This window comes from Sorangium sp. So ce185 (genome assembly GCF_051526825.1).
Lineage (GTDB): Bacteria > Myxococcota_A > Polyangia > Polyangiales > Polyangiaceae > Sorangium > Sorangium cellulosum_D.
This window is the reverse complement of record NZ_CP150316.1, coordinates 2875673-2933343: the sequence shown is the minus strand read 5'-3', so window position 1 is coordinate 2933343 and position 57671 is coordinate 2875673. Positions and strand designations below refer to the sequence as shown.

Here is a 57671-nt window from a genome sequence, read left to right as displayed (position 1 = left end):
CGCCCCGATGCGCGCGAGGTGCGCCCGCGTGACCTCCTCCGAGCTGACCTCGCGCGCGGCCAGGAGCGAGGACAGCGCGGTCGCGGTGAGGCAGGTCGGATCGGTCGAGGCGCTCACGATGATTCGACGAGTATCACAGGTCCACGCGCTCGAAGGGTTGCTAGGCTCCGGGGCCCCGCGCCGTTCGCGGGGGAACCGCCGGAGCCATGCAGCCGCTGCCGATCGATCCGATCCTCCCCGATCTCTGCGCCGCCCTGCGCGCGCACCCGAGCGTGGTGCTCGAGGCGCCGCCCGGCGCCGGCAAGACGACGCGCGTGCCGCGCGCGCTGCTCGACGCCGGCTTCGCCGAGCGCGGCGAGATCCTGGTGCTCGAGCCGCGGCGGCTGGCCGCGCGCCTCTCCGCGCGCCGCGTCGCCGAAGAGCTCGGCGAGCGCGTGGGCGAGACCGTCGGCTACACCATGCGCTTCGAAGAGGCCGCCGGCCCGGCCACGCGGATCCGCTTCGTGACCGAGGGCGTGCTGACGCGGCGGCTCCTGGTCGATCGCGAGCTCCGGGGCGTCAGCGCCGTGGTGCTCGACGAGTTCCACGAGCGGCACCTCGCGGGCGACGTCGCGCTGGCGCTGCTCCGCCGGCTGCAGCGCGGCGCGCGGCCCGATCTCCGCCTCGTCGTGATGTCCGCGACCCTCGACGCCGGGCCGATCGCGGCGTTCCTCGGCGCGCGCGAGGCGCAGCCCACCTCCGCGGCCGAGGCCGCGCCGGCCGCCGAGGCCCCGCTCTGCGCGACGCTGCGCGCCGAGGGGCGGATGTTCGACGTCGCGATCGAGCACCTGGAGCCTGCCCGCGTGAGCGCGTCGACCCGCGCCGCGGGCGACCGCCGCGCTCCGGCGCACTGGGGCGACAGGACGCTCGAGAGCCTGGTCGCCTCGTCCGTGCGGCAGCTCCTCGACGAGGGGCTCGACGGCGACGTGCTGGTGTTCCTGCCGGGCTCCGCGGAGATCCGGCGCTCGATGGAGGCGTGCGCGCCCCTCGCGAAGAGCGCCGACCTCTTGCTCCTGCCGCTGCACGGGTCGCTGTCGCCGGCGGAGCAGGACCGCGCGGTGCGCCCCGCGGACCGGCGCAAGGTCATCCTCTCGACCAACGTGGCCGAGACCTCCGTGACGATCGACGGCGTCGTCGCGGTCGTCGACAGCGGCCTCGCGCGCGTGGCCGCGCACGCGCCCTGGTCGGGGCTGCCCACGCTCCGCGTCGCGCCGATCGCCCGCGCCTCCGCGGCGCAGCGCGCGGGGCGCGCCGGACGGACGCGGCCGGGCCGCTGCCTCCGCCTCTACACGCGCGGAGAGTTCGCCGCGCGGCCGGAGCACGACGCGCCCGAGATCCGGAGGCTCGATCTCGCGGAGACCGTGCTCGAGCTCTGCGCCGCGGGCGTCACGGATCTCGAGGGGTTCGGCTGGCTGGAGGCGCCGCCCGCCGCCGGGCTCGCCGCGGCCGAGGCGCTGCTCGTGCGGCTCGGCGCGCTCGACGAGGCGCGGCGCGTGACGCCGATCGGCCGGCGGATGCTGCGCTTCCCGGCGCACCCGCGACAAGCGCGGATGATCGTCGAGGCCGAGCGGCGCGGCGTCGCCGAGGACGGGTGCACCCTGGCGGCGCTCGCCGCCGAGCGCGACCTCGGCGCGCCGCAAGGCCCGCGGGGGGCGTACGCGCGGCACAGCTCCGATCTGCTCGCCGCGCTCCAGACCTTCGACGAGGCGGACCGCGCGCGGTTCGCGGCGGACCGCCTGCGCTGGCTCGGCGTCGACCCGGCGCGCGCGCTCGCGGTGGAGCGGACGCGCAAGCAGCTCGCGCGGCTCGCGGACCACCGGAGCGCGGCGCCGCCGGAGACCGCGGAGGCGCGCGAGATCGCGCAGCGCATCGCGATCCTCTCCGGCTACCCGGACCGGGTGGGGCGCCTCCGCCGCCCGGCCAACGCGTCGGGGCGGAGCGGGCGCGAGGTCGTGCTGGCCGCCGGCGGGACGGCCGCGCTCTCCGAGGCGAGCGTGATCGACGAGGTCGACCTCGTCGTCGCGGTCGACATCGAGGAGCGCAGCGAGGGGCGCTCGGCGCGCACCGTCGTCCGGTCGGCGAGCGCGATCGAGGCCGACTGGCTGCTCGACCTCTTCACCGACGCGATCCGGGACACGACCGAGGCGACCTGGAACGCCACCGCGGAGCGCGTCGAGGTCGTGCGTCGGCTCTCGTACGACGGCCTCGTGCTCGACGAGTCGCGGCCGGCCGCGAGCGCGGGCGGGCCGCTCGCCGAGGCGGCGGCGCGGGAGCTCGCCGCGCAGGCGAAGGCGAAGGGGTGGCGCGCGTTCGTGAAGGGCGACGCGCTCGATGGCTGGCTCCTCCGGGTCGCGTTCGTGCGCGCGCACTGCCCGGACGCCGGGCTGCCCGACGTGGGCGAGGACGCGGTGCTCGCCGCGCTCGAGGCGCTCTGCGAGGGCCGCAGGAGCTTCGCCGAGCTCCGCGACGCGGACCTCGCGGCCGCCGTGCACGCCTCGCTGCGCCCCGCGCAGGCGCGAGCGCTCGCCGAGCTCGCCCCCGAGTCGATCGTCCTGCCCGGCGGCCGCCGGGCGCGCCTCGAGTACGCGGCCGACGCGCCGCCGTCGCTCGCGTCCCGGCTGCAGGATTTCTTCGGCATGGCCGAGGGGCCGCGCGTCGCCGGCGGACGGGTGCCCGTCGTGCTGCACCTGTGCGCGCCGAACCAGCGCCCCGTGCAGGTCACGACGGACCTCTCGGGGTTCTGGGCGCGCCACTACCCCGCGATCGCCAAGGAGCTCCGGCGCCGCTACCCGAAGCACGCGTGGCCGGACGACCCCGCGCGCGCGGCGCCGCCGTCCCGCAAGGGATGAGTCAGCGCACGAGCGCCGCGGCCCTCGCCGTCTCGGCGGCCGTGCGGAGGAGCATCCGCACGATCCCCTCGCCGAGGGGCAGCGTGAACCCGACGTCGCTCTCGCGCTGCGCCACCTGCATCGGGGGGATCGAGCCGTAGCCGAAGCCCCACGACGAGAGCAGGCTCGCGATCCTGGCGATCTGCTCGAGGTTGCGGAGCGCGACGGCGCCGTTCGCCGCGCTCTGCGGGTCCGTGTACGTGAGCGCGCCGGCGAAGTTGACGCCGGGCGGCTGGAAGTTGCCGATGACGCGCACGTACTGGAGGCCCGCGAGGAACGGGAGCTGCCCCGCCGCCGACGCGACCGCGGGCTGGCTCGAGAGATCGCCGGCCAAGGCGAACGACGCGTTCTTCGTGCCGAGCAGCTCGACCATCCACGAGGGCACGGACCGCTTCAGCGCGCTGAAGCGGAGCCGATCGAGGGCCCGCCGCATGCCGGTCTCGTTGCCGGTGAGGATCGTGTGCGGCGTGAGCACGACGAAGCCCACGTTGCCGGCCGTGAAGAGATCGTTGTCCGCGTAGCGCGTCTTCACGAGCGGCGCGCCGATGACGGTGACCGACCTCGCGTCGGCGGAGCGGCGGATCGCGTCGACGTCGAAGTTGCCCTGCATCACGGCGCAGAAGTCCGCGCCCTGCATCGCGTAGAGCCCGCCGTAGATCTTCACGATGTCGCGCGACGGGACGAAGTTCGACTCTGGGCCCAGCGGGAGCAGGTTCGTGATGAGCTGGTTGACCTCGCCGCCCAGGCCGGAGGTGAACATCGCCGCCGCGTCGAGGTAGCCGAGCATCACCACGCCGCTCGGCAGGACCGCCAGGGGGTCGCGGTCGATCGCGGTCGCGTCGATCTTCTCGCCGCCGACCAGCGCGAGGCTGTCGTCCGCGCCCCCGCAGCCGGCGAGCGCCGGGGCGGCGGGCGCCGCGATCGCGAGCGCGAGCGCCGCGCGGCGCAGGGCGGCGGCGCCCCGGGATTGCAGCAGCGTCTGCTCCATCGTGTTCGTCATCAAGATCGCTCGTGCGGCGGGTCGGGGCGCTCCAGGGGGAAGGAGCCGATGATCTTCAGCATCTTGGTCTCGCGCTTCACGCCCTCGAGCGCCGCGACGAGCGCGCGATCGGTCGTGTGTCCGCTGACCTCGACGTAGAAGACGTAGTCCCAGCCCTCGCCGGGGACGGGGCGGGAGTGGACCCGCCGGAGGTTGCAGCTGCGCTCCTTGAAGTGCTGGAGGATGTCGTGGAGCGCGCCGGGCCGATCGTGGACGCTGAAGAGGATCGCCGTTGCGTCGTGGCCCGAGCGCGGCGAGGGGAGCCGCGACAGCACCGCGTAGCGGATCCGGAGCTCGCCCTCGTCGCCGACGTTCTCGCGGGCGACCCGGAGCTCCGGCGCCCCGCTGAAGCCGCGGGGCACGATGGCGGCGCTGCCCTCGTTCTCGGCCGCGAGCTCCCACGCGGCCTGCGGGCAGCGCACGTCGAGCACCAGCGCGCGCGGGTGCTGGAGCTCGAGGTAGTGCACGCAGGCCACGTGGTCCTGCGGCGAGGCGTATACCCGCTCGACGTCGGCGAGGTTGCCGGTCCGGTTCACGAGGTCGAGCGCCTGCACCAGCTGGCGCTCGCCGACCACCTTGAGGTCGGCGCCGCCGATCGCCTGGATCGTCGGGAAGATCGGCCCTTCCTTGAGCGACTCGTAGGGGACCACGGCGAAGTCCGCGCGCGAGCGCGCGACCTCCTCGATGGCGGCGGCGGGGCCGTCCGCGCGGACGAACTCGCCGCCGACCCCGAAGTGATCGTGCGCCGCGGTCCAGCCGAAGTCGCCCTCGGCGCCCAGGTACGCGACCCGGGGCGCGAGCTCGAACGCGCGCGAGGCCGCGTCGATGGCGACGAAGATCGGCCGCACCGCGCGCTGCGGGAACGGCGGCGTCACGGCGCGCTCGAGCGCCTGGATATGGGCGGCGTCTGCCGTGGGGGCGAACCGGGCCGTGCCCGTCCTCAGCTTGGCCAGCTCGTGCGCGATGCGCGCCCGGCGCTCGATGCTTCGTAGGATTTCTTGATCCAGCTCCGTGAGCTGCCGGCGGAGCTCCTCAAGTCGCTTTCTCTCATCCATCCCGGCCACCCTAGCACCGCCCCCGGCGCAGGTGGACTCGCAGCGCTCCGGGCGCAGGGCTGCGACGCCGCACCTCGCACGGCTGGCCACACGTCGCCTTGGATCGCCGGGGTCGCGTCAGGCCGCTGCGGAGGCGGACGACGCGCTGGAGTCGCTCTTGCTGCTGGTCGTCGACGAGGAGCTGCTCGACCCGGAGTCGGAGCTCGTCCCCGAGGACCCTGAGGAGCTACCCGAGCCGCTCTCCGACTTCGCGGGCGGCTTGTTCGAGCCCGAGGCGTACAGGTCGGAGTACCAGCCACCGCCCTTGAGAATGAAGCCCGTGCCGCGCGAGATCTGCCGCCGGGCCGTCGCGTTGTGGCACGACGGGCACTCCGAGAGCGGCGCCTCCTTGATCGACTGCTCGGCCTCCCATTCATGCGCGCAGGATGTGCAAGCGTACTCGTACGTGGGCATGGCGTTTCTACTCCTCGGAACAACGCGAGGGATATGGCTACGTTAGCCACCTGTCAAGGCGGCTGCCAAAGGCAACTGTTGCGATTCTGACGTCGGTCCGTCGCATTTCGGAGCGTCGATCCCGCTCCACGCTCCCGCGCGGTCAGACCGTAATGGCGCTCACATCCGTCGCGTCATCTACGTCGGTCCGCGTCATCGACATCCTCGACCGCCCTGGGCAAGACTCGGTCCTCAACGAGCGCGTGAGGAGGCGGGATCCGGCCTTGCCGCGCGGTGCCAGCCCACGTAGACCCCGGGGTAGAAGCCAGATGTGACGGTACGTGGCGTGCTGTGACGATACGTTTAAGCTCGCCCGTCCGGTCCCGGGGACGCCATGCGCATTCGGAAGCTCGAGATCAGCGGGTTCAAATCGTTCGTCGATCGGACGGTGGTCCATTTCGACACGGACGTGGTGGGCATCGTCGGTCCGAACGGCTGTGGCAAGTCGAACATCGTCGACGCGATCCGGTGGGCCATCGGCGAGCAGAGCGCGAAGCACCTGCGCGGCAAGTCGATGTCCGACGTCATCTTCAACGGCTCCGAGACCCGCGCCCAGCACGGGATGGCCGAGGTGACGCTCACCTTCGACAACAGCGAGCCGACGGCCGCGTCGCAGCTGCCGCTCGAGTACCGGGACTACGCCGAGATCGCGGTGACGCGCCGGCTCTTCCGCGACGGGACGAGCGAGTACCTCATCAACAAGACCCAGGTCCGGCTCAAGGACGTGACCGATCTCTTCCTCGGCACCGGCGTCGGCACGAAGGCCTACTCCATCGTCGAGCAGGGCAAGATCGGGCTCATCGTCTCCGCGCGCCCGGAGGACCGGCGGATGCTCATCGAGGAGGCCGCCGGCATCACGAAGTACAAGGCCAGGAAGAAGCAGGCCGAGCAGAAGATGGACCAGACGCGGCAGAACCTGCTCCGCGTGGGGGACATCGTCTCCGAGATCCAGCGGAACCTCGCGTCCCTGAAGCGCCAGGCCGCGAAGGCCGAGCGGTACGTGAACTACCGCAAGGAGCTGGAGGACCTCGTGCTCCACGAGGCGTCGCACAAGCTCCTCGAGATCACGGTGCTCACGCAGCGCGAGTCGATCGGCAGGGCCGAGCACGCCGAGCGCGAGCAGGCGTCCCGGACCGCGCTCGCCGCGCGCGAGGCCGAGATCGAGGTCACCCGGCTCGAGGCCCTCGCCTGCGAGGAGCGGGCCGAGCGCGCGCAGAACGAGGCGTTCGCGGCCGACAACCAGGTGCGCACCCACGAGGCGGAGATCGCGCGGGCGCGCGACCGCCTGCGGCACCTGGAAGAGCGGCTCGTCACCGCGGCCAAGGAGCAAGGAGATCTCGAGAAGACGGTCGCGGAGCTCAAGGCCGAGAAGGAGCAGCTCGAGGCGCAGCTCGCGGGCGTCGAGGAAGAGGAGGCGCGCGAGAGCGAGCTCGCGCTCGAGCAGCACGAGCGGCTCGAGGAGCTGCGGCACGGCGAGCGCACCGCCGAGCACGAGGTCGCCGCGCTCCGCCGGCGCGCCGCCGAGGCCACCGCGGCGGTCGCGGCCGCCGAGGCGTCGCTCGCCGGGTTCGACCGGCGCATGGCGGAGATGAGCCAGCGGCGGGCGAAGCTCGAGGACGAGCTCGGGCGGCTGATGTACGAGTCGGAGGAGCTCGAGCGGCGGCGCTCGTCGCTGACGCGGAACGTGGCGGAGCTCGCCGAGGGGAAGCGGCTCTCCGCGGAGGAACGAACGCGGCTCGACGCCGAGATGAAGGCGCTGCGGGAGCAGGCGGTCTCGAGCGACCGCGCCGTGGAGCACGCGAAGAACGAGCTCGGGCAGCGGCGCAACCGGCTCCGCGCGCTCGAGGAGCTGCACGCCCGGCTGGAGGGCGTCGGCGCGGGGGTGAAGAACCTCCTGAAGACGAAGGACCCGGCGCTGCTCGGGCTCGTGGCCGACCGGATCGAGGCGCCGGCCGAGCTGACCGCGGCGTTCGCGGGGCTGCTCGGCGACAGGCTGCAGTGCGCGGTCGTGAGCGACGTCGAGCGCGGGATCGCGCTGCTCGCGGACCTGTCGAAGAACAACCGCGGGCGGGCCAGCGTGATCGCGGCGCGTCCTCCGTTCGTGGCCGGCGCCGCGCGGCGGCCGCCGCGCGGCGAGGGGGTGCTGGGGCCGCTCGCGGATCGGCTCGTCTTCGCGCCCGAGGACGAGGCGCTGGCGCGCGCGCTCGTGGGGGACGCGGTGGTCGTCGCGAGCGCCGAGGTCGCGGCGCGGCTCGCGGCCGAGGGCGCGGGGTGCACGCTCGTGACGCTCGACGGCACCGTGATCCGCGAGGACGGGGTGGTGAGCGGCGGCTCGGGCGACGCGGTGGCGGCCGGGATGATCGAGCAGAAGCGGGAGATGCGCGCGCTGCACGAGTTCGTCGCGACAAAGTCGGAGGAGGTGACGGCGCTGCTCGACGCGCAGCAGAAGCTCCGCCTGCGGATCTCCGAGGTGGGGACGGCGCTCGAGCGCGCGCGGAGCGAGGCGCACGAGGGGGAGCTCGCGCTGGTGACGGCCGAGAAGGACCTCCGCCGCGCGGAGGAGCAGCTCGCCGCGGCGCAGAAGCGCGAGGGCGTGGTGCGCTCCGAGCTCGAGGACCTCGCCGACAACCTCGACGCCGGCGGGAGCGAGCAGCAGGCGGCGCGCGACAAGCTCGCGGCCGGGCGCGCGGCGCGCGAGGCGGCCGCGGCCGGCCTCGAGCACGCCGAGCAGGTGGCGGCCGAGTGGCGCGAGCGGGTGCTCGGGCAGCAGTCGGTCGTGACCGAGCGCAAGGTGAAGCTCGCGCGCGTGCGCGAGCGCGCGACGGCGGCGCGGGGCACGATCGAGCGGCTCACGCGGTCGTGCAGCGAGCTAGAGGGCCGGATCGCCCGGCTCGACCAGGAGCGGACGGAGAGCGCGATCGGCGCGGGCAAGGCCGCGGCGACGATCGTGATCGCGCGCGAGGCGCTGGTCCACGCCGTCGCCAAGGCGCACGCCGCGCAGGCCACGCTGACCGAGGCGCGGCGGGCGCTGGACGAGGCGCGGCAGGCGCACGCGGGGCGCGAGGCCGACCTGCGCGGGCTGCGCCAGGAGCTCGCCGACGTGTCGGAGCAGCTCCGCAAGCACGAGCTCGCGCTGGAGCGGCTGCGCGTCGAGCACAACCACCTCATCGAGGGGGTGCGCGAGCGCTTCCGCGGGCTGGAGCTCGCCCGCGTCGTCGGCGACTACCACAAGCGGCCGCCGGTAGACGCCTCGCACCGCGCGCGCATCCAGGAGCTGACGGAGCTGCTCGACCGCATGGGCCCCGTCAACCTCGACGCCGTGCGCGAGCACGCCGAGGCCGAGGAGCGGTACACGTACTACTCGAGCCAGAAGGCCGACCTCGAGAAGGCGCTCGACGACCTGGAGAAGGCGATCGCCCAGATGAACCGCGAGTCGAAGCGGCTCTTCAAGACGACGTACGACGGCATCAACGCGCGCTTCAAGGCGCTGTTCCCCAAGATGTTCCGCGGCGGCCAGGCGGAGCTCAGGCTGACGAACCCCGACGACATGCTGGAGACGGGCATCGAGATCCTGGCGCAGCCGCCGGGCAAGAAGCTCGGCAACATCGAGCTCATGAGCGGCGGCGAGAAGGCGCTCACCGCGGTGTCGCTCATCTTCGCGATCTTCCAGTTCAAGCCGTCGCCGTTCTGCATCCTCGACGAGGTCGACGCGCCGCTCGATGAGGCGAACGTGGCCCGCTACAACGAGGCGATCCGGAGCATGACGAGCCACTCGCAGTTCATCCTCATCACGCACATCAAGCGCACGATGCAGTCGGTCGACGTGCTGTACGGCGTCACGATGCAGGAGCCCGGCGTCTCGAAGCTCGTCAGCGTGCGGATCAACGAGACGGCGAAGCGGCCGGAGCGCGAGGCGGCGCCGGCGGCGGCGGTGGCGTGAGCGAGGGGCCTCACGCGGGCGGGCGGCTCCTCTCGCGCGGCGCCTCGGGGCTCCGGCACCTGCGGTGGGCCCGCGAGGTGCTGGCCACGCTGGAGGCCCACGTCGAGCACAACCCGGCGCTCGCCGATGCCGATCGCGAGGCGCTGCGCGGCGAGGCGCGCGCGCTCGGGGCCGCGGTGCAGGCCCTCAGCGGGGCCGTGAAGCCGTACCGCGACTTCCTCGAGCGGACGCGGGTGCGCTACCGCGGTCGCGTGCGCGTCGCGGAGCACCTGCTCCGGGGATCCGACGCGGGCGGCGCGGACGAGGCGGCGCGCGCCCGCCTCGAGGAGGCGCTGGCGGAGCTCGCCGCGATGGAGGAGGCGCAGCGGCGGCCGCTCAAGGAAGCGCTCTCGGCGGAGATCGATCGGCTGCGCGAGGCGATGGCGCGGATGGACGCGCGCCTCGCGGACCGGCTCTCCGCGGAGCTCGTCGAGAGCCTGTACCCGCCGCTCACGGACGGCGCGTCGAGGGTGACCGACGACGGGGATCCAGACGACGACGCGGCGGCGAGCGCTCGCTAGCGCCGCGCGACGGGTGAGGGCGCCGCCCGACCGGCGAGGGGCGCCGCGCGACGGGCGAGGGTGCCGCCCGACGGGTGAGGGCGCCGCGCGACGGGCGAGGGGCGCCGCGCGACGGGCGAGGGCGCCGCGCGACCGGCGAGGGGCGCCGCGCGAGGGCGAGCCGACCGCAGGGGCGGCAGCGGGCCAGCGGATCGCCGGGCGGACGGCGCGAAAGCGGCCGGCGGAACGGCAGATACCGGGGGGACGGAACGTCCTGCGTGCACGCCGGGATGGAGATGCGGTAAAGGGCCTGCGAAGGACACGGAGAGGACGTCGATGGGCAGCGCTGAGTCGGGCGCCTTCCTGCTCCTCCGCGGGCGCGCCGCGGCGAGCGAGCGATTCGAGGCGCTGATCCGACGCCATGTGCCGGACGTCTGCGTCGTCTCCGATCCCGAGCGCGCGCTCTCGCGGTGCCTGCGCGAGCCGCCGCTGGTGCTCGCCGTCGATGCCAGCGACCCGGCCGGCGCCGCGGCGTTCTGCGGCCGCGCGCGGGCGCAGCCCGGCGGCGACGCGGTGTTCCTCCTCGCGATCGCCGAGCGCGACACGGACCTCGACGGGCTCCTCGCGGCGGGCGCGAGCGATTTCCTGCTCGTGGGCGACGACGACACGGGCGCCCGGGCGCGGCTCGCCGTCGCCCGCGAGCGCGCCGCGCGCGACGCCGCCTCGCGCCAGGCGCTCGCGCAGACGCAGGCCCGCCTCGTCCTCGCCGGTCGCATGGCGAGCGTCGGCACGCTCGCCGCCGGGGTCGCCCACGAGATCAACAACCCCCTCGCCTTCGTCATCACGAACGTCGACGCGGCCCTCCGGCGCATCGGCGCGATGGAGCGGCGGAACGGCGCGCCGCGCAGCGGCCCGTGGGCTCGCTCCCACGGCGACGGCCGCGGGCCGTCGAGCGAGCTCTCCGAGGTGCTGAGCCTCCTCGAGGACGCCCGCGAGGGCGCAGAGCGGGTGCGGCTCATCGTGCGCGATCTCCACAGCTTCTCGCGCGCCGAAGAGGATCGCCGCGGGCCGGTCGACCCCAGGCGGGTGCTCGACTCCTGCGTCCACATGGCGATGAACGAGATCCGGCACCGCGCCCGCGTCGTCCGGAGCTTCCAGGAGGTGCCCCCCGTCGAGGCGAACGAGCCGCGGCTCGCGCAGGTCTTCCTGAACCTCATCGTGAACGCCGCGCAGGCCATCCCGGAGGGGCTCGCCGCGCAGAACGTGATCGAGCTCTCGACGCGCTGCGACGCCGTGGGGTGGGTCGTCGTCGAGGTGCGCGACACCGGCGCCGGGATCGCGCCCGAGTCGCTCGAGCGGATCTTCGAGCCGTTCTATACGAGCAAGGAAGAGGGCGAAGGGCTCGGCCTCGGGCTCGCGATCTGCCACGCCATCGTCGCGGCGCTGGGGGGTCGGATCGAGGTGGAGAGCCGCCCCGGCCAGGGGAGCACGTTCCGCGTCGTCCTCCCCGCCGCCACGTCCGCCGAGGCGCGGGCCGCGGCGGACGCCGTCTCCGGCGCGTCGAGCGGGCGGCGCGATGGCGGCGGGCTCGCCGGGGCCGCGCCGCAGGCGGCGCCGCGACAGCGGGTCCTCATCATCGACGACGAGCCGTTGCTCACGCGCGCCATCGCGGGGACGCTCGAGCCGCGGCACGAGACGACCGCGACCGCGAGCGCGCGCGACGCGCTCACCCGGATCCGCGCCGGGGAGCGCTACGACGCCATCCTGTGCGATCTCATGATGCCCGACATGACGGGGATGGACTTCTACGCGTCGCTCGCCGAGCACGCGCCCGAGCAGCAGCGCCGGGTCGTGTTCCTGACCGGCGGCGCCTTCACGGAGCGCAGCAAGTCGTTCCTGCAGCAGGTCAACGCCCGGCTGCTGCTGAAGCCGTTCGACGCGGCGACGCTGCTCTCGCTGGTCGACGAGGTCGTCGCCGCGCCCTGAGGCGCGCGCTGCTCCTCGAGGTCGTCGCCGCGCCGCCGGGCGCCCTCAGTGATAGTCGCGCGATTTCAGCGTGATCTCCTCGTCGTTCGGCAGCTCCAGCCGCTCCAGCTCGCGCGCGAGCACGTGGATCACCTCGCCCTGACGCTCGACCCGCCCGGCGACGAGCAACAGCGCGGCGTGCCGCGCCACCTGGTAGTGCTCCTCGAAGACCTGCTTCTGGACGATGACGTTGACCACGCCGGTCTCGTCTTCAAGCGTCACGAACGTCACGCCGCTCGCCGTCGCGGGCCGCTGGCGGCCGACCACCATCCCGGCGACCCGCACGCTCTCCCCGTTGCGCGCCGCCTTGATCTCCTCGGCGGTCCGCACGCGCCCGGCCCCGCGCCGCCGCTTGAGCGCCGGTCGCAGGTGTCGCATCGGGTGATCGTGCAGCGACAGGCCCACGCGCCCGTAATCCAGCGCGAGCTGCTCCAGCGGCCTGAGCGGGGGCAGCCCGACGTCGCTGTCGTCCTCGATCGGCACGCCGTCGAACAACCCCTCCACGCGGGGCGCGCGCGCCCGCCAGAGCGCCTCTCTCCGGGCGGGGACCATCGCGGCGAGCGCACCCGCTTCGGCGAGCGCTTCCACCTCGTTCTTCTTCAGCTCCGTGCGCCTCACGAGATCCGGGAGACCCGTGAACGGCGCCTCCTCGCGCGCCGCCACGATCGCCGCCACCGCCGCCTCCCCGAGCCCCTTCACGAGGCGCATGCCGAGCCGCAGCGCCGGGCCCGCCGAGGGCGTCTCGCCGGGCTCGAGGGTCGCGTCCCACGCGCTCTGCACCACGCACACCGGGCGCACCTCGACGCCGTGCCGCTGCGCGTCCTGCACAAGCGCCGACGGGCTGTAGAACCCCATGGGCTGCGCGTTGAGCAGCGCGCAGGTGAACGCCGCCGGATGGTGGACCTTGAGCCAGGCCGACGCGTACACGAGCAGCGCGAAGCTCGCCGCGTGCGACTCCGGGAAGCCGTACTCGCCGAAGCCCTGGATCTGCTGGTAGAGCATCTCCCCGAACTTCGCCGAGATCCCCCGCTCGGCGAAGCCCTGGATGAGCCGCCCGCGGTGCCGCTCCAGGCGCCCGTGCTTCTTCCACGCCGCCATGTCGCGGCGCAGCTGATCGGCCTCGCCCGGCGTGTAGCCCGCGCCGACCATCGCGATCTGCATCACCTGCTCCTGGAAGAGCGGCACGCCGAGCGTGCGCTCCAGGATGGGGTCCAGGCACGGGTGCGGGGACACCGGCGGCTCCTGCCCCGTCCGCCGGCGCAGGTAGGGGTGCACCATCCCGCCCTGGATGGGCCCGGGACGCACGATCGCCACCTCGATCACCAGGTCGTAGAACTTGCTCGGCTTCAGCCGCGGGAGCATCGCCATCTGGGCGCGGCTCTCGATCTGGAACACCCCCACCGTGTCGGCCCGGCCGATCGCCTCGTAGACGGCCGGGTCCTCCGGCGGGATCTGCGCGAGCGCCGCGATCGGATCGAACGCGGCGCCTCGACGCGCGTCGACCGAGGGGCCCGCGGACGCGGAGCCCCGAGCCGCGTCGACCGAGGGACCCGCGGACGCGGCGTCACGAGCCGCGTCGACCGAGGGGCCCGCGGACGCGGCGTCACGAGCCGCGTCGACCGAGCGATCCGCGTCCGCGGCGTCACGAGCCGCGTCGGCCGGCCGGCCCCCGAGCTCGGCGTACCGATCTGTGTGGATCAACCCGAGCGCCTTGCGGATCGCCGTCAGCATGCCGAGGGCCAGGACGTCGATCTTGAAGAAGCCGAGATCGTCGAGGTCGTCCTTGTCCCACGGGATCACCGTGCGGCCCTCCATCCGCGCTGGCTCGACCGGGGCCACCTTGTGCAGCGGCTCCGACGAGAGCACGAAGCCGCCGACGTGGATCGAGAGGTGGCGCGGGAAGCCCTCCAGCGCGCTCGCCATCAGGACGGCCTGCCGGACACGCACGTCGTCCGGATCGAGGCCCGCCTCGCTCACCCGCTGCTCCGTGATGTCCGCCTCGTGGTGGAGCACGAGGCCGCTCAGCCTGTCGACCTGATCCGCCGAGAAGCCGAACGCCTTGCCCACCTCGCGGAGCGCGCTCTTCCCTCGGTAGGCGATCACCTCCGAGACCATCGCCGCCCGGTCGCGTCCGTACATCTCGTAGATCGCCTGGATCACCTCCTCCCGGCGCTCGTGCTCGAAATCGACGTCGATGTCCGGCGGCTCGTTGCGCTCCTCCGACAGGAAGCGCTCGAAGAGCAGGTTGGATCGGGCCGGGTCCACCGCCGTCACGCCGAGCACGAAGCACACCGCGCTGTTCGCCGCGCTGCCGCGGCCCTGGCAGAGGATCTGCCGCGCGCGGGCGATCTTCACGACCTGCTGCACGCTGAGGAAGTAGGGCGCCACGCCGAGCTTCGCGATCAGCGCGAGCTCCTTCTCGATCTGCGCGCGCACCTGCGGCGGCGTCCCCTCCGGGTAACGGTCGCGGCAGCCCTCCTCGGTCAGGCGCCGCAGCGCCTGATCCGACGTCTCCCCCGGCATGCAGAGGGCGTCGCTCGGGAAGCTGTAGCGGAGCTCGGCCAGCGAGAAGCGGCAGCGGGAGGCGACCTCCACCGTGCGCGCGACCCAGGCCGGATGATCGCGGAACAGCGCCGCCATCTGCGCGCCGGACCGCACGTACGCCTCCGCGTTGGGCGCGATGCGCGTCCCGGCCTGATCGAGCGTGGTCTTGGTCCGGATGCACGTGAGCACGTCGGCGAGCGGCTTGCGCGACGGGTGGTGGTAGAGCGGGCGCGCGGTCGCGACGACGCAGGGGCCGTAGCGCCGCTCCGCCGCGAGGGCCGCCGCGACCCGCTCGCCGTCGCGGCGGTCGAGGTGCTTCCAGGTCGCGACGAGCGCGCGCTCGCCGAACGCGTCGCGCAGCGCGCCGATGAGCGCGCCGGAGGCGGCCGCGGGCACGAGCGGATCGAGCGGCACGATCGCGGACAGGCCCCGCGGCGCCGCCGCGATCGCCTCCGCCGAGATGCTCGCCGTCCCCTTCTCGCAATCGGCGTGCGCGAGCGTGAGCAGCCGGCAGAGGTTCGCGTACCCCTCGCTGTCCTCGACCAGGAGGACCACCGAGGGCTGGACCTCCGGCGCGCGCTCGGCGCGCGGCCCGGCGCGCTCGTCCGTCGAGCGCGCCGCGCGCGTCGCGCCGATCGTCAGCTCGGCCCCGACGATCACCCGCTGCTCGACCTTCTTCGCCGCCGTGTGAGCGCGGACGCTCCCGTAGATCCCGTCGCGATCGCAGAGCGCGAGCCCCTCGAGGCCGAGCTCCTTGGCGCGGTGCACGAGCTCCTCGGGGTGCGAGGCGCCCTCGAGGAACGAGAAGCAGGAGCGGCCGCAGAGCTCCGCGAACGGCACCGAGGCGCCGGCGCTCACTCGCACCACCCCTGCAGGAAGGCCTCGCCCGTCGCGCGGTCGACGTAGATCCACGCCTCGCCGCAGGAGCTCGCGCTCGCGCCGTCGCGGGGAGGGCGCAGCTCGCCGAGGCGCGCCGGGGCGGCCCTGCCGGACGGAGCGCCCGAGACCAGCCAGGCGCGCGCGTAATCGCGCGAGGCGGGCGTGGGCGTCCACCACTCCACCGCGTCGAGCCGCATCACGAAGGAGAGCCGCTCGATCGCGTAGAGGTGCCGGTCGACCGCCACGATCGCCCCGCGCCCCACGCGGCCGAGCGGGATCGGCTGCGGGAGGAGCCGCGCGGGCTCCGGCGCCGGCGCGTCGGCCCCCTCCGCGCGCTCCCCCGCGGCCCCCTGCTCCGCCGCGGCGCGCGCGCGGGCCGCGGCGGACGTGCGCCCCGCGGCCGCCTCGTCCGAGACCGGCACGAGCCGCGACCGCGCCTCGGGGCGGTGCGCGTCGGCGACCTCCAGGACGCCCACCCGCTCCGCGCCGATCTCCGCCGAGAGCTCGGCCAGGAGCGCCGGCAGGCTGTCGGGATCGACCGAGCGGTCGCGCGACAGATCGAGCTGCACCCGGCGGGCGCGCGCGATGCGGGAGGCGATGAGGTGGACCCCCACCGCGGGCGCCGCGAGCTCGATCCGCTCGAGCTTCGCCTTGAGCGGGCGGAGCAGATCGCCCGCGTCCGAGAGGGGCACCGGCATGTCGACGTGGAAGCGCAGCGAGGGGCCGCGCTCCTCGTCCTCCAGGAGCGCGTCGGCGACCTCGTCGTCGCGATCGCCGAGGCGGAGCCGCGCGATCGAGCGATCGTAGGCGATCGCGACGTTGAGCCGCCCGCACGCCTCGCCGCGCGCGGCGAGCCGGGACGAGATGCGCGACGTCATGCCGCGCAGCACGAACAGGAGCGACTCGGCGCTCTCGACCGGCTCGTCGAAGAGCACCTCCTCCTCGATCAGCCGGGGCACCTCGTACGGCAGGAGCGGCACGGGATCGCGCCCGGCGAGGAGCTCCATCACCTCGACCGTCCGCGGGCCCAGCCGCGCCGCCACCTGCGCCCGCGGCAGGCGAGCGAGGTCCTCGACGCGGAGCACGCCGAGCCGGACGAGGAAGCTCGCCACCTCGCGCTCGACCGGGAGCGCCTGCACCGGCAGGGGCCCGATCGCCTGCGCCCCCTTGCCCGGCGGCGCGATCGGGGCGTCTGCCCCTGGCGCGCCGTCCGCGTGCGCGCCGAAGCGCGCCAGCGCCTGCGCGAGCCGCGGCCCGTCGGCGATCGCGAGCCGCGCCCGGTGGCCGAGCGCCGCCACGCGCTCGCCGAGATCGCCGAGCAGCGCCTCCTCGCCGCCGACGAGGTGCGACGCCCCGGTGATGTCGAGCCACACCGTGTCGTACGGGCCGTCGCCCCAGGGGCTCCGCGCCGTGGTCGCGGCGCGCTCGCCGGGGCGGCTAGCCCGCGACGCCCCCGCGCGCGCGCCGGCGCGCGCCTGCGCGCCCTGCTCGCCGAGCTGGATCGCCGCCGTCGCCCCGAGCCCGAGCGCCACCTCGGCGACCCGCCCGAGCGCCGCGTCGATCTCGGCGAACGTCACCCGGTGGATCGCGAGGTGCGCGACCAGCGCCGCCGCCTCGACGACCTTCTGCCCCGGCCTGACCCCGTACCGCCGCGCCTCGTCGTCGACGACGTCGATCACGGCCACCGGCGCCGCCGGCTCGCGCTCGGACCGCGCGGCGAGCGCGGCCCGGCGCTCCTCCTCGCCGCCGATGATCACCGCGAGCGGCGCCTTCCCGCTCGGTGAGACCGGCCCACGCTGCTTCACCAGCTCGCACGCGAGCTGCGGGAGCACGATCGCCACAATGCGCCTCGCCGCCATCGCCTGTCCTCCTCACGCCCGCGACAGCGCGGGCCGCGGCTCGCTTCCCGCCGCCCGCTCCGCCTTCTCCCGCGCCCGCTCGCCGAGCACCACCGGCGTCGGCGACGTCACGCGCCCGCGCCGATCCTTGGCGACGCGCACCATCAGCCGCCCCTCGGCGACCTGCTCGAGCTCCAGCCGCATCGCGACCGGCAGCGGCATCGGCCGCGCCGCCTGGCGATCGGTGAGGAGCAGGATCGTCCCGTCGCTCCCCTCGGTGGCCAGGGCGAGCTTGCGCACCACGTTGACCCACCGCGCGAGGTCCTCCTCGCGGCGCCCCGCCGCGGGCGCGCCCCGCTCCCCCTTCCCCGCCCCCTGACCGAAGGCCCCCGGGACCCCGGCCACGTCGATCACGAGCACCGCGAACGCCCGGCTCATCGCCATCCGGACCGCGACCTTGGCGAGCATCTCCACGGGGGGCCGCGCCACGAGCAGCCGGCTCAGGTCGACCCCCGCGCGCGCGACCGCCGGCGCGAACAGCGAGCCGCTCGGGTCGATCCACGCGCACCACGCCCCCGCCGTCGCGCTCGTCCCGCGCAGCCGCGCCTCCGCCTGCGCCGACGCGCATGCGGAGAGGGCGATGGTGGTGGACCGCCCGAGCCCCCGCGGCGCGGCGAGCTCCACCACCCCCCCGCGCGGCAGACCCCCTTCCGGGAGCGCGTCATTAATTTCCTGTATACTGAGCGGTAGCGTCTTGGCGCGCGCTTCGAACTCGGGGAGGGTGTGGCGCAGCAGGTCCCGGGCGAGAGGAGCGGCAAGAGCGACGGGCGACATACTGAACATGGTAACAGTACCCTCGCGAAGCTGCCAACTTTGCAGGACGAACAACGTCCTACCTGCGCTCGGTGCGTTCCCCTTTCGCCGTTCCGGGACAGCGGAATGGCTTGTGTCGGTGATCTTCGGGCGGCGGGGATGACAGGACAGCGGGGATGAGGGGAATGCCCGCCCTGAGTTCTTCAATAAGTCCTCCCCGCCCCCTGTCGACCTAGGGCGGGGTCAGGACCGTCGCGGCGCTCTGTCGCCAGCGCGGGCGGGGCTCCTGCCGCGGGGCTCCTGCCGCTCCGGCGTCAGTGCGGCGGGGCTGCGGCTCCGGGGACAGCGGCCGCCCGTGGAACGTCCCCAACGTAACGCGAGCTCGGCCGGATGAGCCGCCCGACGCGCCGCTGCTCCTCGATGTGCGCGTACCAGCCGGCGACCCTGCCCACCGCGAAGGTCGGCGCGAAGAGCGCGCGCGGCAGCCCGAGCGCGTCGAGCAGCACCGCCGTGTAGAACTCGACGTTCGCGCGCAGCGGTCGCTCCGGGTGCCGCGCGCGGAGCGCCGCCTCCGCCGCCCGCTCGACCGCGCGCGCCAGCGCGAGCCGGGCGCCCTGCGCCCCGCCCGCCGTCCGCCCGAGCCGCTCGATCGCCCGCTCGAGCACCGCCGCCCGCGGATCCCTCACCCGGTAGATCCGGTGCCCCATGCCCATGATCCGCCGCCCCGCCGCGAGCTCCGCCTGGATCCAGCGCTCGGCGCTGCCTGGCGACGGCGCGCCGCCCTCGCCCGCCGCTGCCCCGATGGCGTCGAGCATGTCGAGCACCGGCCCCGGCGCGCCGCCGTGGAGCGGCCCCTTCAGCGCGCCGATCGCCGCGACCACCGCCGAGACCGCGTCCGACCCCGTCGAGGTGACCACGCGCGCGGTGAAGGTGGACGCGTTCATGCCGTGGTCCGAGACCGTCACGAGGTACGTGTCGAGCTCGCGCGCTTCGGCCTCGCTCGCCGCCGCGCCGCGCGCCATGCGCAGGTAGTCGGCCGAGAGCCGGAGCGCCGGATCGGGCGCGACCGGCTCCTCGCCCGCGCGCCGCCGCGACCAGGCCGCCGCGAACGTCGCGACCGCCCCGGCGATCGCCGCGGGCGACGCGTCGCCGCGGAGGTGGGCGACCGCGGCGCGGAGCGCATCCATGCCGTCGCCCGCGTGGAGCGCGTCCCCGAGCCGGCCGAGCAGCGCGAAGGCCCGCGTCCGCCCCTCGGCGATCGCGCCCCGGAGCGCCTCCCGCTCCGTCGCCGAGGGCAGCGCGCCGCCCCAGAGCAGCCCGCACGCGTCCTCGAACGTCACCCCGCCGCCGCCGGCGAGCGCCTCGACGTCGTGGCCGGCGAGCGTGAGCCTCCCCCGCTCGCCGTCCACCTCCGAGAGCCGAGTCTCCGCCACCACCACACCCTCCAGGCCGCTCGCGAGCGGCGCCGCCACGTCCTTCATCCGATCACCTCCGCCAAGGACATGTTGGGCATCGCATGAGGTTGATCAACCTTGATTGTACAATCAACCATGCACGCTATCGAAGCGCGTCGAGGACGCCGCCGGAGCGCGATCGCCCAGCCCGCGCCCCCGCGCGCCGCGCCCGCGCGCGCGCCGGGGGGAGGGCGTGGGCAAAACGGCGGCGCGCGGGCGGCGCCTGAGCGAAGAATCCCGGCGAGGACCGGGGAATCCGATGCTAGGAGGGACACATGCGTCCGGCGATCCGCGGGCCGCGCCTCCTGGATCGGCGGACAGGGTTCGGACCTGACGTTGATGGCCCTTCATGGTTGATCTACCTGACTCGGAGCAGCGGCCCTCGGCGTACGTGACCGGCGCCGAAGCGGCGGAGCTGCTCGGCGTGAAGCGGGAGACGCTCTACGCGTACGCGAGCCGCGGCGTGCTCCGGGGCGTGCCCGGCGGGCGAGGGCGCGCGCGGCTCTACCTCCGGGCGGACATCGAGCGGCTCAAGGCGCGGCACGACGCGCGCGCCGGCCACGGGCCGGTCGCGGCCGAGGCGCTCCGGTGGGGCGAGCCGGTGCTCGAGTCGGCGCTCACCGCGATCGGCCCGCGCGGGCCCGTCTACCGGGGCAAGGAGGCGGTCGCGCTGGCGCTCGAGGACGCGCCGTTCGAGGCGGTCGCGGAGCTCCTGTGGACCGGCGAGCTGCCGGCGGGAGGCGCGCCGGCGGCGCGACCCGGCCGGCTGAGCGTCCGCCCGGCGAAGCTCGCGGCGCTCCTGCCGGAGGGCACGCCGCCGCTCGCCGCGCTCGCGCTCGTGGTGCCCGCGCTCGGCGCGCACGACCCGGCCCGTCACGTGGGCGCGCCCTCGGGCGACGGGCGCATCCCCACGAGCGACGCGGAGCGGGCGCGGGCGCGGGCGCTCGTGCGCTCGCTCGCGGCGCTCGTCGGCCTCGGGCGGGACCCGGCCAGGGCGACCGCGGCCCTCGAGGCCGAGGGGGCGGCGCGGCGCCTGCTCGTCGCCCTCGGCGCGAGCCCCTCGAAGAAGGCCGAGCGCGCCGTGAACCGGGCGCTCTCGATCTCGGCCGATCACGAGCTGAACGCCTCGACGTTCGCGGTCCGGGTGGCGGCGTCCACCGGGGCCGATCTCTACGCCTGCGTCAGCGCCGGGCTCGCGGCGCTCTCCGGCCCGAGGCACGGCGGCGCCACCGACCGCGTCGAGGCCCTGGTCGCCGAGGCAGCCCGGCCCGAGCGCGCCGCCGCCGCGGTCCACGAGCGGCTGCGCCGCGGGGAGCCCATCCCCGGCTTCGGGCACAGGCTCTACCCGGAGGGCGACCCCCGCGCTCAGGCGCTGCTCGACACGGCCCGGGCGCTCGCGCCCCAGAGCGCGGCGCTGCGCACGGTGCTCGCGCTCGTCGACGCGCTCCGCGACGCCGGCCACGACCCGCCGTCGCTCGACATGGGCCTCGTCGCGATCACGGCCGCGCTCGGCCTGCCGTCCGGCTCGGCGGCGGCGCTCTTCGCGGTGGGCCGCGCCGCGGGGTGGATCGCCCACGCCTTCGAGCAGCGGGAGGCCGGGTACATGCTGCGGCCCCGCGCCCGGTACACGGGGCCCTGACACTCGCGCCGCCGCGCCCTAAAAGTCGACCTGCATGCCGAGCTCGACCACGCGGTTCGGCGGCAGGCCGAAGTACGCCGTCGCCGGCCGCGCGTTGCGCGAGATGAACGCGAACAGCCCCTTCCGCCACCGGGACATCTTCGACCGCCCGGTCGTCAGCAGCGTCTCCCGGCCGAGGTAGTAGCTCGTCCGCCCGAGATCGATGTGGAGCCCGTGCCGCTTGCACCCTTCCAGCACCGACGGGGCGTTCGGCGTCTGCATGAAGCCGTAACACGCCGTCACCTGGTAGATGCCCTCGCCCCGCGGGATCACCGTCGTGCGCCGCTCCGCCGGCACCTCCGGCACGTTCAGCACCTGGATCGAGAGGAGCACCACCTGCTCGTGCAGCACCTGGTTGTGCTTCACGTGGTGCAGCAGGATCGGCGGCGTGCCCTCCGGGCTCGACGCCATGAAGACCGCCGTCCCGCGCACCCGGTGCGGCTTCGTGCGCTTCACGTCCTCGAGGAACATGTCGAGCGGCAAGATGGCCGATTTGATCGCCGCGGCGAGGTGCTTGCGCCCCGTCTTCCAGGTCGTCATCACGGTGAAGGTCGCCGCCCCCATCACGATGGGAACCCAGCCGCCGTGGAAGAACTTGGCGCTGTTCGCCGTGAAGAACGCGAGATCGATCACGAGGAAGAGCCCGGCAAGCGGGAGCGACTTCCAGACCGGCCAGCCCCACGTCTTCCGCGTGACCACGTAGTAGACCACCGTGGTGATCCCCATCGTGCCCGTCACGGCGATGCCGTACGCGGCCGCGAGCGCGCTCGAGCTCTTGAAGGTGAGCACCAGCACGATGCACGAGATCAAGAGCCCGCTGTTCACCTCGGGGATGTAGATCTGCCCCGCCTCGTCCTTCGAGGTGTGGACCACCGTGACGCGCGGGAAGTACCCGAGCTGCACGGCCTGCTGCGTCAGCGAGAACGCCCCGGAGATGAGCGCCTGCGACGCCACGACCGCCGCCGCGGTCGCGATCGTTACCGTGGGGTAGAGCGCCCACGGCGGGACCAGCGCGTAGAACGGGCTCGCCGCGGCGGCGGGGTCCTCGAGGAGCTTGGCGCCCTGGCCGAAGTAGTTGATGAGCAGCCCCGGCCAGACGATCGTGTACCAGGTGTACTTGATGGGCCTGCGGCCGAAGTGACCCATGTCGGCGTACAGCGCCTCGCCGCCCGTGATGCAGAGGACGACGGCGCCGAGGATCAGGAAGCCGTGCACGTTGTTCTCGGCGAAGAAGCTCACCGCGTAGGTCGGTGAGACGGCCCGGAGCACGCCGGGGCTGTGGAGGATCTCCTTCGCCCCGAGCAGCGCGAGCGCCACGAACCACACGAGCGTCACCGGCCCGAAGATCGTCCCGACGCCGGCCGTGCCGCGCTTCTGCACGAGGAACACGGCCAGCAGCACGGCGCAGGTGATCGGCACGACGGCGGGCTTCAGCGTCGACGTCGCGACCTCGAGGCCCTCGACCGCCGAGAGCACCGAGATCGCCGGCGTGATCACGCCGTCGCCGTAGAGGAGCGAGGCGCCGAAGAGCACGAGGAGCACGAGCAGGCCGCGGCCGTCGCCCTTGCGGTCGCTGCTCGGGACGAGCGCGAGGAGCGCGAGGATGCCGCCCGCCCCCTCGTTGTCGGCCCGCGTGATGAACGTCAGGTACTTGACGGTCACCACCATCATCAGCGACCAGAACATCAGCGAGAGCACGCCGAGCACGTTGTCCGGCGTCGGAGCGACGTGGTGCGGGCTCCTCGGGCTGAAGCACTCCTTCATCGCGTAGAGGGGGCTCGTCCCGATGTCGCCGTAGACGACCCCGAGCGCCGCGAGCATCAGCGGCCACATCTTCTTCGGGGTCGAGCCGTGGGCGCGGTCGGCCGGCGCGGACGCCGCGGGGCGCTCGGCGCCCTCGGCCGGTTGTGGGCTTGTCGTCATCGGGGCGAATCCTACTCCATCGTGAGCGCTCATCGCGAGGAGGCGCGGCGCGCGCCTCAGCCGAGCGCGCGCGCCGCCGCGGTGAGATCGTCGATGAAGCGGGAGAGCTCGGCTTGCCTGGAAGCCTCGTCGGGCATGCGCAGGATCGACGCAGGGTGCACGGTCGCGAGCGTGCGCGGCGCGAGCGGCGAGGCGACGAGCCGGCCGCGATCGCGCGTGACCCGGAACGAGCTGCCGAGCAGCGCCTGCGCCGCCGTCGCGCCGAGGCACACCACGATCTCCGGCTGCACCGCCTCGATCTCCGCGGCGAGCCACGGGAGACACGCGCGGATCTCGCGCGCGTCGGGCTTCTTGTGGATGCGGCGCTTGCCGCGCGGCTCCCACTTGAAGTGCTTGACCACATTGGTCACGTACGTCCGCCGCCGGTCGATCCCCGCCGCCTCGAGCGCCCGATCGAGCAGCTGCCCCGCCGGACCCACGAACGGCTTGCCGGCAAGATCCTCCTTGTCGCCCGGCTGCTCGCCGACGAGGAGCACGTCCGAGCGCGCCGCGCCCTCGCCGAACACCGTCTGCGTCCCCCGCTCCCACAGCGGGCAAGCCCGGCAGCCCGCCGCGGCCTCGCGCAGGCGCGGCAAGGAAGGACGGCTGGGGACCAAGGCCGCCGCCGTCGCCTCGCCGGGGCCGGCGTCGCGCCCTGCTGCATTTCGTCTCGCCACGGTCGCCATGGTTTCCCCGAGCAGCATCGCGCGTGCCACCCGCGCGCCGTCGCGACGCGCTGCGTTCGAGCGCGTCGCGACGGCGCACGGCCGAGCCGGCTTGACGGCCCCGGGCGTCCTTCCCATAGTGCCCGGGTCCCTCTAGTTGACCCACCGGTCAGAATGCCCCGCCTCGCCGATCGCCGCGCCAGGATCGAGTTGCTCCGCGCCGCCGAGGCGGCGTTCACCGAGCGCGGCCTCGCCGCGGCGAGGGTCGAGGACATCACCGAGCGGGCAGGCGTCTCGAAGGGCGCTTTCTACCTGCACTTCCAGAGCAAGGACGACTGCTTCAAGCAGATCGTCGAGACCTTCATCGCGCGGCTCGCGGGGTGCGTGGAGCTGCCGCCCATCGCCGTCGAGGGCGTCGATCGGGCGTCGGTCGACGCGTACTTCAAGCGGCTCCTCGCCCACGACGTCGAGGTGCTCGAGTTCTGCTGGCAGAACCGCGCGCTGCTCAAGATGATGCTCGCGGGCGGCGGCGGAGCCCCCTACGCCTACCTGATCGACGAGTTCGCCCAGCGCGTCGCGCGCCTCGTGGAGACCCGCGTCCGGTACGCGATCGACATCGGCCTCTACCGGCGCGATCTCGATCCCAGCGTCCTCGCGGAGCTCATCTCCGGCGCCTTCGATCGCCTGGTCCGCAAGCTCATCGACGCGCCGTGCCGGCCAGACATCGCCGCCTGGTGTGGTCAGGTGCTCCAGCTCTTCCTGCACGGCCTGCTCACCCCGGAGGCGCGCGCCTTCGCTGACCTGCCGGTCACGGAAGCGCCGCCGCGCAGCGCGCGGCAGACCGCTGGCGCGGAAGCGCCGCCACGCAGCGCCCGTCAGACGACTGGCGCGGCCCCTGCGTCAGCCCCCGGCGAGCGCCGGCGCGCCAAGGCCAAGGCGACCTGAGGCGGCGACCGTTTGGCACAAGGCCGTCCGGGGCGGATACGATGCGCGCCGCCGATGTCGACTCCGCGCTTGACGTCCGGCGGCGCGCCGCCCGGACCTCCGCGTCACGACGCGCGACATCCGCGTCGCGGCGCGCTTTGTAGGGCGTCACCTGAGCGGAGCCCATGGATCCCCGGTCCGCACCGGGCAAATTGTACAGGGAATCCCTGACCCGTGATTCCTCATTGCCCTAGCGGTCGGTCGGGCTGCAGCTGAGCTAGAGCTAACAGTCAACGGGGACTTCGGCCTCGGGACAGTGAGGGGGTGAATCGGGGCGCCGGAGGGGAACCGCTCAGGCGACCCGGAAGAGCGCAGCCTGGGGAGCTGCCTGATCGTTCGACCGCGCCGTGGCGACCATCGCGCGCGCTGGACGACAACAGGCGCTCTCCGCGAGGGAACGGGGCTGTCGAGGGGGGCTGTATGAGCACACGATCGGGCTGCGAGAGACGGTTGATCCAGGAGCTGCTCCGGCAGACGTGCCGTTCGCTGGAGTGGCGCGCTGACACGGAGAGGTCGATCGCGGACAGGCTCGATGCTGCCCTCGCCGAGCACGCGCTCCACGTGTTCACCCCGGACGTCGACCTGCGCGTCCAGCTGACCAGGGACCTCGCGCTCGCCATCGCGATACGCGTCCTCTCCTTCGGCGAAGACGCCGAGGAGTCCCTGTGCAAAGCCCTCTCCCAGGACAGATCGCCGATGGCGGAGCTCGTGAAGTCAGCGTGGCCCCTCGTGCGCACCGCCTGCAGGACGGCCGAGCGGAGCGCCGGGCGGCTGGTGCTGCTCACGACGGTGCCCGAGGCGTGAGGCGGAGAGCAGGGCGCGCGCCCAGAGCCCGCGCGGAGGGCTCACGGCGACGGACCGGCGCGAACAAGGCGACGCTCGGATCTCGCCGGCTCGCGCCGGCGTCGAGGAGCGCCGATCCCTCGAAGCAGCTGCCAGGAAGAGCGATGAACACCGCATGACGGAGCCAGGTCCACGAGGCGATGCAGATGGCGCTCCAGACCACCTACAGCATCTACGTTCGCTTCCGGGGCAGGCGGCTCGCGCTCATGAAGCACATCCGCTCGCTCGAGTCGGCGCGCACCTCGTTGCAGGCCTTGCGCGCCGAGCGGTTCCACGACGCGGATCAGGTGTTCCTCGTCAACGACGCGACGAAGCAGGTCGTCGATGAGCGAGCGTGGGAGGACGCCCGAGAGCCCGGCGCGGACCGGGAGATCGGCGTCAGCACCCACGTCGAGGCCGACGACCAGCGCGGGGATCGCGCGCGCGAGGCGACGGATCAGGAGGCTCCCGCGCCGTGGGAGGCCACGGCGCCAGCGCCGCACGAGGCGCACGAGGCCCTGACGCCCGCCGAGCGCGAGGCGCAGGCCGAGGACAAGGCGCGGCGCGAGCCGCCGGAGAGGAGGTCGCCCACGGTCGAGGGCGCGGAGCCCCCACGCGCGCGCCTGCGCCGCGCGATGGCGGCAGCGCAGGTGGCCCGAGCGCGCCACGAGGCCGCCCTGGAAGTCATGAGCAGGCTCCAGCCCGGCGGGAAGGTGGATGAGATGACGCTGATGAGGCTCAACGACTCCGCGCGCATGGCGTCCGATCGGTCGGCGCGCGTCCTCGAGCAGCTCGAGCAACTCCTGAAGCGCCTGGAAGGGGCGCGCTGATCGAGGTGAGGTGGCGGTAAGACACCGTGTCGGGCGCTCCGCTAAGGCAAGGACAGGCACGTCGACCGACCGATCGCCGCAACGTTAGCGTCGCCTGTGCCCCGCGGCTGCGAGGCGCCCGAGAGAGCGCTTAACCGTTCAAGCAACCATGCCGGAACCGAAGAAGTCACGCCGGACGCAATTCAGGGCACCGGGCCACAGCGACGCCGCGCCCCACGCCGGCAGGGCGGCTGCGCAGCGGCGCGCGCCGGACTCGTCCGAGGACACCGGCGAGCAGGCCGCCGCCGCAGAGCCGCACCTCGGGAACGAGCAGCGGTTTCCGGTCGTCTGCGTCGTCGCGTCGGCCGGCGGGCGCGGCGCGCTCGCGGAGCTGCTCCGGCGGCTGCCGAGCAGGGACACGAGCCTCTCCCTCGTGCTGATCTACGGCGCCGAGCCAGGGGAGATCCCGGTCTTCGAGCTCGCGGCGCAGAGCAGCCCGCTCCCCACGAGCGAGCTTCGCGCCGGGGCGAGGCTCATGCCAGGTCACGTCCAGGTCCTGCCCCCGGACACGCGAGCGACGCTGGACGGCGTGCGCGTCGAGCTCGCGCCGCGCGGCGAGTCCGGTCCGGGCCCTGCCGATGCCTTCCTGCGCTCGCTCGCGCGCGAGCTGGGGTCGAGCGCGGCGGGCGTCGTGCTTTCCGGCACCGGGAGCGACGGCGCCCTCGGGCTGAAGGACGTGAAGGCGGAGGGCGGGGTCACCTTCGCGGAGGACCCGCGCACCGCCGAGCGGCCGGCGCTCCCGCGCAACGCCATCGCGGCCGGAGGCGTCGACTTCATCCGCGGCGTCGAGGCGATCGCCGCGGAGCTCGCGAGGATGGGCCGCCCCGGTCACGCGCCCGCCCTGTGGCTCCCGCAGGGCACGCCCCTCGGGGTCGACCCGGAGCTCGGCAAGCTCTTCAGGCTGCTCCACGCCGCGGTGGGCGTCGACTTCAGCCACTACAAGAAGAGCACGCTGAGGCGCCGTATCCAGCGCCGAATGACGCTCCACCGGCTCGCGTCCCTGCAGGAGTACCTCGATCACCTGAGAGCGCACCCGGACGAGATCGAGCACCTCTATCAGGACCTCCTCATCAAGGTGACCACGTTCTTCCGCGATCCGGGCGCATTCGCCGCGCTGAAGACCCACGTGTTCCCGGTGCTCATGCACAACAGGCCGCAGGACTCCCCGGTTCGCATCTGGGTGCCGGGCTGCTCGACGGGCGAGGAGGTCTACTCTCTCGCGATCTCGCTGCTCGAGTTCCTCGAGGACGACGCGAACGATCACGCCATCCAGATCTTCGGCACCGACCTGAGCGAGGCCGCCATCCAGCAGGCGCGGGCCGGGATCTACGTCGATGGCATCTCGTTCGACGTCTCGTCCGACCGGCTGCGCCGCTTCTTCGTCCGGGTGCACGGCGGCTTCCAGGTCAACAAGTCGGTCCGCGATCTGTGCATCTTCTCGCGCCACAACGCCGCGGCCGATCCGCCCCTCGCGAAGCTCGATCTCGTCAGCTGCCGCAACCTGATGATCTACATGGAGCCGAGCCTGCAGCGCCGGCTGCTGCACACCTTCCACCAGGCCCTCAAGCTCACGGGCTTCTTGCTCCTCGGCTCCTCCGAGAGCATCAGCGCGATGTCCGACCTGTTCGGGGTGGTGGACAGGACCCACAGGATCTTCTGCAAGCGCGCCGCGTCGGAGACGGCCAGCGCGCGCGATCTCGCCGCGCCCGCCCTCCCCGCCCCGCCTGCGCCCGCGCCGGACAAGGGGGAGCCGCGGAGCCCCGAGGGGCTCCTCATGGACGCGCTGCGCAAGGAGGCCGACGCCATCGTGATGGCCCGCTACGCCCCCGCCGGCGTGGTGGTCGACGAGGAGATGCAGATCGTCCAGTTCCGGGGCAAGACAGGGCCCTACCTCGAGCCGGCGCCCGGCGACGCCAGCCTGCACCTCTTCAAGATGGCCCGCGAGGGGCTCCTGCTCGGCCTCAGGGCCGCCATCGACGCGTCGATGAACTCGGAGGCGATGGCCCGGAAGGAGCAAATCAAGGTCCGGCAGGGAGACAAGCTCCGCCACGTTGATGTCGAGGTGTGGCCGCTCAAGGTGCGGCTTCCGCAGGGGCGCTGCTTCCTCGTCGTCTTCTCCGAGTCGGGCGGCGCCAGGCTGGACCGTACAGGCGACGACCCGGCCCAGAGCGCCCCCCAGAAGGACCTCGAGGTCGCGCAGCTCCGCAGGGAGCTCGTGACCACGAGGGAGCACCTCCAGTCGATCATCGACGAGCTCGAGGCGACGAACGAGGAGCTCCTGTGCGCGAACGAGGAGCTCCTCGCGAGCAACGACGAGCTGCACAGGATGAAGGACGCGCTCGAGTCCGCGCACGAAGAGCTCCGGTCCGCGAACCAGGAGCTGACGGCCATCAACGAGGAGCTCCACAGCAGCAACGTCGCGCTCGGGCTCGCCAACGACGAGCTGCGCAACCTCCTCGGCAGCATGAGCATCCCGGTGCTGATGCTCGACGCGGACCTCCGGATCCGCCGCGTCGCCGGCGTGGCCGACAAGCTGCTCGGCCTCGCCGCGAGCGACGTGGGTCGATCGATCCTCGAGGTGAGGCCGAGGAGCGCGGCCGACATCGCGCCGATCGTCGCCGAGGTGCTCGACACGAGGAGCGGCGTCGAGCGGCAGGTCGAGGACCGCGAGGGCCGCGTCCATCTCGTGAGGGCGCGCCCGTTCCGGATCACCGGGAACGAGGTCGACGGCGCGGTGATCTGGTGGCTGGAGAGCGAACCGACGAGGCGCGCCGGGCGCGAGCTCGCGGGCGCGCGCGACCGCATCTCCGCCGTCTTCGAGGTGCTGCGCCACCCGTTCCTCCTGCTCGACGGCGAGCTCCGGATCCGCGCGGCGACGCGGCGCTACTGCGAGCTGTTCATGGTCTCGCTCGGGGACATCGAGGGGCGGCCCCTCTCGGCCATCGACGCCGTGTGGAACACCCCGCAGCTGGAGCAGCGGCTCCGGGACGTGCTCCGCCGCAGCGCCGCGCTCGTCGACTTCCGCGTCGAGGCCGCGCTCGCGCACGCCGGACGCAGGACGCTGTCGCTCTCCGCCTTCCGGCTCCAGGCCGACGAGGGCGAGCTCCCGGCCCTGCTGCTCGTCGTCGAGGACAGGACCGGGCCCGAGGAGGACGAGCCCCCGCAGGCGGGGCTACGGCCAGCGCGCCGCGCCGGCTCCGACTGACGCGCTCACCGCCCGCGCGCCCGCCAGTCCCCCGAGGCGATGCGGGGATACCCCAGCACCTGGCCGGCGGGCATCAGGTACGCCTCGCAGCGCGCGCCGCCGTCGAGCTCGATCATCTCGCGCCGGAAGAGGTCGGGGCAGCCCTCGTAGACGTCGAGCGACGCGAGGGTCTCCCGATCCGGCTCGTAGAGCTCCCCGACGACCGCGGCCGAGCCCCCGCGCACGAGCGCCGGGTAGGCGCCGAGGTCGGCGAGCTCGAACGACCGGGCGGTGCGGGCGACCCCGAGGAAAGGCGCGCGCCCGAGCAGCCGGTGCGAGCGCTCGCCGCGCATCAGCGTGCCGTAGACGAACAGGGGCACGGCGCCGTCACCGGCAGTGCTGTTCGACCGCGGCGAGCAGCTGCTCGAGGTTGATCGGCTTCTTGAGGAACTGCGCCGCGCCGAGCGACGACACGAACTCGTCGCGGCCCGTCGCCGAGATGATCACGACCGGGATCGAGGCGAGCTCCGGGTCCTTCTTCTGCTCCGCCCTGAACTGCCAGCCATCCATGATCGGCATCATCAGGTCGAGCAGGATGAGGCCGGGCTTAGGCTCCGTTCGAAGCGCGCTGAGCGCCTCGCCGCCGTGCGCCGCCGACGTGACGGCGTAGCCCTCCTCTTGCAGGAGCTCGGCGAGGGTCTCTCGAATATCCGGATCATCATCGACAACGAGGATCCTCTTCAAGGGAGTGGCAGGCACGGTGCATCAACCACTATGCGAAAGCCGGACGTCACGGCGAAACAGGGAAAGCCCTGAATCCCTGCTCGGGGTCCGCTTGATCAGGCCTGTTCTGCGAGAAAGGGCGCGCATGAAGGTCTCTCTGCGGCAAGGAGCGCCGCGGGGGCGCCTCGGAACGGAGCCCGCTCGAGCGCCGCGCGCCACCGTGGAACCGTGGACCCGCGCGGAGTCGACGGCCCTCACGCCGGACGGGTCTGGTAGGAGGGGTTCGGGCGTGCGCATCGTGCTCGATCGTCGGCGGTCGAGCACGATGTTACAGCACAGTGACGCTCCGGCGAAGGCGCTCTCTGCCAGATCTGCGGCCAGCCAGGGTGAGCATCGCGCGGCTCGGTCGTGCTCCGCCAGGTCATGAGCCGGCGAGGGTACCACCGGCGCGCTGGAGCGCAGCCGCGCGGCGCCACCCGAGCGGCTGCGCTCCAGCGCGTGCGGCGCGGATCGGGCGGGCAGCGTCAACCTGCCTCGCCCGCGGCGCCGAGCACCACCTTCGAGAGGGTGCTCAGCAACACGTCGATGTCCACCGGCTTCGGGATGAGCGCGGCCGCGTGCAGCCGCTCGGCGATCGCCTTCATCTCGTGGGGCCGGCGGGCCGAGAAGATCATCAGGGGAGAGGGCGGGCCGAGCCCCGCGATCTCGGAGACGAACCGGTCCGTCGTCATGCCCGGCATCGTCAGATCGAGGAGGACCGCGTGGAAGCGCCGCTCCGCGAGCGCGTCGAGCGCCGCGCGCGCGGTCGCGGTCAGCTCGACCTCGTACCCCTCCAGCGTCAGGAGCTCCTCCAGCATCGCCGCCGTGTCGATGTCGTCCTCTGCAACCAGGATCACGTGCTTGCCACGCATGGCTCCCCTCGGCTTTCCTCGGAAGCGGGGCCGCTCTGCAGGCGGCGCGCCCTCCCGTCCCGCGCCGGACGACGCGCGCGCCCCAGCAGGCCGGTCGCCGGCGCGGCACAGGCCCCTCGAGGACGGCACGGCGTGACGAGCGGCCCAGGCGAACGGATTTACGCGCTCCGGAGCGTTCGCCGCAGCGCGCCGCGTCCACGATGACAATGCGCGCAGCCCGACAGACGGATCGCCGCACTCCGGCGATCCGGCGTAGTCCTTCCCCCTCTTTCGCCCCGGGCACTATGAAAGCCCGGCCGCGCTCGGGATGCAACTCCGGACGGGCCCCGGACGTAAGCCAGGGCGTACCCCGGACGTCGGGCAGAGCGGACCGGGAGTTGGGAGCAAACAGAGAGCGCGAACGGACTCCCCGACGGGGGAGACACCCTGGTAGACTCCCATGGATGCCTGGCGAACGCCGCGTCGCGCTACTCGCGATGGAGCCAACCATGCCGGACGGTGGGGGAGCGCCGTTCAGCCATGGAATCCGTCGTGTCGAAGCCTCTTTGCTCGCCGATCCGGAGCTCGCCGGTGTGCCGATCCATGTGGTCGAAGCGCAGACGAGGGATCTCGACGCGTGGGTCGCCGAGGTCGAGACCGTGGATGCCGACATCGTCGGCCTCGCCGCGCACGTCTGGTCCTTTCCCACGTTCATCGACGTCGCGCGCCACCTCCAGCGCAACCGGCCGGGGCGCACGCTCGTCCTCTGCGGTCCCCTCGCGCGCCCCGCGATGTTCGCGCTCGCGCCGTGGCGCGACGCCGCCGCCTGCATCGACGCCCTCGTGCACGGCAACGAGCTCACGTTCCGGAACATCGTCCGCCTGAGCGATCGCTCCCCCGAGGCGCTGCGCACCGTGCCCGGGCTGCACGTCTTCACCGCCGGCGGCTGGGTCTCGACGGGCGAAGCGCCTCACGTGGCGCCCGACGAGCTCCCGTCCGCGATCCGGATGAAGCTGCTCCCGACCGATCGCATCGTGCCGATCGAGATCTGTCGCGGCGGCGTCATGAGCTGCCCGACCTGCGGCATCTCGACGGGCGACGCCTCCGCCGGCGTCTTCTCGGAGGCCTACCTCGTCGAGGAGCTGAGCGCGCTCCGCGCCGCCGGCGCCCCGGGCGCGCAGGTCGTGGACGCGCCGCTCAACCTGAACGCGGAGGCGTTCCGGAACCTCGTGGCCGCGGAGAAGCAGGTCGGCTTCTTCAAGCAGGCGACGCTCTCGGCGTCGATCGATCCCGAGCACGTGCACGACGAGCACCTCGAGTTCCTCCGCGGCGTCGCGCGCGTGTCGCTCGACGCGCGGCTGCCGCCGCTCAACAAGGACACCGGCGACGGCACGCAGCGCCCCTTCCGGGAGTCGAAGTTCGCGAAGGTGATCGAGGAGCTCTCGACCTTCACGGACATCGAGGTGGACATCCTCCTCGGCCTCCCGGGTGACGGCCCCATCACGTTCCGCCGCACGCTCGAGCGCGCGCGCGAGCTGCCGTGCAAGGTCCGCATCTTCCACAGCCTCGTCCTCCCGGACGACCTCATGACGCGCGCGCCGGCGTCGTTCGAGCTCCGCTTCGACCCGTTCACGCTGATGATGCGCTCGTGCCTCGGCTGGTCCGAGGACGCGCTCTCGCGCGAGCGCAGCCGCCTCATCGAGATGGCGTACCGCGAGGGCGGGGAGATCACGCCGGACATGTGGTCCTTCCCCGGGCCGCGCGAGATGCGGCGGCCGGCGATGCCGCTCGGCAGCGGCGTGGTCCCGCCGGGCGGCGAGATCCGGGTCGAGGGCGCGACGACGCTCGCGCCCGCGGGGCAGGATCTGCAGCGCGTGCTCGAGCTCGGGATCAAGGAGGCGACCTCCGGCGGGTGGACCTTCGTGGAGGCCTCCGCGCGCCCCGGCGAGATCGTCGTCATCATGAAGACGCGCGACGGCGCGCTCGTCGTCGAGATGCGCCCCGCCTCGCCCACCGAGAACGCCTACAAGGTCGTGGACGGCGTCGCGTTCGGCTACCGCTCGCCGCGCGGCGTGAAGATGAGCGACGGCGCGCTCCGCCTGCTCGATCGCGTCCTCCAGCGCCTGCACGCGCCGGCGCGCACCGCGCTCGGCCTCTCGACGCAGGACGGCGGCCCCGGCTCGGCCCGGGTGCGTCGCTTCCGAGCGACGCCCTCCTGACGCCGCGGCGCTTTCGCGCGACGCCCTGCTGACGCCGCGCCGCTATCGCGCGCCGCCGCGCCCCGTGCTCTGCAAGGCGGCGGGCGCCCGCGCGGCGTCGGGCCGCGGCGGCATCGATTCCATGCGGCGGGGCCGCGAGAGGAGCTCTCGCCGGAGCTCCTCCAGGCGCGCCGGCGAGAGCTCCTGGTGGTCCACGATGTAAGGGTGGACCTGGCGGCTCTTGCCCCGGATGCTCAGGGCGCCGGTCGGCGTCGCCGGGACGCAGTCGTCGAGGTTCGCGTACGTCGCCTGGCAGATGATGATCTTGGAGCCGAGCTCCTTGTTGAACTGCTCGAGGCGCGAGGCCGTGTTTACGGTATCTCCGATGCAGGTGTACTCCATTCGCTGGAGCGACCCGATGTTGCCGGAGATGACGGTGCCGGTCGCGATCCCGACGCCCATCTTGATCTCGCCGCAGCCGAGGAGCTGCCGCTGGTTCATGCGCTCGAGGGCCTGCACCATCTCGATCGCCGCGATCACGGCGCGCTTCGGCGCGTCCTCGACCGAGAGCGGCGCGCCGAACACCGCCATCAGGCCGTCGCCGATGTACTTGTCGAGGGTGCCCCCGTAGCGGAACACGATCTCGACCATCTCCGTGAAGTACTCGTTCAGGAACGAGACCACGGCCTCCGGCTCGACCGACTCGGTGAGCGGCGTGAAGTTGCGGATGTCGGTGAACATCACCGAGACGTGCCGGCGCGTGCCGCCGAGCTTGAGCCGCCCCGGATCGGAGAGGACGAAATCGACGAGGTCCTTCGAGAGATACCGGCCGAGCTCCTGCTTCTCGCGCTCGAGGCGGAGGCGGGCCAGCGACTCGAGCTCGGCGCGGAGGACCAGGTTGCGCGACATCCGCGCGATGATGCCGGCGACGACGCCCGGGAGCGCGATGAACAGGACCTGCTGGCACTGGTCCGCGATGTTGATGGCGTTCTGCCCGTAGACGGACACCGGGCTGATCGGGATCGCGCCGGTGTAGACCGTGATCGCGAGCACGATCGAGTTGAAGAGGACCGACAGCCCCGCCGAGTACAGGCACGCCGCGAGGCTGTAGCGGAAGCCCGACATCAGGTTCCAGAGCACGTAGACGGTCGCGAGGTAGCTCGAGAAGTACTCGATCATCCCCGAGTGGTTCCTCGCCGTCGCCAGCGCCGTGAGCGTCAGGAGCGCGAGGTCGACGAAGATGCTCACGTACTTGAGCCAGCCCGCGTAGGCGTTGGGGCGCAGGCGGAAGAACGCGTAGAGCAAGAGCGAGAACACGAGGTACCCGCCGATCTGGATCGCGAAGATCTGGTTCGCGGCCGGCGTGTTGACCGTCCACACGTGCGCGAACGTGTAGGCGGACAGCAGCGCGAACACGAACCGGACGTGGTTCACGATCTGCTCGCCGCGCATCTCCTGCGCCTGGAGGATCCGCACGATCTCCGGCGACTTCTCGATGTTCATGCGCGCCGCTCCCCTCCGCGCTCGAGCCGGTACCACGCCGCGGCGAGCCCGCGGGCGCAGAGCGCGGTCGTCAGCGCCCTGCCCTGGTGGTGCCCCTCGCGTCCGCGCTTCATCGGCGCCCGGTAGAGCGGCTCGGCCGGCCAGGACCCGTCCACGAGCTGGCGCTCGCCGAGGTACCGCAGCCCCCGCTCCAGGAGCAGCGGATCCGGCGACGCCGCCATCGCCGCGCCCTCGAGGCACGCGGCCGTGCCGAGCGGCGTCCCGAAGCCGCCGTCGAGCCGCTGCGCTCCGAGCATCCGCGACAGGATCGCGGCCTCGACCGCGGCGACGTCGGCGGCCCGCGGCGCCTCCCCCGCCCGCTCCCGGTAGAGGCGCGCGAAGCGGAGGAACGCGAGGTCCGTGTACGCGGCGTCGTAGAAGCACGCGCCCTTGATGCCGCCCTCCGCGGCGGCGCCGAGCACGCGCCGCGCGTTGTCGTCGATGAGCCGCGCGAACCGCGCCGCGTCGAACGAGAGCAGGCCCGCGAGCAGGTTCAGCCGGACCGCCGTGCAGTCGTCGCCGGCCCACGCCGCGCCGGGCGTGGTCGGCCCCGACGGCCCGCGGTAAAACCAGGTCGGCACGGCGCCATCGTCGCCCACGTTGGCCAGCATGACCTCGATCCACGTCTCGGCGCGATCCCGGGCGGCGCCCGTCTCGGCGACCAGCTGGAGCATGATCGCGAGGTCGTCGGCGTCCGGCGGGAGATCGCGGAACGCGCCGAAGTAGCGGAGCTCTCCGGCCGGGATCTCGTCGAGCAGCGCCGCGGCGTCGGCGCGGACGTCGCGCCCGGCGTCCCCGATCTCGAGCAGCGCCTTCAGGATCGTCGCCCGCACGAACCAGTGGCCGACCGGCTGCTCGCGCGACCCGAGCACGCCGAAGCGCTGCACCTCCCAGGACTCCGACCACGGCGCCGCCTCCGCGAGGAACGCGACCGCCGCCTCCAGATCCGCGCCCGCGTCCTCGCGCGGCGCGCGGTCGCCCTGCGGCCGCAGCGGCGCGGGCGCCGCGCCGGCGCCGAGCAGATCGCGGAACGCCATCAGCCCCTCGAAGAAGCGGAAGCGCTCGGCGAGCGCGTCGACGAACTCGAGCTGCGCCTCGACGAGGCCGCGCTCGGTCGAGCGCGCGCGGGGCGCGCCGGCCGCCGCCGCGCGGGCCGACGCGAGCGCGCCCCCCGCGCGCGCGGCGAGCGCGGCCCGGTACGGGCGCGCCGCGAGCAGGCCGTGGATCTCGCGGCGGCGCACGGGGGACGCGCGCTCGCCCGCGAGCGCGCGGAGCAGCGGAGGAGCGAGATCCGCGCCGCCGAGCCAGAGCGCGAAGAGCGGCGTGAGCGTCGGCGCCGCGAGGTCCGGCGCGGCCGGATCGAGCCAGAGGCGCGCGAGCCCGTCGAGGAGCCAGAGCGGCTCGGCCACGGCCTCTCCGAAGCGGCGCGCGGGCGCGAGATCGTCGCCGGCGACGAGCGCGGGCGCCGTCCAGAGGGCGACGACCTCGCGCGAGCCGGCGGCGCCGGCGCGCCCCGCCGCGACGTCCGGCGCCGCGCCGGCGACGCCCGCGACGACCGGGTTGCGGGGCCACGAGGCCTCCGCGAGCCCGCCCAGGTCCACGAGCCAGCGGCCCGCGCGCGCCTCGCCCGCGTGACGCGCGAGCAGGCGCGCCGCGAGCGCGCCCCGCGCGAGCGCGTCCGGAGCGCCCTCGACGCCGCCGGCGGCCACGGCGGCGACCGCCACGGCGGCGTCGGCCGCCGCGGCGGGCGCCGACACGCGGCCGCACAGCCGGAGCGCCCAGCTGGCCCACGGGATGCTGCGCCCCGGCGGCGCGCCCACGCCGCGCTCGATCGCGGGCGCGCCCCAGGCCGCGTCACCGCGCTGGAGCGCCCCCGCGGACAGCAGCGCGGACCAGGAGCGCTCGCACGCCACCTTGTCGTCCGCGTCGAGCCAGGGCCAGACGGCGGTCGCCCCTGACGCAGGAGACAACGTCACATACCGACCCCGCCCTCACGCGCCGCGGCCGCGATGGCCGCATCGACCGCTTCGGGCGTCGAGGTCGCGGCGTCGCGGATGCGCTGGAGCGTCTCCGGCCCGACCTCGTACCCCTCCGCGTCGATGGTGCGGTCGGGATCGGCAAGGAGCTGCTGGCGGAAGCTCGAATCCACAACGGCACGACCGATGAGCTCTGCCTCTGTTTTCTTCGACGTCACGACTCCTCGCTTTCTCGCTCGGGAGGCTAGGAGACCTGCAAACGGCTAGCAAGTACCAGCAGGCGCGCCGCGCGCGCCCGGGCGCCGGCTCACCGCGGCGCGCCGCCGCTCGCGGCGGGCTCGCCCGCCAGCGCGCCGAAGAACGCGCGGAATACGCGCCGCTGGATCTCGGTCATGTACCGCGCGCGCTCCCTGCAGAAGCGCGCGGCCTCCGGCAGCCCGAGCGCCCCGGCGGCGACCTCGGCGCGAGCGAGCTCACAACGCGCCTCCTCCAGGATGGCGTCGAAGCCGCCGCGCGCGAACAGCTGCGCGCGCAGGGCAGCCGCGCCGCGCCCCGCCGGATCGTGGCGCGGCTCGCCCCCGGCGGGGGCGGCGCCGTCCGGCCGAGGCCGCCCCGCGTCCCTCGCCTCGACCTGCGCGCCGAGCCGGGCGAGCACGTACGTCGCGTTCCCGAGCGCGCGATCCTTCTCGGCGTGGAGCAGGTCCACGAACAGCTGGTGCGCCGCGGCGAGCGCCGCGACGAACTCCTCGAGCGCCGCGAGGCGCTCGGCCTGCGACAGCGCGAACAGGGCCGCGGCCGCGGGGAGCACCAGCGGTCGCGAGCGGGCGAGCACCCGCCGGAACGTGGCGGCGTCGCGCGGGCCTGCGCCCCGGTGCAGCCGCCGCTCGAGGAGCATCGCCTCGCCGTACCCGAGCCACACCTCCTCGAAGAGATCCCAGAACGGGCTCCCGCCGGGCAGCGAGCGGGCGAGCAGCGCCTGGTGGCGGGCGAACAGCGCTCCGGACAGGAGCACCGCCGCCCCGGGCTCGCCGACCCCCTCGTCCAGCAGGTCGTCTTCGATGCGGACGTGCAGGTATCCGACCGCCGCGGCCTCGGCGAGCTCGACCGCGAGCGGCGGGATCGCCCGCGATCCGGCGTCCGCGGCGGGCGCCGGGCCGCCCGGCCGCGTCGCGACCCAGAGCGGCAGCTCGAGCACCGGCAGCGCGGCCGGGTGGGAGAAGTAGCCCTCGCCCGGCTCTCCTTCGAAGAGCCGGAGGCGCGCGGCTAGCTCATCGAACAGCGCGCCGAGCTCGTCCCCGACCCGGCCTCGAAACGACGCGAGTCGCCGCAGCACCTCGGCCTCGAGCCGCGCCCTAACGTCGTCGACGACGACGTCGCCCTCGCCCCCTCGCTCTGCGCGGCTGTCCTCGTTCATCCCACCTCTCGACGGCGCGGCGGCGCCGCACGGGCGACGCTAGCACGAGCAGGCTCGTCCGAGGGGCGAGCGCAGCCGACTTTGCCAGGAGCGCCGCCCGTGCGAGACTCGGCGACTTCACGAGATCGGAAACCATGATCGACTCCGAGCGTTTCGCCGAGCGTCACGGGGACATCACGACCGACGCCCGCGCTGACGTCCTCGATTTCCGCGACACCCTTTATCGGCCCACGATGATCGAGGTGCCTCCGGTCATGCCCCCGGAGCGCTTCATGGACCACGGCGTGCCCGTGCTCGACCAGGGCAGGAACAACGGCTGCACCGGCTTCACCGTCGCCACCGTGGCCCACTTCCTGCTGCGCAAGCGCAAGGTCTCCCCGGAGTACGGCCTCGTGAGCCAGAACATGGTGTACACGATGGCGCGCCGCTACGACGAGTACCCGGGCGAGGACGACGCGAGGGGCTCCAGCCTGAGGGGCGCCATGAAGGGCTGGCACAAACACGGTATTTGCTCTTATGAGCAATGGCCGTGGGACCCGAACGATCTCCACGGCACGCTCACGCCGGAGCGCGCCACGGACGCGATGCTCCGGCCGCTCGGCCTGTATCAACGCGTGAACCACAAGGACCTCCCGGCGATGCACAACGCCCTCGCGGAGGTCGGGATCATCGCGGCCTCGGCGCTCATCCCCTTCAATGGCTGGTATTACGGGACCCAGAAGAACGGCATCATCCCGCCGGTCGACAAGACGAACCCGTTCATCGCCCCCTGGGGCGGCCACGCCTTCGCGATCGTGGGGTATGACGCGGAGGGCTTTTGGCTCCAGAACTCCTGGGGGCTCGGCTGGGGCAAGAGCGGCTTCGGGCGGCTCTGCTACGACGACTGGCTCCAGTACGGCTTCGACGCGTGGGTCGGGCGGCTCGGCGTCCCCATCCGCCTGAACCAGCCGCGCTCGCTGCGCCCGCTCGCCTCCACGAGCCGGACGTTCGCGAGCCTGCGGCCGCACCTCATCAGCGTCGACATGCACGGTCAGCTCCAGCAGCGCGGGGCCTACGGCACGTCCTCGGAGGACGTCCGCATCATCATGGAAGAAGACTTCATGAGCGCGACCGAGAGCTGGAGGCGCCGCCGGCTCGTGCTCATCGCGGGCGGCGGGCTGCGCCGGCAGATCGACGGGATCAACCGGATGTCGCGCCTCCGGCCGAAGCTGCTCGGCCACGAGATCTACCCCATCGAGCTGCTCTGGGAGACCGACCACTATCCGCGCCTCCTCGAGATCCTCCACCGCGCCACCGAGGGCCGCCGCCACGACGGCTATGATCCCAGGGCGTTCGGGTTCATGATCGATCGCCGCGACGACGCCCTGGAGCCGCTCGTCCGGCGCATGGGCGGCAAGGCCGAGTGGGATCGCATGAAGCTCGCCGCGGGCGACGCGACCATGGACGCCGATCACGGCGGCGTCCGCGAGATGATCAGCCGCCTCGCGTCGCTGATGGACCAGGACCCGAGGATCGAGCTCCACCTGGTCGCCCACTCCAGCGGCACGTTCCTGCTCGCGCCGCTCGTGCAGCTCGTCACCGCGGAGAAGGGCAAGCGGATCGAGGGCGGCCCGATGCGGGGTCAGCTCGGGCTCGGGCTCCCGATCGAGTCGCTGTCCCTGCTCGCTCCGGCGAGCGCCCTCGACGCGTTCCGCGACACGTACATGCCGCCGATCAAGAGCGGCATGGTCCGGAGGTTCGCGCTGTTCACGCTCACGGACGAGGCGGAGCTCCAGGACCACTGCGAGGTCTACGGCAGGTCGCTGCTCTACCTGGTCTCGAACGCGCTCGAGCGGCGCCCGCGGGTGCCCGGCACGAGCGGCGTCTCGCTGCTCGGCATGGAGGCGGGGCTCCTCGACCCGGAGAACGCCGACGTCCTCGCGCTCCTCACGGAGAACCGGGATGATCGGCCCACCGTGTTTCCGCGGGCGGAGTGGATCAAGGGGCCCAACACGAGGCCCCCTCCCCACGGCTCGGAGGCGCGGCGGCACGAGGACTTCGAGAACGACGCGACCACGTGGAAGTCCGTCATCGCCCGCATCCTCAACCAGCCGTTCGCCGATCACCTGCCGCCGATGTCGGCGCGGGATCCGTGGTGAGCGCGCCCCTCACCCCTCCGGGCGCCGCCGCTCGGCCGAGGTCATCCCGTGGAGGGCCGGGGCGCCGAGCCGCTCGGGCGCGAGCGGCGGCGCGATCGCTCCGCTCAGGAGGATGGCAAACGAGGCCCGGATCTCCTCGCCGAAGTTGATCCGGAAAAGGCCCATATCGGGCCGACTGCGGATATCGCGGATCACGTCGCTGGGGTCGCAGACCTGGCGCATGCCGATGAGCAGGGCATACATGCGGATGAGGATCGGGCCGCCCTGCCCTGGCGCGAGCGACGGCAGACACCGCTCGAGCAGCGTCCCGGTGCGCTCGATGTTGGCGACGAGGGAGAGCTTGAAGCGGAGGGCGGCCTCGTAGCTGACGTTCTGCTCGAGCACGCTGTGAAGGATGGAGAGCAAGCGCGTCATCGCGTCGCGCGCCACGAGGGTCGCCGACAGGATCGAGGCGATGCTGCCCGCGGCGCCCGCGCCGGGCGCCGCGGGCGCGCCGCGTCGGGCGCGCGGCGCCCGGGGGCGCGCCGCGGCCTCCTCGCCCTGGGAGGCGCCGAGATGCGTCAGGCGGATATCCACCTCATGGAACCACTTCGCGAGCTCTTGATCGACCACGGCGAGGAAGAGCTCCTCTTTGGTGGTGAAATAGAGGTAGAGGGTCCCCTTGGCGAGCCGCGTGCGCTCGGCGACCTGCGCCATGGTCACCTCGAGATACGGCGTCTCCTGGAACAGCTGCCAGGCTGCGTCGATGATGATCCTCCGCCGCTCCTCCTTCTGCTCCTCCTTCCGCGCTCTTCGCGTCGAGCTCATCGACTTCTCGGTTTACGATGTCTCCAGAAGCGCCGCAATGCAGACGCCGCGGCAATCGCGTGCGAATTCGATTTCACGATCGCGTCGTCAGCGCTCGCGCGCCGCGCGCTCGCTCAGCCGGCCATCGCGCTATCGCGGGTAGCCGCGCTCATCACATTTCACCGGACACGGTCACACCGAACCCGTGCAGACCGAGGAACATCGGGGCGACGCCCGAGCGCACCGCCCGCTGGACGGTCCTTGAGAGCGCCCGCGCGATGCGCGCCGCGAGCCCGCCCGGGTCCTCGGCCGCGCCGCCCTGCGCGCCGGGCGGCGCGGCGGCGCGCAATGCGCGGGGCGCGGGCAGCGCGAAGAGCCCAGCGCCGTCGTTTCCGGGCCGCGCGAAGCACTGAGGAGCAGACAGCAGGGTCGCCGCCACGACAACCACCATGCCCTTCACGATCGCTGGACCAGCGCTCATCCCGGCACCCACGTGAAACCTAACGCCATCGACGCGCATGTCGTGAGCGATGGGACGGTAAAATAACGCTGCTATTGCCGAACGCCGGAGCACAACGTGGAGAGTCGCTCCTCGGGCGACATCCCGCCTCGGCGCGGGCTGCGCCAAGTCGGGCTCTCCCTGGATCGCGCGGCCTCAGCCCGCGGTCGCCATGGCCAGGGCCCGGTGGATCACGCGCAGCGCGACGTCGGTGAGGCCATGGGCGGGCAGCTCGGGGATCGGCACGAAGGCCGCGTCGGAGGCGTCGTCTCCGGGAGAGAGGACGCCGCCGGTCGACTCGCACAGGTAATCGAGGATCACGTAATGGTACGGAGTCGCCACGATCTCCACGACCTCCACGAGGGGGCCGACGCGGATCTCGAGGCCCGTCTCCTCGCGGATCTCGCGGGCGAGGGCGTCCGCGAGCCGCTCTCCCGGCTCCACGCGTCCGCCGGGGAGCGACCAGGAGCCCTCGAGCGGCGGGCGGGCGCGCCGGATGAGGAGCACGCGCGGCGTATCGGACGCGCCCGGGCGGCGCTCGATCACGACGGCGCCGACCGCCACGCGCGGGGGCTCCAGGGCGTGTCCCGGCGCGTCGCTCACGGCGCGGCCGCCTCGGTGCGGCCGGCCTTGCAGCGGGCGTCGCCCGGCGTCGCGACCGCGAGCTCGTAGTCGCCGAGCGCGACATCGCCGGGGATGATCACGGCCCCGTCGTAACGGCCGCGCTCATCGGTCGACAGCGAGCCGATCGTCAGGCCCTGCGGCGCCGCGTTCCCCGTCAGGATCACGTCGACGCGCACGTGGCCGCACGGCGCCCCGTCGCTGCTCACCTGGCCCTGCAGGTGGAGCGGAAACCCGCGGCGGATTTCCCTGTCGAGCGCGGTCACGGCCACGTCGGTGCGCGCCGCGGCGCGCTCGGCCGCGTCGCTCGTGGGGGTGGGCGCCGGCGGGGGCGGAGGCGGCGGCGCGCCGGCGCTGGCGGAGCCGGCGCCGCCCGGGCCGGGCGGCCCCTGCTGCGTCTGCTCGGCGCGCGTCCGATCGGCGAGGTCCTGGCCCGAGTCGCGCTGCTCCGGCCAGCTGTAGGGGTCCGGCGGCGGCACGTACGGCGGGCGGCTCGGATCGACCTCCTGGTCCATGTTGAGGGCGGCGCCCCCGAGGTCGATGCGATGCCAGAGCGAGCCGTCGAAGACCTCGACCCAGGCGTGCGCCTCGTTGACGACCATCCGCGCGGGGATCCCGATGTGCAGGGCCGTGACGAGGAACGCGAAGGCGCGATGGCGGCAGACGCCTTTCCGCGACAGCGCGAGATCGAGGTAGATGTCCCCGTGCCCCTTGGGCGGGTCGTCCGACGGGGCGAACGACCGGAAGTACTCGACCATCTTCTGCACGACCTCGCGCGGCCGCATCGCCGTCGAGATGCCGATCGCCTGGGCGACCTGCTTGAACGCCGCCTCGTGGGAGGGCTCCTGCGGCGGGCGGAACGGCGCGAGCTTGCCCCAGTCGACCTCGGCGAAATCGCTGCCGAAGGTCGCGCGGGCGATCGCGAGCTGCACGATGAGCCGGACGCGCGCGCTCTTCGTGCCGCGGACGAACCAGTTGTCGGCGCCGTCGCGCAGCACGACCACCGGCGTGTCGGGGTTCACGTGCACCCGCACGAGCCGCGTGTCCGGCCCGACCGTCGGGATCCGGACCGGCTCGTTCGGCACGAGGTCGACCGCGATGTCCCCGTAGAACGCCTCGTCGCCCGCCGCGACCTTGCCGCCGACCTCGACCGCCTTCAGGCTCCGATCGCGGACGACGAGCGAGTAGTCCGCCCTGACGGCGTCGTAGGCCTGCAGCCGCTTGAACGGCGCGGTCGCCGGGGAGAACGGGTCGTCGTAGCGCTCGATGTTCGGCCGGCGGGTGTCGCGATCCGGCTCGTAGGAGGCGTCGGGGCCGGCGTCGGAGCCGACGGTGCTGTAGACCTGCTGCTGGTTCGACGGCGGGCGCTGCGGATCGGGCGCCGTGGCCAGGCCGCTCGGCGTCTGGATCGCGGCCGGGAGCCCTCCGTCGAGCGTGGTCGTGGCGAGCGAGACGTCCTCCGCGGGGTCCGGCGCGATGAACTCGTGGAGGAGCGACACCTGCGCGTCCGCGAGCGGCGACACGGCGCAGGCGAGCGCGAACACGAGCAGGCCGCGCGCCCAGCCGCCGAGCCGGCGCCGGGAGGCGGAGACAGCGGGCACAGCAGCAGGGCGCGGGCGCGCGACCGGAGCGGACATCAGGAGGCTGTTATGAAACCAGAAACCCCGGCGATGTTCCACGGCGGCCGGTCCGTTCGCGCCCCTGCCGCCGGCCGTCGCGGTCGGCCACCGGCGCCCCGGTCAGCGCCGGTGCTGCGCCGCATCGGCGTGGTGGCGCCGCGGCTGCGGGGCGGAGCGGAGCCGGTCGATCGCCTCGGTGGATTCCCCGCGCGCGGTCAGCTCGGCGGCGAGCACGTCGAGGGCGGGCTGGAAGATGTCGGTCCGCGCGAAGCGGCCGGCGCGGCCGCCGGCCAGCCTCGGCAGGACGGCGACGATGCGGCGCATCCCGTCGGCGTACCGGCGGGAGATGGCCAGCCGGTCGATGAGCGGCTCGAGGAAGTCGGCGACCGCCGCGGCGCGATCGCGGACCCCGTCGCAGGCCTCCTTCATCGGCTCGAGGAGCAAGAGCGTCCAGAGGACCGTGTCGTCGAGCGGCCGGTCCGCGGCGGTGCGCCGGTCGACGTAGTCGAGCACGCGCCAGAGGCGCTGGCCCGGGCCGTCGTCGCCGCGATCGTCGTAGAGCAGCGCCGAGACCTCGGGCAGGAGGACGTCGAGCACCCCCGTCTCCCACGCGAGGTAGATGGTCCGACGCGCCTGGCCGCCGCGCAGGAGGCGCAGGATCTCCTCCGACAGGCGCGGGCGCGCCGCGAGCGCGAGCGCGTCGCGGCAGTAGACGACCGCGTCGTAGACGTCCGGGGTGATCGCGAAGCCCAGCCGGCCGGCGAACTTGAGCGCGCGCAGGATGCGGATCGGATCCTCGCGGAAGCGCGTCTCAGGGTCGCCGATCGTGTGGACCACCTGGCGGCGCACGTCCTCCATGCCGCCGACCCAGTCGAGGATCTGCCGCGCCTCCACGTCGTAGAAGAGCGCGTTGATCCGGAAGTCGCGGCGCAGGGCGTCCTCGTGCGCGACGCCGAACGCGTTGTCGCTCCGGATGAGCAGCTCGCTCCCGTCCTCGGAGTCCTCCTTCGGGTTGCGGCGGAAGGTCGCCACCTCGATGACCTTCCCGCCCTGAAAGAGGACGTGCACCAGGCGAAACCGCCGGCCGATGATGCGCGAGTTGCGGAACAGCTCGCGGACCTCCTCCGGCCGGGCGCTGGTGGCGACGTCGAAATCTTTCGGGCGGCGATCGAGCAGCAAGTCCCGTACACACCCGCCTACCAGGTAGGCCTGGTATCCGTGGCGAACGAGGCGTCGAACGACTTTCTGGACATCCGGATCGATCCGCGCCTCGTCGAAGACGACCTGGAAGCGGCGCGGGGTGGGGATGTCTTCGTCGACGAGCTCGACGCGGAACGGATCGCCGTCGAGGACGCCCGTGTCCGTCGGCACGAGCTCGCCCTCGGGCCCTACGCGCAGCCCGGGGGCGCTTCGGACCTCGTACGTCGGAAGATCGGCGTCTTGATGTGCCGCTGTGCCGTTATCAGGAGATGGGGTCGCGCGACCCATAATCAGCAACCGAGAAAGCACCAGGCAGCGCCTGGAGGAGTGGAGGACGACTGGCGCGCGATTCTGGGTACTCCCTGGAGAACCGACCCGCGCGATGAGGCCCGCGCCCGCGGACCCCCGAACCGTGCCGGCTCGCTCGCCTCGGCCTGCTTCGGCCTGGCGAGCGGATCCGGCTGTCGCCCGGAACAAGAGATGCTAACGGCCGTCTAGCAGGGCTTCGCCGTGAGAGCAAAGCCGAGGCGCAGGGGGGCCGACAGAAGCCTCCGGAGCGAGCCGGCGTCACGGCTTGGTACCCCAGTGCCCGAGCCCGGGGGCCGGCGGCGGGGCCGCGTCCGGCTGGGTGGCGAGCGGCGCCCCGGCGCTGGCCTCCGGCGTCGCGAGCAGCGCCTGCCGCAGCTCCGCCATCGAGGCGAAGCGGCCGCGCGGATCCTTCACGAGCGCCTTGCGCACGACCGCGTCGAGCTCGCGCGACATGAGGAGCCCCGGGTGCAACCGGTGCGGCGGCGGCGGCGGCTCGCGCGCGTGCTTCTCCGCGATCGCCGGGTACGTCCCCTGGAACGGCACGCGGCCCGCGAGCATCTCGTAGAGCACGATGCCGAGGGAGTAGACGTCGACGGCGGGCGCCGCGGGAGCGCCCTGCGCCTGCTCGGGCGCCATGTACTCGGGCGTCCCCACGACCCGGGGAAAGAGCGCGCCTTCGCCCTGGCCCGCGATGAACGAGAGCCCGAAGTCGAGCAGCTTGACGATCTCGCGCCCGTCGGCGGCGTGCACGAGGAACACGTTCTCCGGCTTCACGTCGCGGTGGATCACCCCGGCCCGGTGCGCGGCCTCGAGGCCCGCGGCGAGGTCGGCGGCGATCCGGACCGCGCGCGCGGGGACGAGGGAGCGCGTGAAGCTCAGCGTGTCGGCGAGGTCGAGGCCGACGAGCAGATCCATCGCGAAGCACGGCGCGTCGCCGGCGCGCTCGAGCGCCTCGACGCGGAGGACGTTGGGGTGACGGACGCGCGACGCGGCGTCCGCCTCTCGCTCGAACCGCGCGACGAGCAGCGGGTCGTCGCGGAGCTCTGCCCGGAGGACCTTGAGCGCGACGCGCGACGGCGCGGCCTGCTGGGGCCTGCCGGTGCGATCGGCGAGGTAGACGTGCCCGACCCCGCCGCTGCCGAGCAGCTGCACGACGCGGTACTTGTTGCAGAGGAGCTTGCCCACGAGCGCTTCGGCGGCGACGCGAGCAGGAGGCATGGATCGATCGTAGCGCAGTCGCGCCTGTCGAAGGGCAAACGCGCGCAGCGGCGGCGCAGAAGAGCGCGCGGGCCGGCCCGGCGCGGCGCGCGGGCGCAGCGGGAGGTTCGCCGCCGCACCGATCCGCGGCCGCGGCGCGCTCGCCTGCGAGGGCCCGGGCCGGCGCGGCCGCTCCCGCCGGCCCGGCTGGCTCCGCCGGAGGGCGCGCGGCGCGCGGCGAGCTGCCCGCCCGGACGCGGGATCGCGCGGACCGCTTGAGCGGCGACGCGGAGACGGCCACGCTTAGCGGCGCATGACCGACGATCGTCGAACCTCCTCCCCGAGCGCGCTCGACCTGGACGCCGAGCTCTCGCCCTCGGCGGCGAGCTTCCCACGGCCGAGCGCCGCCGCCTCGCGTCCGCCCCCGCTTCGCTGGAAGAAGAACCTCGCGCTCTTCTGCCTGACGGTCGTCTCGGTGTTCGCCGCCGGCACGTTCTGGGCTCAGGTCACGCCCGAGGACGACAGCGCGCTCTCCCTCGTGAAGGCGCTGTTGCAGGGTTGGCCGTTCGCGGTGCCGTTCCTGTCGATCCTGCTGGCGCACGAGTTCGGGCACTACTTCGCGGCGCGCGCGCACGGGGTCGAGGCGTCGCTCCCCTACTTCATCCCGCTCCCGCTCATCGGCCCGCTCGGCACGATGGGCGCGGTGATCTCGATGAAGGGCAGGATCAAGTCGCGGAACGCGTTGCTCGACATCGGCGCCTCCGGGCCGCTGGCCGGCCTCGTGGTCGCGCTCCCGGTCCTCTTCGTGGGCCTGATGCACTCGGAGGTGCACGCCACGTCGGGACCCGCGCTGCAGGAAGGGCGGAGCCTGCTCTATCTCCTGCTGAGGCGGCTCGCTGTCGGTCCGATCCCGGAGAACCACGACGTCTTCCTCGGCCCCACGGCGATGGCGGGGTGGGCCGGGCTGCTCATCACGGTGCTCAACCTCTTCCCGGTCGGCCAGCTCGACGGCGGGCACGTCGCCTACGCGCTGCTCGGCAAGCGGCAGGACCGCTACGGCCGCGCCGCGCACTTCCTGATGCTCGCGCTCTTCGTCGGCAACGTCGTCTACTTCACGCAGCACTTCATCGCGGACGGGCTCTACGACGCGCTCAGCGCCGGCGTCATGAACGGGATACCGTGGCTCACGTGGTTCGGCCTCGTCTACCTGATGCTGCGGATCGGCGGGCGGGAGCACCCGCCCACGGAGCCCGGCGAGCTGTCGCCGGGGCGCAAGGCGATCGCGGTGGTGACGCTGCTCCTCTTCGTGCTGCTGCTGATGCCGACCCCGTTCGGCACCTACTGAGCGCGCCGGCGCTCAGGGCTTCGCGGCGCCGAACTTCGCCCGGAGCGCGTCGCAGACGACGGCGGGGGCGTAGTGGCTGACATCGCCGCCGTGGCTCGCGATCTCGCGCACGAGCGACGCCGAGACGAAGCCGTAATGCGTGCGCGTCGGCAGGAACACGGTGTCGACGCCGGGGAGCATGTCCGCGTTCGCATGGGCGATCTGCAGCTCGTACTCGAAGTCGGTCGCCGCGCGCAGCCCGCGGACGATCACCCGCGCGCCGACCCGCTGGCAGTACTGGATGAGCAGCCCCTCGAACGAGTCGATCCGCGCGTTCGACACCTCGCTCGTGGTCTGGCGCAGGAGCTCCAGCCGCTCCGAGTAGGTGAAGAGCGGGTGCTTCGTCGGATGCCGGCCGACCGCGATGATCACCTGATCGAACAGCTTCGACGCCCGCTGGATCAGGTCGAGGTGACCGAACGTGATCGGATCGAAGCTCCCCGCGTAGACCGCCAGCAGTTCCTTGGCCATCGCGCTCACCGGTCCGGCGTCCGCTTGGGAGCGCCCGCGGGCGGGGTCGACTTCGGCGCGGCCGCGGGCGGCGCCGGCGGCGCCTGAGGCGCGGGCGCCTGGGGCGCGGGCGAGCCGATCCCGCCCGCGGGGCCGGCCCCGTCCGCGGGGGCGGCGGGGACCTGCCCCTCGTTCGCGGGCGCCGGCTCGCCGCCCTGGAGCACCTTGTTCACGGCGGTGTCGTCCTCGATCCACATGAGCCGGCCGCCGTCGGCGAAGGTGACGCGGAAGTAGGCGAGCAGCCCCGCGCCGATCACGCCGTCCAGATCGAGCTGGAGCTGCTTCTCGACGGCCTGGAGCGGCGCCCCGTACACGCCGGGGACCTTCGGGATCTCCAGCGCGCCGAGCCGCAGCATCGGCACGACGCCCTGCTTCAGCTTCTGCTCCGGATCCTGCTCGACCCGCTTCAGGCCGTCGGCCTCGAAGCCCGCCTTCTTCCAGCCCTCCTTGTCGAGCGCGATCGGGAACGTCATCGACGTGTCGATGAGCATCGGCCCCTGCACCGTCTTGTCGGGCCCGAGGCTGCTGCGCAGCACCATGCCGCCGCCCTTGATGAAGGCCACGTCGACGCGCGTCGCGTCGGGCGGCGCCGGCGGGGAGAAGCTGCGCACGACGAACTGCCGACCGGCGTAGTCGATCGTCGCGTTGAGGTGCCGGATCAGGTTCACGCCGAGGAGCGCCTTGACCGGCGCGCCGATCTGCTTCGAGATGCCCGAGAGGTCCTGCGTGAGCGCCGGGACGTCGTTGACCTCGAGCCGCCGGCCGAAGCGGAGCGAGACCCAGCTCGGCTCCTTGCGCGTGCTGCTGTCGAGGACCACCTCGCCGGTGCCGGTCGACACCATCGCGAGCGCCGACTCGCCGTCGATCTCGAGCTCGACGACGAAGAAGGGCGCCGCGGGGTTGACGTGGGGCATCTCGATCGCCGCCAGGAGCCCGCCCGAGAGCGTGAACGGCGCGCGCCCCGCCCCGCGTCGCGCCAGCTTGGCGATCGACTTCGCCCAGTCGTCGACCACCTCCGGATCGTCGAGCATCGCCTCGAGCTCGTCGGCGGCGGCGTCTAGGTCGCCCTTGTACCAGAGCGCGCGCCCGCGGATCCCGGCGGCCTCGGAGCCGGCGACGCCCTTGAGGAGGCGCAGCGCCTCGGCGTAGTCGAGCCGGGCCAGCGCGATGCGCCCCGCGAGCAGGCGGGCCTCGGTGTCGGCAGGGACGATCGTCAGCGCCTTCGCGACCGCATCGCGCGCGTTGTCGACGTCGGCGGACTGGAACTCCTGTCGAGCGCGGGCGAGCCACTTCTCCGCCGCCGGCGGGCGGGCGGACTCCGGGCCGACCATCGTCGAGCACGACGCGAGGAGGGTCGCGGTCAGCAGGCCGCCGAGGCGAGCAGCGAGGGAGCTCCTCGTCGGCGCGTTTCGATTCGAATGGATTCGCACGTGGATCTCAGGCCCTTTGCGGCGCGCCGTCCGGGCCGATTTCTCCCGACGAAATCGGCTCGATCGCCAGGATGCGATCGGCCCGTAGCTCGCGGCGGCTGCGCGACGGGAGCAGATAGCCGAGAACCCGGGGTGGGTCGAGGTCCGTTCGCACCCCCGTCACCCGTACGACGAGCTCCTCCGGCCCGCGGCGCGCCGGCCGGTACCGCACCCGCACCGTGGCGCCATGCTCGGCCGCGCGCACCGCCGCGGCGACCAGCTCCGGGCGCGCGTGGCGCTCGCCGATCCGGACGTGCCACAGGTCGCGCGGCGTGCGCGGGGCGAGGACCTCCAGCACCTTGCGGAACACGCCGCGCAGGGCGTGCACGTCGTCCTCGGCCCGGTGGGCGCGCTCGCGGTGCACGCCGAGCTCCCGGCAGAGGGAGGCGAGGCTGTGGCTCGGCAGGGCGAAGGCCCGGCGGGAGAGGACGAGCGTGTCGAGGTAGTACGGCACGCGCTTCGCCTTCCCCGCCCGCGCGAGCTCCGCCTCCAGGAACGCGACGTCCCACGCGGCCGCGTGGGCGACGAGCACCGCGCCCTCCGTCACCTGAGCGATGCGATCGCAGAGCTCGGCGAACGTGGGCGCGCCCGCGAGCTCCTGCGGATCGATGCCGTGCACGTGCGCGTTGCCGAACACGCCCGGCTCGGGCCTCACGAGCGACGTGATCGCGTCCTCGCACGTGTCCCCCCGCACCCGCTCGGCGCAGACCTCGATCACGCGGTCGCTCTCGGGGCGCAGGCCCGTCATCTCGAGATCGAGGAACACGAGCGGCGCGCGCTCGATCGGATCGTCCCACGGCGAGCCGGCGGGGGGCTCCGCGCCGGTCGTCCGCTCTGGCTCCGCTCCTTCGCGCTGCTCCGTCATCCGACCTGCTTCCCCACCCCGGCGGCTCGACCCAGGAGGCGACCGTCCCTCGGCATGGAGGCGTCTTACCGAAACCGGCGCCCGACCGAAAGCGGTCCGCGGCGCGGGGCGACGCCCCCGGCCGGCGATGCTCGGGCGCCGGCCCCCTGGCCTCCCGCGGGCCCTGCCCCGATGGCGGCCCCCCGCGCCTCAGCGGACCGGGCGCGGTCTCCAGGCGAGGGCGCGGGGCGCGTCCCTCCGCGACGGCGGCGTTCCAGCAGAATTTCCGCGCTGCAGCACCGGATGTTCAAGGGGGCTTTCGTTGCTACACTCCTCAGCGTGCCGGACGGGGTAGCTACAGTCCCGGGGGGCTCTCCTCACGAGGAGCTCGATCTCGGCGACGCGTCTTCGGGGTTTCACCGCGAGCGCAGGACCGAGCCGCTCGATCTTCCCGTCCTCGTGGTGAACCGCTTCTTCCAGCCTGTGCAGATCACGACGGCGCGCCGCGCTTTCCTGTTGCTCTTCGGCGGCGCCGCCCTCGCCATCGACGAGCTCGGCGAGCTCCACGATTTCTCGGCCTGGCGGCGGCTGCCGGTGCGGGACAAGGACGACGGCCTCCCCGTGGTCGGCGGCTCGCTCCGCGTGCCGCGCGTCCTGCACCTCCGCCGCTACGAGCGCATGCGGCGCCCGACGATCCGGCTCACGCGAAAGAACGTGATGCTGCGCGACGCGCACCAGTGCCAGTACTGCGCGCGCCGCCCGCCCGTCCGCGATCTCAACATCGACCACGTGCTCCCTCGGTCGCGCGGCGGCGAGGACTCCTGGGAGAACCTCGTGACCGCCTGCCGCACGTGCAACCTCCGCAAGGGCTGGCGCACGCCGGACGAGGCCAGCATGCGGCTCATCCGCCAGCCGGTGCCGCCGCGCTGGTCGGCGACCATGCAGATCCTGATCGGCTTGCCGCACTCGTTCGACGAGTGGAGCCCCTTCCTCAAGGCCGGCTGACCGCCCTCGCGCCTGCGCCGCGCCGGCGACCGAGGCGGGCGCCGACGGCGGCATCGTTCACGGGATCACGGCGACGCGCCCCTGGTCGTCGCAGTAGGCGACCGCTCTCCACCCCTCCTCGGCGCAGAGGAAGAAATCGATGCAGCCGGTCCGGCACGCGGCGTCCGCGCAGGTCTCGGCGGCCTCCGCCGGGCAGTCCGGCAGCTGCAGCGCGGGCGCGCAGCCCTGCGCCTCGCCGCCGTGGTCGAGCGTCACGGCCTCGCACCCGCCGTCCTCTCCTCCGCCCGCGCCCGCGTCTCCGCCCCCTGCGCCCGCGTCCACCGCGGGCCCGCCGGGCCGATCGCACCGCGCGACCTCGGTCCAGGCGCCGTCCAGGCAGTCGTGGAGGGCGCGGCACGCGGCGTCGTCGCAGCTGCCTCCTCGGCCGACCGGGCACCCTCCCTGGGGGATCTCCCCGCACAGCTCTGGCTCGGCGATGGGATCGCAGCCGGCCGGCGCGAGGACCGCGAGGGCGGCGCCCGCGATGAATGACAGCGGAATCTTCAAGGCGGCAGCCGCAAGCAGCCGGAAGCAGCCGCCAAAGAGGGCTCGAAGCGCGGCGCGCGGGGGCGAAAAACACAAGGCGCCTCGCTTCCGCTCATCCGGAGCGATTAGTATGCGCGCCATGCGTCCCTGCGCCACTGCCAGCGCCGTGTTCACCGGAGTCCTCCTCGCCGCGACCCTGTTCGCGGCCTGCTCGAGCGGCACCGCGCCGCCCACGCCCCCGGACAGCGCGCCGCTCGGCGCATCGCCTCCGCCCGAGTCGCAGCCGCCCGCCGCCGCCGAGCCGGGCGCCGCAGCCCCGGGCGCCGCCGAGCCGGGCGCGGCCGCCGCGCCGGCGCAGCCGGACAGACCCGCGGCGCGCAAGAAGGCGCCCGAGACGGTCGAGGACTGCAAGGTGATCGCCTCCGAGATCACGAACGATCCGCCCGACGGCGGGGTCGTGATGAACAACGCGATGACCTCCGCCGACGCGGGCTCGAGCGACCGCTTGCAGCCGCTCGTCGACGCGATCAAGGCGAGGCGCGACGGCTTCCGCTGCTGCTTCGATCTTTACGCCCGCAAGCACCCGGGCGCGCAGGGCAGGATCACGTGGCAGCTCAAGCTGAAGCCCGACGGCACCTTCGAGGAGGCGAGCATCGTGCGCGACAAGAGCGACGTGACCGCGCCGCAGATCGAGTCGTGCATGGCGGAGCTCGCGAAGTCGATCACCTGGGCGCGCTCGCCGAGCGGCAAGGAGACCGTGCTGACCTACCCCTTCGATTTCAAGCGGCGCAACTACTAGCCACGCGCCGCCGGGGAGGAGCACGTCAGTGTCGAGCGACGCTTCGGGGATCCTGCGCGGCTCGGGCTACCCCGGCCGCAACGCCTACGCCGAGCTGCTCCGCGACACGCGCGGCCTGAGGCGCGAGCAGCAGCAGGCCCGCGAGGCGTGGTTCGCGCGCCTCGCGGCCGACAAGAAGGACGAGACGCTCTTCGAGCTCGAGATCCTGCTCAAGGGCGTCGCCTGCTTCGCGAACCCGCGCAACCACCCCGGCGCCGGCCGGCGCCAGACCATCGTCAGCCACGACTTCCGCGAGCACCTCCAGCACGCGCGCGACGGCATGGCGCGCGTCGTCCAGCTGACGCGCGCCATGCTCGGCGACCGCGATCGCGCCTTCGTCTTCCAGCGCTACCTCGAGACGGTGCTGCCGGAGGACACCGCGCGCACGCGGCTCCTGCACGCGACGATGGCGCAGGAGTCGCCCGAGTCGAGCCTCTTCGTGCTGCGGCACGGGTTCACGAACCTCATCGAGGTCGCGGGCGGGCTGCTCCGGCTGCCGCGGGTCAACTTCAGGCTCTTCTACGCCCACCTCGCCACGGCGATGCGCGAGATCGCGCAGAGCACGTTCTTCAACCCGCTCCACGCGCTCGAGTTTCGCCCGGAGTTCGATCGCATCGCCTCCACGCAGGTGCTCGAGCTGATCCACCGCGTGCCCGGCGAGCAGGCGCACCGCCTCGTGGCGCTCACGTTCCTCGCGCTGTTCCGGATGCTCCGGTACCTCCGGCTGCTCGACGCGATCGCGCTCGATCACTCGGATCACCGCGTCGCCGGGCGCGGGTACCTCGTGCTCGCGGTCCTGCGCAGCGACGCCCGCGCGCTCTCGAACTACCTCCGGCGCCGCGCGGGCGCGCTGCTCGCGGACAGCTTCGAGCGCGATCTCCTGCGCGTGCCCGCGAGCGACGTCGTCGCGCGCCACGACGAGCTCGCCGCCGAGGGGCACCGCCTGCTCTCCACGAAGGCCGCCCTGACCGGGCTCGCGGCGAACCTGCGGCTCGAGATGCGCCGCGCCTTCGAGCACGATCTCCCGCCCGCCGACGCGCTGGTGAGCGAGTCCGAGTACCGCGTCCGCCTCCGCGCCGTCGCGCACGGCCTCCGCCCCGCGCTGCAGAACGCGATCCTGTTCCTCGGCAGGTCGCTCGGCGCGAAGCTCGAGGAGGGCCGCGTCTTCGACGACCAGGCGGCGCGGCGGGCGACGAGCGATCGCCTCCGGCGCGACGTGTGGATGTTCGCCCAGATCGCCCGCGCGTTCGCGAGCAAGGCGCGCACCACCGGACCGGCGCCCGATCGGTGGACGGGCATCGCGAGCTTCGCGTTCGTCCGCGAGTTCCTCTCGTACTTCCGGGCGATGGGCTACCCGCTGCTCCGGGTGGGCGACTACCCCCGCGTCGACGCGTTCGTCTCGGCGATGACGGCGCTCGAGGAGAGCGATCTGCTGGATCCCCAGCGGCTCGACGCCGCCATCCGCGAATGCGAGGCGTTCTCCGAGTTCCTGGTGAAGCTCTTCGAGCAGATCTCGAAGCGCGAGGACCTCGTCGGCGTCCCGTTCGACCGCAAGGGCGCCGCGCGCGCCCTCCGGCTCTACCTGGGCGAGCGCGCCTGATCGTTCGGGCGCGCGCCTGACGACCGCCCGGCGAGCGCCCTCGACGCCGCGCCGCCGCGCTCTCTCGGCGAGCGCCCCCGGCGCGCCGCGCCGCCGCTCCACCCCCGGGAGCCCGTCCGCCGCCTGCGGCGCCGGCAGGCCTCTCCGCCCGCCGCGCCGGCCGGGATGCGCGCGCGCCGCTCCAGCGCCGCGCCGCGTGGCGGCGAGCCGCGCGTCGCGCCGATGCCGGTCGCCGCGGCCCTGGGCGGCGGCGCCGTCGCGGGGACCTCGTCCACCCGCGCGCCCGGCCTGGCTCAGCGCGCCGTCGCTGCGGCGTCCTCACCCCCCGGACGTCTTAGTCGTCGGATTGTCTCGTCGCGGCCGGCAGGCCCGCTCGCGGCGCCTCGAGCTGTAGAGAAACGCGAGGCGCGCCCTCTGCGCCCTATTCAGACTCGTCGGACGGCCCGGTGCTCGCGGGGGCCGGGGCCGGCGTGCTCTTGCGCGCGCCGCGGGCGCTCCCGCCCTTGGCCGGAGCGCGCTTCGCGGCGGCGCGTCCGCCCCGGGGCGCGGCCGCCTTCTTCGGCGCGGCGGCGCGCTTGCCGGCCGCCTTCGCCTTGCGCTTCGGAGCGGCCTTCTTGGCGGCGGGCTTCTTGGCGGCCGCGCGCTTCGGGGTCTTCTTGGCGGCGGCGCGCTTCGGGGCGGCCTTCTTCGCTGCCTTCCGCGCCGGCTTCTTCGCGACCTTCCCGGCCTTCGCGGCGGCCGGCTTCTTGGCCGACTTCGTCACCTTCTTCGCAGGCTTCTTCGCGGTCTTCTTAGCAGCCATTGGAAATCCTCCTGCATTTGCCCCGGCGCGGCGGACATCGCCCAACGTCCTCGCCGCTACGAACTCCTGACCGAGGCAACAGATGTTGCACGACGTATATTGCCACGCATGGTGATGGTCAAGGAAAATCTTGCAGGCCCTAAACCGATGTATCCCATGTGTTCCAGGCAAACTGGTCCGCAAGCGTTGCGAGGGTAAACGCCGGATCAGGCCGTGGCGAAAACAACCAGACCGCACTGGACAACGGATTTTCGTTGACAATCGCTCGAATGTCTGTCTTGGCCCTCCGTGCTCCTCCCTGGCGATCGCGCGCCCGCGCGGCGCGGCGAACGGCGCCGGAGAGCTCATGCTCGCATGGAGCACCAGCGTTGCGCAGGCTCTAGAGAGCCTTGTGCGGCGCCATTCGCCTCGCTACGGTCGCGCCGCCGGCGCGGCGCCCCTCATGGCCGAGCGCCGCGCGGCTCTAGGAGGAAAGGTATGTTGGTTCGTCGCTCGACGTCGTGGTTGCTCCTGGGTGCAACGCTCCTCGCCGGCTCTGGGCCGCTCGGGTGCGGCTACTCGGAGGAGGAGATGCAGGCGAAGGTCCGCGAGATCGAGGGCCTGAAGACCCAGCTGAGCGCCGAGCAGGCGCAGAACAAGAAAGCCAAGAGCGAGCTCGACGAGGCGGCGGCCCGGATCGAGCAGCTCAAGTCCCAGCTCAAGGCCGCGGGCGTCGACATCTCCAACCTGAACGCGAACCTCGAGCAGCAGGCCCGGGCGCTCGAGGACTTCCGCCGCCGCGCCCAGCAGCTCGAGGACATCAAGAAGCGCTTCGAGGTCCTGCGGGAGAAGCTCCAAGCCCTCACGAAGCTCGGGCTCAACGTGACCGTCCGCAACAACCGGATGGTCATCCAGCTGCCCGGCGACGTCCTCTTCGACTCCGGCCGGGAGACGCTCAAGAAGGAGGGCCAGGACATCCTGCTCAAGGTGGCCGAGGTCATCCGCAACGACGCCGGGCTGTCGTCGCGCTCCTTCCAGGTCGCCGGGCACACGGACAACGCCCCGCTCGCCGGCGGTCGATTCAAGGACAACTGGGGGCTCAGCGTCATGCGCGCCCGCGAGGTGCTGGCGTTCCTCCTCCAGCCCCAGGACAAGGGCGGCGGCGGCCTCAAGCCCGAGAAGTGGAGCGCCTCCGGCTACGGCGACACCGACCCGGTGAAGCCGAACGACACCCCGGAGAACAAGCAGGCCAACCGGCGCTGCGAGCTCGTGGTGCTGCCGAACGTCGAGGAGATGCTCGACCTGAAGACGCTCACCCAGTGAGGTCTCCGGCATGAGCGTCGCGGCCATCGACATCGGGACCAACTCGGTCCTCCTTCTCATCGCCGAGCGCCGCGGGGGTGAGCTCGTGGCGCTCGTCGACCGCGCGACCATCACCCGGCTCGGCCAGGGGGTCGACGCGGCGCGCGCGCTCGCGCCCGAGGCCGTCGCGCGGACGCTCGCCTGCCTCGCCCGTTACGGCGAGGAGCTCAGGTCCCTGGGGGTGGAGCGCGTGGACGCCGTCGGGACCAGCGCGATGCGCGACGCCGCCGGCGGCGAGGAGTTCATCGCCCGCGCCCGCGAGCTCATCGGCGTGGCGCCCCGCGTGATCTCCGGGCCGGAGGAGGCGGAGCTCACGTACGCCGGCGCGCTGACGGGGCTCGACCTGCCGGCCGAGGGCCCCAGGGTCGTGTTCGACGTGGGCGGAGGCAGTACGGAGATCATCGTCGGCGGCATCGGTGGCGCGGTGGAGCGGGCGGTGAGCCTCGACGTCGGGAGCGTCCGGCTGACCGAGCGCCACATCCGCGCGGATCCGCCGGCAGCGGAGGAGCTCGAGGCGGTCCGCGCGGACGCC

The 57671-nt window shown here is 73.4% G+C and carries 45 protein-coding genes (2 of these 45 running past the window's edge); 17 read left to right on the top strand and 28 right to left on the bottom strand.

Annotated elements, in window-relative coordinates:
- A protein-coding gene (locus WMF26_RS10920; RefSeq protein ID WP_438000262.1) for an amidase crosses the window boundary here: on the bottom strand, positions 1 to 117 show its 5' end (the start). The gene continues 1473 nt to the left of window position 1, outside the view; only the first 117 of its 1590 coding nucleotides appear in the window; it begins with the start codon at positions 115 to 117; the stop codon falls past the left edge of the window.
- Between the two features lie 89 nt (positions 118 to 206).
- Between WMF26_RS10920 and hrpB the strand changes: the two genes are divergently transcribed.
- Positions 207 to 2888 (top strand): ATP-dependent helicase HrpB, encoded by a 2682-nt coding sequence (gene hrpB, locus WMF26_RS10915; RefSeq protein ID WP_438000261.1) that lies wholly within the window; start codon positions 207 to 209, stop codon positions 2886 to 2888.
- Between the two features lies 1 nt (position 2889).
- Here hrpB and WMF26_RS10910 read toward each other — a convergent pair whose 3' ends face one another.
- The 3 genes from WMF26_RS10910 to WMF26_RS10900 all read right to left on the bottom strand — a co-directional run bounded on the left by WMF26_RS10910 (position 2890) and on the right by WMF26_RS10900 (position 5474).
- The gene (locus WMF26_RS10910) at positions 2890 to 3927 is read right to left on the bottom strand and encodes a hypothetical protein (protein WP_437939990.1); all 1038 of its coding nucleotides are present in this window, start codon (positions 3925 to 3927) and stop codon (positions 2890 to 2892) included.
- Entirely contained in the window at positions 3927 to 5021 is a 1095-nt protein-coding gene (locus WMF26_RS10905; RefSeq protein ID WP_438000260.1) for a bifunctional chorismate mutase/prephenate dehydratase, read from the bottom strand. Before WMF26_RS10905 ends, WMF26_RS10910 begins: the two co-directional genes overlap by 1 nt.
- Before the next feature lie 117 nt (positions 5022 to 5138).
- The gene (locus tag WMF26_RS10900) at positions 5139 to 5474 is read right to left on the bottom strand and encodes an FmdB family zinc ribbon protein (protein ID WP_437337068.1); all 336 of its coding nucleotides are present in this window, start codon (positions 5472 to 5474) and stop codon (positions 5139 to 5141) included.
- 373 nt (positions 5475 to 5847) lie between these two features.
- On the opposite strand from WMF26_RS10900, the gene smc reads away from it, so the two are divergent.
- The 3 genes from smc (at position 5848) to WMF26_RS10885 (ending at position 11978) form a co-directional block, all read left to right on the top strand.
- Positions 5848 to 9453, top strand: coding sequence for a chromosome segregation protein SMC (gene smc, locus WMF26_RS10895; protein ID WP_438000259.1), 3606 nt, complete (start codon positions 5848 to 5850; stop codon positions 9451 to 9453).
- Positions 9450 to 10013 (top strand): hypothetical protein, encoded by a 564-nt coding sequence (locus WMF26_RS10890; protein ID WP_438000258.1) that lies wholly within the window; start codon positions 9450 to 9452, stop codon positions 10011 to 10013. Before smc ends, WMF26_RS10890 begins: the two co-directional genes overlap by 4 nt.
- A gap of 315 nt (positions 10014 to 10328) precedes the next feature.
- Positions 10329 to 11978 carry a hybrid sensor histidine kinase/response regulator gene (locus tag WMF26_RS10885; RefSeq protein WP_438000257.1) on the top strand — a complete coding sequence of 550 codons (1650 nt, stop codon included), beginning with the start codon at positions 10329 to 10331 and terminating at the stop codon, positions 11976 to 11978.
- Positions 11979 to 12023: 45 nt separating this feature from the next.
- On the opposite strand, the gene dnaE is transcribed toward WMF26_RS10885, so the two are convergent.
- From dnaE to WMF26_RS10865, 4 genes are all read right to left on the bottom strand, one after another.
- Entirely contained in the window at positions 12024 to 15419 is a 3396-nt protein-coding gene (gene dnaE, locus WMF26_RS10880) for a DNA polymerase III subunit alpha (protein WP_438000256.1), read from the bottom strand.
- Complete coding sequence (locus WMF26_RS10875) at positions 15416 to 17299, bottom strand: DinB/UmuC family translesion DNA polymerase (protein ID WP_438000255.1); 1884 nt, start codon at positions 17297 to 17299, stop codon at positions 15416 to 15418. The genes dnaE and WMF26_RS10875 overlap by 4 nt, the downstream gene beginning before the upstream one ends.
- 12 nt (positions 17300 to 17311) lie before the next feature.
- Positions 17312 to 18112 (bottom strand): recombinase A, encoded by an 801-nt coding sequence (locus tag WMF26_RS10870; protein ID WP_438000254.1) that lies wholly within the window; start codon positions 18110 to 18112, stop codon positions 17312 to 17314.
- Between the two features lie 293 nt (positions 18113 to 18405).
- Positions 18406 to 19572 carry a citrate synthase gene (locus WMF26_RS10865; RefSeq protein WP_438000253.1) on the bottom strand — a complete coding sequence of 389 codons (1167 nt, stop codon included), beginning with the start codon at positions 19570 to 19572 and terminating at the stop codon, positions 18406 to 18408.
- 322 nt (positions 19573 to 19894) lie between these two features.
- On the opposite strand from WMF26_RS10865, the gene WMF26_RS10860 reads away from it, so the two are divergent.
- The gene (locus WMF26_RS10860; RefSeq protein WP_438000252.1) at positions 19895 to 21184 is read left to right on the top strand and encodes a citrate synthase family protein; all 1290 of its coding nucleotides are present in this window, start codon (positions 19895 to 19897) and stop codon (positions 21182 to 21184) included.
- An 18-nt stretch (positions 21185 to 21202) separates the two neighbouring features.
- Here the strand turns inward: WMF26_RS10860 and WMF26_RS10855 are convergent, their stop codons facing one another.
- Entirely contained in the window at positions 21203 to 23146 is a 1944-nt protein-coding gene (locus WMF26_RS10855) for a potassium transporter Kup (protein ID WP_437946014.1), read from the bottom strand.
- A 56-nt stretch (positions 23147 to 23202) separates the two neighbouring features.
- Complete coding sequence (locus tag WMF26_RS10850; RefSeq protein WP_437954055.1) at positions 23203 to 23871, bottom strand: UdgX family uracil-DNA binding protein; 669 nt, start codon at positions 23869 to 23871, stop codon at positions 23203 to 23205.
- Between the two features lie 153 nt (positions 23872 to 24024).
- Between WMF26_RS10850 and WMF26_RS10845 the strand changes: the two genes are divergently transcribed.
- From WMF26_RS10845 to WMF26_RS10830, 4 genes are all read left to right on the top strand, one after another.
- Positions 24025 to 24795 (top strand): TetR/AcrR family transcriptional regulator, encoded by a 771-nt coding sequence (locus WMF26_RS10845; protein ID WP_438000251.1) that lies wholly within the window; start codon positions 24025 to 24027, stop codon positions 24793 to 24795.
- Between the two features lie 459 nt (positions 24796 to 25254).
- Entirely contained in the window at positions 25255 to 25638 is a 384-nt protein-coding gene (locus WMF26_RS10840; protein WP_061625777.1) for a hypothetical protein, read from the top strand.
- A 185-nt stretch (positions 25639 to 25823) separates the two neighbouring features.
- On the top strand, positions 25824 to 26486 hold the full coding sequence (locus WMF26_RS10835) for a hypothetical protein (protein WP_438000250.1): 663 nt from the start codon (positions 25824 to 25826) through the stop codon (positions 26484 to 26486).
- A 148-nt stretch (positions 26487 to 26634) separates the two neighbouring features.
- Entirely contained in the window at positions 26635 to 29730 is a 3096-nt protein-coding gene (locus WMF26_RS10830) for a CheR family methyltransferase (protein ID WP_438000249.1), read from the top strand.
- 5 nt (positions 29731 to 29735) lie between these two features.
- On the opposite strand, the gene WMF26_RS10825 is transcribed toward WMF26_RS10830, so the two are convergent.
- The 3 genes from WMF26_RS10825 to WMF26_RS10815 form a co-directional block, all read right to left on the bottom strand.
- The gene (locus tag WMF26_RS10825; protein WP_438000248.1) at positions 29736 to 30089 is read right to left on the bottom strand and encodes a gamma-glutamylcyclotransferase family protein; all 354 of its coding nucleotides are present in this window, start codon (positions 30087 to 30089) and stop codon (positions 29736 to 29738) included.
- 7 nt (positions 30090 to 30096) lie between these two features.
- Positions 30097 to 30468 (bottom strand): response regulator, encoded by a 372-nt coding sequence (locus WMF26_RS10820; RefSeq protein ID WP_061625775.1) that lies wholly within the window; start codon positions 30466 to 30468, stop codon positions 30097 to 30099.
- A 488-nt stretch (positions 30469 to 30956) separates the two neighbouring features.
- Complete coding sequence (locus WMF26_RS10815) at positions 30957 to 31343, bottom strand: response regulator (RefSeq protein ID WP_437337054.1); 387 nt, start codon at positions 31341 to 31343, stop codon at positions 30957 to 30959.
- 488 nt (positions 31344 to 31831) lie between these two features.
- Between WMF26_RS10815 and WMF26_RS10810 the strand changes: the two genes are divergently transcribed.
- Positions 31832 to 33541 (top strand): oxidoreductase, encoded by a 1710-nt coding sequence (locus tag WMF26_RS10810; RefSeq protein WP_438000247.1) that lies wholly within the window; start codon positions 31832 to 31834, stop codon positions 33539 to 33541.
- Positions 33542 to 33583: 42 nt separating this feature from the next.
- Here WMF26_RS10810 and WMF26_RS10805 read toward each other — a convergent pair whose 3' ends face one another.
- The 4 genes from WMF26_RS10805 to WMF26_RS10790 all read right to left on the bottom strand — a co-directional run bounded on the left by WMF26_RS10805 (position 33584) and on the right by WMF26_RS10790 (position 38371).
- A complete protein-coding gene (locus WMF26_RS10805) occupies positions 33584 to 35023 on the bottom strand; it encodes an adenylate/guanylate cyclase domain-containing protein (protein ID WP_438000246.1) in 1440 nt (479 codons plus the stop codon).
- Complete coding sequence (locus tag WMF26_RS10800; protein ID WP_438000245.1) at positions 35020 to 37038, bottom strand: hypothetical protein; 2019 nt, start codon at positions 37036 to 37038, stop codon at positions 35020 to 35022. The genes WMF26_RS10805 and WMF26_RS10800 overlap by 4 nt, the downstream gene beginning before the upstream one ends.
- Positions 37035 to 37256, bottom strand: coding sequence for a Franean1_4349 family RiPP (locus WMF26_RS10795; protein WP_044985711.1), 222 nt, complete (start codon positions 37254 to 37256; stop codon positions 37035 to 37037). The genes WMF26_RS10800 and WMF26_RS10795 overlap by 4 nt, the downstream gene beginning before the upstream one ends.
- A gap of 89 nt (positions 37257 to 37345) precedes the next feature.
- Positions 37346 to 38371 carry a geranylgeranyl pyrophosphate synthase gene (locus tag WMF26_RS10790; RefSeq protein ID WP_438000244.1) on the bottom strand — a complete coding sequence of 342 codons (1026 nt, stop codon included), beginning with the start codon at positions 38369 to 38371 and terminating at the stop codon, positions 37346 to 37348.
- 215 nt (positions 38372 to 38586) lie between these two features.
- Here WMF26_RS10790 and WMF26_RS10785 point away from each other — a divergent pair, with 215 nt between their 5' ends.
- Entirely contained in the window at positions 38587 to 40590 is a 2004-nt protein-coding gene (locus tag WMF26_RS10785) for a C1 family peptidase (protein WP_437337050.1), read from the top strand.
- Positions 40591 to 40599: 9 nt separating this feature from the next.
- On the opposite strand, the gene WMF26_RS10780 is transcribed toward WMF26_RS10785, so the two are convergent.
- The 6 genes from WMF26_RS10780 to WMF26_RS10755 form a co-directional block, all read right to left on the bottom strand.
- Positions 40600 to 41397 carry a TetR/AcrR family transcriptional regulator gene (locus WMF26_RS10780; protein WP_438000243.1) on the bottom strand — a complete coding sequence of 266 codons (798 nt, stop codon included), beginning with the start codon at positions 41395 to 41397 and terminating at the stop codon, positions 40600 to 40602.
- 151 nt (positions 41398 to 41548) lie between these two features.
- The gene (locus WMF26_RS10775) at positions 41549 to 41857 is read right to left on the bottom strand and encodes a hypothetical protein (protein ID WP_438000242.1); all 309 of its coding nucleotides are present in this window, start codon (positions 41855 to 41857) and stop codon (positions 41549 to 41551) included.
- A gap of 174 nt (positions 41858 to 42031) precedes the next feature.
- Positions 42032 to 42478 (bottom strand): NUDIX hydrolase, encoded by a 447-nt coding sequence (locus WMF26_RS10770; protein WP_438000241.1) that lies wholly within the window; start codon positions 42476 to 42478, stop codon positions 42032 to 42034.
- Complete coding sequence (locus tag WMF26_RS10765; RefSeq protein ID WP_438000240.1) at positions 42475 to 44133, bottom strand: transglutaminase-like domain-containing protein; 1659 nt, start codon at positions 44131 to 44133, stop codon at positions 42475 to 42477. The genes WMF26_RS10770 and WMF26_RS10765 overlap by 4 nt, the downstream gene beginning before the upstream one ends.
- A 102-nt stretch (positions 44134 to 44235) precedes the next feature.
- Positions 44236 to 45486 carry a polynucleotide adenylyltransferase PcnB gene (pcnB, locus tag WMF26_RS10760; RefSeq protein ID WP_438000239.1) on the bottom strand — a complete coding sequence of 417 codons (1251 nt, stop codon included), beginning with the start codon at positions 45484 to 45486 and terminating at the stop codon, positions 44236 to 44238.
- Between the two features lie 396 nt (positions 45487 to 45882).
- Positions 45883 to 46842, bottom strand: a complete 960-nt coding sequence (locus WMF26_RS10755; RefSeq protein WP_438000238.1) for a serine/threonine-protein kinase — start codon at positions 46840 to 46842, stop codon at positions 45883 to 45885.
- 292 nt (positions 46843 to 47134) lie between these two features.
- Here WMF26_RS10755 and WMF26_RS10750 point away from each other — a divergent pair, with 292 nt between their 5' ends.
- A complete protein-coding gene (locus WMF26_RS10750) occupies positions 47135 to 48166 on the top strand; it encodes a site-2 protease family protein (RefSeq protein ID WP_438000237.1) in 1032 nt (343 codons plus the stop codon).
- Positions 48167 to 48178: 12 nt separating this feature from the next.
- On the opposite strand, the gene coaD is transcribed toward WMF26_RS10750, so the two are convergent.
- From coaD to WMF26_RS10735, 3 genes are read right to left on the bottom strand one after another with little or no spacing between them, the layout of a single operon-like run.
- Positions 48179 to 48676 carry a pantetheine-phosphate adenylyltransferase gene (gene coaD, locus WMF26_RS10745; protein WP_044987969.1) on the bottom strand — a complete coding sequence of 166 codons (498 nt, stop codon included), beginning with the start codon at positions 48674 to 48676 and terminating at the stop codon, positions 48179 to 48181.
- Between the two features lie 5 nt (positions 48677 to 48681).
- On the bottom strand, positions 48682 to 50145 hold the full coding sequence (locus WMF26_RS10740; protein WP_438000236.1) for a tetratricopeptide repeat protein: 1464 nt from the start codon (positions 50143 to 50145) through the stop codon (positions 48682 to 48684).
- Positions 50146 to 50152: 7 nt separating this feature from the next.
- Positions 50153 to 51049: a 3'-5' exonuclease gene (locus WMF26_RS10735; protein ID WP_061621746.1), complete on the bottom strand. Its 897-nt coding sequence runs from the start codon at positions 51047 to 51049 to the stop codon at positions 50153 to 50155.
- Positions 51050 to 51367: 318 nt separating this feature from the next.
- Here WMF26_RS10735 and WMF26_RS10730 point away from each other — a divergent pair, with 318 nt between their 5' ends.
- Positions 51368 to 52033: an HNH endonuclease gene (locus WMF26_RS10730; RefSeq protein WP_438000235.1), complete on the top strand. Its 666-nt coding sequence runs from the start codon at positions 51368 to 51370 to the stop codon at positions 52031 to 52033.
- A gap of 57 nt (positions 52034 to 52090) precedes the next feature.
- Here the strand turns inward: WMF26_RS10730 and WMF26_RS10725 are convergent, their stop codons facing one another.
- On the bottom strand, positions 52091 to 52579 hold the full coding sequence (locus WMF26_RS10725) for a hypothetical protein (RefSeq protein ID WP_438000234.1): 489 nt from the start codon (positions 52577 to 52579) through the stop codon (positions 52091 to 52093).
- A gap of 118 nt (positions 52580 to 52697) precedes the next feature.
- Here WMF26_RS10725 and WMF26_RS10720 point away from each other — a divergent pair, with 118 nt between their 5' ends.
- Both WMF26_RS10720 and WMF26_RS10715 read left to right on the top strand, forming a co-directional pair.
- Positions 52698 to 53357, top strand: coding sequence for an AgmX/PglI C-terminal domain-containing protein (locus WMF26_RS10720; protein ID WP_438000233.1), 660 nt, complete (start codon positions 52698 to 52700; stop codon positions 53355 to 53357).
- Positions 53358 to 53385: 28 nt separating this feature from the next.
- Positions 53386 to 54996, top strand: coding sequence for a hypothetical protein (locus tag WMF26_RS10715; RefSeq protein ID WP_437572564.1), 1611 nt, complete (start codon positions 53386 to 53388; stop codon positions 54994 to 54996).
- Positions 54997 to 55417: 421 nt separating this feature from the next.
- Here WMF26_RS10715 and WMF26_RS10710 read toward each other — a convergent pair whose 3' ends face one another.
- Positions 55418 to 55798: a hypothetical protein gene (locus WMF26_RS10710; protein ID WP_020734121.1), complete on the bottom strand. Its 381-nt coding sequence runs from the start codon at positions 55796 to 55798 to the stop codon at positions 55418 to 55420.
- Between the two features lie 477 nt (positions 55799 to 56275).
- Here WMF26_RS10710 and WMF26_RS10705 point away from each other — a divergent pair, with 477 nt between their 5' ends.
- Together WMF26_RS10705 and WMF26_RS10700 are read left to right on the top strand one after the other, a co-directional pair.
- Positions 56276 to 57100: an OmpA family protein gene (locus WMF26_RS10705; protein WP_437319210.1), complete on the top strand. Its 825-nt coding sequence runs from the start codon at positions 56276 to 56278 to the stop codon at positions 57098 to 57100.
- A 10-nt stretch (positions 57101 to 57110) separates the two neighbouring features.
- Positions 57111 to 57671 carry the 5' portion of a Ppx/GppA phosphatase family protein gene (locus tag WMF26_RS10700; protein ID WP_438000232.1) on the top strand. Its footprint extends 375 nt past the window's final position, so 561 of the gene's 936 nt are visible here — the first part of the coding sequence; it begins with the start codon at positions 57111 to 57113; the stop codon falls past the right edge of the window.

Bases quoted from the DNA above. Each gene is read 5' to 3' on its own strand.
- hrpB (WP_438000261.1), top strand. From the start codon at position 207: ATGCAGCCGCTGCCGATCGATCCGATCCTCCCCGATCTCTGCGCCGCC.
- WMF26_RS10910 (WP_437939990.1), bottom strand. From the start codon at position 3,927: ATGACGAACACGATGGAGCAGACGCTGCTGCAATCCCGGGGCGCCGCC.
- WMF26_RS10905 (WP_438000260.1), bottom strand. From the start codon at position 5,021: ATGGATGAGAGAAAGCGACTTGAGGAGCTCCGCCGGCAGCTCACGGAG.
- WMF26_RS10900 (WP_437337068.1), bottom strand. From the start codon at position 5,474: ATGCCCACGTACGAGTACGCTTGCACATCCTGCGCGCATGAATGGGAG.
- smc (WP_438000259.1), top strand. From the start codon at position 5,848: ATGCGCATTCGGAAGCTCGAGATCAGCGGGTTCAAATCGTTCGTCGAT.
- WMF26_RS10885 (WP_438000257.1), top strand. From the start codon at position 10,329: ATGGGCAGCGCTGAGTCGGGCGCCTTCCTGCTCCTCCGCGGGCGCGCC.
- WMF26_RS10875 (WP_438000255.1), bottom strand. From the start codon at position 17,299: ATGGCGGCGAGGCGCATTGTGGCGATCGTGCTCCCGCAGCTCGCGTGC.
- WMF26_RS10870 (WP_438000254.1), bottom strand. From the start codon at position 18,112: ATGTCGCCCGTCGCTCTTGCCGCTCCTCTCGCCCGGGACCTGCTGCGC.
- WMF26_RS10865 (WP_438000253.1), bottom strand. From the start codon at position 19,572: ATGAAGGACGTGGCGGCGCCGCTCGCGAGCGGCCTGGAGGGTGTGGTG.
- WMF26_RS10860 (WP_438000252.1), top strand. From the start codon at position 19,895: ATGGTTGATCTACCTGACTCGGAGCAGCGGCCCTCGGCGTACGTGACC.
- WMF26_RS10855 (WP_437946014.1), bottom strand. From the start codon at position 23,146: ATGACGACAAGCCCACAACCGGCCGAGGGCGCCGAGCGCCCCGCGGCG.
- WMF26_RS10850 (WP_437954055.1), bottom strand. From the start codon at position 23,871: ATGGCGACCGTGGCGAGACGAAATGCAGCAGGGCGCGACGCCGGCCCC.
- WMF26_RS10845 (WP_438000251.1), top strand. From the start codon at position 24,025: ATGCCCCGCCTCGCCGATCGCCGCGCCAGGATCGAGTTGCTCCGCGCC.
- WMF26_RS10840 (WP_061625777.1), top strand. From the start codon at position 25,255: ATGAGCACACGATCGGGCTGCGAGAGACGGTTGATCCAGGAGCTGCTC.
- WMF26_RS10835 (WP_438000250.1), top strand. From the start codon at position 25,824: ATGGCGCTCCAGACCACCTACAGCATCTACGTTCGCTTCCGGGGCAGG.
- WMF26_RS10830 (WP_438000249.1), top strand. From the start codon at position 26,635: ATGCCGGAACCGAAGAAGTCACGCCGGACGCAATTCAGGGCACCGGGC.
- WMF26_RS10815 (WP_437337054.1), bottom strand. From the start codon at position 31,343: ATGCGTGGCAAGCACGTGATCCTGGTTGCAGAGGACGACATCGACACG.
- WMF26_RS10810 (WP_438000247.1), top strand. From the start codon at position 31,832: ATGCCGGACGGTGGGGGAGCGCCGTTCAGCCATGGAATCCGTCGTGTC.
- WMF26_RS10805 (WP_438000246.1), bottom strand. From the start codon at position 35,023: ATGAACATCGAGAAGTCGCCGGAGATCGTGCGGATCCTCCAGGCGCAG.
- WMF26_RS10785 (WP_437337050.1), top strand. From the start codon at position 38,587: ATGATCGACTCCGAGCGTTTCGCCGAGCGTCACGGGGACATCACGACC.
- WMF26_RS10780 (WP_438000243.1), bottom strand. From the start codon at position 41,397: ATGAGCTCGACGCGAAGAGCGCGGAAGGAGGAGCAGAAGGAGGAGCGG.
- WMF26_RS10775 (WP_438000242.1), bottom strand. From the start codon at position 41,857: ATGAGCGCTGGTCCAGCGATCGTGAAGGGCATGGTGGTTGTCGTGGCG.
- WMF26_RS10765 (WP_438000240.1), bottom strand. From the start codon at position 44,133: ATGTCCGCTCCGGTCGCGCGCCCGCGCCCTGCTGCTGTGCCCGCTGTC.
- WMF26_RS10755 (WP_438000238.1), bottom strand. From the start codon at position 46,842: ATGCCTCCTGCTCGCGTCGCCGCCGAAGCGCTCGTGGGCAAGCTCCTC.
- WMF26_RS10750 (WP_438000237.1), top strand. From the start codon at position 47,135: ATGACCGACGATCGTCGAACCTCCTCCCCGAGCGCGCTCGACCTGGAC.
- coaD (WP_044987969.1), bottom strand. From the start codon at position 48,676: ATGGCCAAGGAACTGCTGGCGGTCTACGCGGGGAGCTTCGATCCGATC.
- WMF26_RS10735 (WP_061621746.1), bottom strand. From the start codon at position 51,049: ATGACGGAGCAGCGCGAAGGAGCGGAGCCAGAGCGGACGACCGGCGCG.
- WMF26_RS10720 (WP_438000233.1), top strand. From the start codon at position 52,698: ATGCGTCCCTGCGCCACTGCCAGCGCCGTGTTCACCGGAGTCCTCCTC.
- WMF26_RS10710 (WP_020734121.1), bottom strand. From the start codon at position 55,798: ATGGCTGCTAAGAAGACCGCGAAGAAGCCTGCGAAGAAGGTGACGAAG.
- WMF26_RS10705 (WP_437319210.1), top strand. From the start codon at position 56,276: ATGTTGGTTCGTCGCTCGACGTCGTGGTTGCTCCTGGGTGCAACGCTC.